Genomic DNA, 52,994 nt, shown 5'->3' on the forward strand with positions numbered 1-52,994 from the left:
GTTACTTAATATCAGTTCAATATGAGGAGTTGTTTGTTCGGTTAAAAAAACATAAACTCGAAATTTAATTTAAACATAAGAGATGTGTTTTTGATTTTGTATTCAAAGAAGGCTTGGAAAGATAAAAAAAGCTCTCTATGTTTGCAGCGTCAATTTCAATTAGAAATAGTTGATTTATACAGAAGAGTGGAGAGACAGGCTCGATGAAACTCTAGCAACCTGACACCAGTTAAGGTGCTAAGTCCTGATCCAACAGTTATGGAGAATATAAATTAAATTAGAAATGAACAATACTTTCTGCAATTTCGAACACCCATTCTTAATTCCCTTATTGGGGAAGACAATTCCTAACAAAGCCATTTTCATGCTTTGTATGCGAATGTGTATGTGTTAATCCCGTTTTCTTACCGGAATCATATTGTCAGACATTTTATATTCTGACCTTCATTATTTTTTTGATTTTTTTCTCTGATATAAGGCCTTGTTACTGTATTTCTTATAGTAACGGGCTCGTCAAAGCAGGATAGAAAATCAAACATTATAAGACTTCCGGAAATTAGGAATCCCCTTTTCAGCTTATCATTAACAATTAGTCATACCATATACTTTATTTCAGTACCATGATTACGAACCAGAGCATTAAACCAAGTAATGGGATAGCCTTGCTGCCTTTTATTGTATTTATATTTACCTTTTTGGGAGCAGGAATTCTTTTGGAAGATTTTTATGCGATTCCTTCCCCCATATCTGTATTTTTAGGCATTATAACTGCTTTTATATTTTTGAAAGGCACAAGTGATAAAAAATTCAATACGCTGCTCAAAGGCTGTGGTGAACAGAAGATTTTGACCATGTGTCTTATTTACCTTTTAGCTGGAGCATTTGCCTCTGTAACTGGTGCTATGGGCGGGGTTGAATCTACAGTGAATCTGGGTTTGAGTTTTATCCCTTCTCAGTATTTGGCAGCAGGAGTCTTTCTGCTAGCTTCATTTCTTTCAATTTCGACGGGAACTTCTGTGGGGGCAATTGTCGCTTTAGGACCAATTGCTGTTGGTTTAGCCGAGAGTAGTGGGGTGTCGCTTTCACTTTTAATGGGTAGTCTTTTGGGAGGCGCCATGTTTGGCGATAACCTGTCAGTGATTTCTGATACGACCATAGCGGCCACACAAACACAAGGGTGTAAAATGAAAGACAAATTTAGAGTTAATCTTTATATTGCTGTACCGGCGGCTCTGATATGCTTAATAATACTCTTTTATGTAGGTAATATTGCACCTGTAAGGCATTCAATACCGTTAATACCTGCAGATTATTCTCTGTTGTCAATCTTACCATATATTTTGGTTCTACTTCTTGCAATAACAGGTGTTAATGTTTTTACCGTTTTAACTTTAGGATGTATTTCTGCCGGGATTATTGGTATGGCCACAGGTCATTTTGGTGTGTTGGAACTTGGCAAGCGTGTATACGAGGGATTTAATAATATGTCAGAGATTTTTTTACTCTCGATGCTAACAGGAGGTTTGGCTGAACTTGTCAGGGAAGCTGGCGGTATTAACTACCTATTAAAAAGGGTTGAAGCCTGTGTTCGAGGACGTAAGTCAGCTCAATTGGGTATTGGCGCCTTAGTTTCTCTTACGGATTTTTCTATAGCTAACAATACGGTTTCCATCATTATAACGGGTCCCATAGCTAAACAAATAAGTGAAACGTATTGTATTGACAAGCGAAAAACAGCAGCACTTATTGACATTTTTTCCTGTATTTCACAAGGAATTTTGCCTTATGGCGCACAGGTTCTGATTCTTTTGGGATTTACATCCGGTAGATTGACTTATTGGGAATTGCTACCCAATGTGCATTACCTTTTAGTGTTGCTAGGCTTTAGTTTATTGGCTATTTATTCTCCTTTTTGGGATCGCATTATTAAAAAGCGAATGTAGGTTTTTCATTAAAATTTAGCGAGGCTTGAATTTCAGTCTGTTTGTTGTGTGAACGAACAGATAATGGGATTGCTATGCTTTGTTTTAAATGAATAAAGGCTAGGTAATTGATCGTTTTTATCAATCGTTCAGAAATAGATAAATCACATTTATTGTGAATTAAATAAAGTGCATCATAAATCAAAATCATGTTTAAAGTAAGAAAAGAAGCAGAGGGTGTTTTAGATTTCTGGGATGGAAACAGGCATCAGTGGAAAAGACGAGTCGCTTATGGTATTAGTTGGGTATTTGTAGCATGTAAGGATATGATGTGTTTGGTTTGGATGTGAGACATTTATCCATTATTTGTGAAATAAGATCTTGGTCTTTTTAAAGACTATCAAAAAGAAATGTTGTAAAACAAGTCATATTATTCAAAAAGATTTGGAGACCTATTGACTGAAAATATAAAAAAGTAAAAAATGAAAAAGTTAATATTATCATTACTATATATATTGATCCTGTCAGGATCTGTGTTAGCACAAAAAAAAGCCATTTCAGGAACAGTTACTGATGCTCAAACCGGAGAAGCTTTACCTGGAGTAAGTGTTGTGATTCCGGGGACAACACTTGGAACCATTACGAACCAAGAGGGAAACTTTCAGTTGGGAATCGATCAGAAATACTCCCTAGTCGAATTGAGGTTTGTGGGCTATCAGACAAAACAGATTGAACTCGGAAATCAGACTTTTCTTAAGGTAAGTCTGAGTCAGGAACAGCTTGGTTTAAACGAGGTCACAATTGTGGGGAGTCGTAATCCAAACCGATCAGTAATCGAAACGCCCACACCGGTCGATATTATTCCACTTGAAGCTGTGGTTCAACAGTCTGCCCAATTGGAATTGAGTCAGATTTTGAATTATGTTGCACCTTCCTTTTCTTCGAATAGATATACGGTTCAGGATGGAACCGATCATGTTGATCCTGCTTCATTAAGAGGATTGGGGGTAGATCACGTTTTGGTTCTGATTAATGGGAAACGTCGACATTCGTCTTCGCTTGTAAACAATACACTTACTGTGGGGCGAGGTTCTTCGGGGATTGACTTAAACACGATTCCAACTGCTGCTATTGAGCGTATCGAAGTGTTAAGAGATGGTGCCGCTGCTCAATATGGGTCTGATGCCATTGCAGGTGTCATCAATATTGTTCTTAAAAAAACTACTGACATGGTGAATGCTTCTATCAATACGGGTCAGACCTATGAAGGCGATGGCGAGCAGGTCCAAATTAATACCAATTATGGTATTAAAGTAGGAGAATCGGGTTTCGTTAATCTTACCGGGCAGTATCAGAAAAGAGGGCATACTGATAGAGCGGCTTTGTATACCGGTTCGGTTTACAAAACTGATGGGAAAGGAATATTCAGTGAAGATTTTCAGGAAGGTGATTTGAGCCCATTCCAGTCTGGCACGACTTTATCTGCTGAGGAGGCAGCCAGTATCAATACACAAAATGTCATTACCAATAATTTATCAGCTGAGGAAGAGGAAGCTTTGATTGCTAGTAATGGTGGACGCAGACGTTTCAGTCTTAAAGCAGGTGATTCAGAAGCCGTGAATGCAGCTTTGTTTCTTAACTCCGGGATTCCTTTGAATGATAAGCAAGAGTTATATGTCTTTGGTGGAATTAATTCCCGTCGGGGAAACTCAACAGGCTATTATCGTTTGCCCAATCAATCGAGAAATGTGAGTACAATTTACCCGCAGGGTTTTCTACCCGAAATTAATACCAAAATTATTGATGCTTCCTTATCTGCAGGTATTCGAGGAGAAGTCGGAAATTGGCATGTGGATTTATCAAACACTTATGGAACCAATTCTTTCCGATTTATTATTGGAAACACCTTGAATGCATCAATGGGAACAGCATCGCCTACGAGCTTTGATGCGGGGCGATTTCAGTTGACTCAGAATACAACCAATCTGGATTTCGATCACTATTTTGATACTATTTTGCAAGGGCTGAATCTGGCATTGGGAGCCGAATATCGAAATGAAATATATAGGGTGAGTGCTGGGGAAGAAGCTTCGTATCGTAATTATGGTAATGTGCAGGTGATTGAAGAATCCAATGGTGTAAACTATTTGAATGAGAACAAGACAATGAATATCTTCTACGGACGACCGGGAGGATCTCAGGTCTTCCCAGGGTTTCAACCCAAGAATGAGGTGGATGAGTCTCGTTCAAGTATTGCTCTTTACGCAGATTTGGAACTGAACTTCACGAAAAGTTTCTTCATTTCTCTTGCAGGAAGATTTGAGGATTATACGGATTTTGGACAGACTTTTAATGGGAAAATTGCTTCTCGTTATCAGCTTGCTCCTAATTTTGCTGTGCGTGGAGCATTTAGTACAGGATTCAGGGCTCCTTCGCTTCAACAGAGGTTCTTTAATAATACAGCAACACTATTTACTCAAAGAAATGGTGAGGTTGTGAGTTCAGAGGTTGGGACCTTTAGAAATGATAGTCGGGTGGCTAAGTTGATTGGTGTTCCTGCCTTGAAAAATGAGAGTTCGGTTAATTACAGCGCGGGTTTAATATGGAAACTTGCCAGGGGCCTCGACCTGACTTTGGATGGTTATTGGATAGATGTGAATGATCGAATTTTACTTTCGGGTAATGTGAGTGCAGACGAGGCGAAGGAACCCGAATTGTATCAGATTCTGAGTTCGGTCAATGCGGGTGAAGCTCAGTTGTTTGCCAATACCGTTGATACCCGAACCAAAGGTTTAGATCTGATTTTGTCTTATCGTAAAAGTTTTGGTGAGAATCGACTAGCTCTTACTTTAGCGGCCAATTTTAATGAAACCCGTGTGACTGATGTACACATTCCAAACAGTTTAAAAGCCAGCAAAGAGGAATTTTTTAGTCGGGAAGAAACGGCACGTTTGGAGACAGCGACTCCTAAGAGTAAGATTAATCTTGGAATTAACTATTCCTACAAACGGTTCTTTACCCAGTTGAATAATGTACGTTTCGGATCGGTAACAGATAGACAAGGAACTGAGAAATCACCTGTTGATCAGACGTTCTCTGCAAAAATTGTAACTGATTTGAGCTTGGGATATCATATAACGGATTATTTGAGTCTGACTATTGGAGCCAACAATATTTTTAATGTTTATCCGGATGAAAATAGAAAAGAGTACCAAAGCGAAGGTCGTTTTAAGTATTCGCGTATTGTCAGTCAGTTTGGATCAAATGGGGGATATTATTTTGCAAGGCTTGGATTTAAAATCTAAATGAGTAGATAAGAGCTCATGTTAAATAATTTGAATTTAATTTTAGCTGTAGCCCTTGAGCTGCAGCTTTTTTTATAAACTATTGCTCAAAATGCGTTTTGTTTATTATGAATACTTATTATAAGTTTTTAAATTGAAGGGTAATCCTAATTTAAAAACGAATCAGATGAGCATACCTAAAAAAGCAGGCAAGAAACCTATTGTTGTAGAATTACATAAAGGTGAAGAGTATTATTTTTGTGCGTGTGGAGAATCAAAGGGACAACCCTTTTGTGATGGTTCTCATCGAACTACCGATTTTAATCCCATAGCATTTACAGCTAAAGAATCAGGTGAAGCTTATTTGTGTATGTGTAAACAAAGTAAGAATTTGCCCTACTGCGATGGTACTCATAAGAGCTTAAAAGATGCGGAAGCAAAATCTAAAATACCAGAAATTCGATTTACTGAACCTACCGAAGAGGAACCAAATTTGGCTTATATTAAAGCTTTAGCCAGAGATGGTTTGTCGAAACTGGGATCTCATGGCGAGATTGATGCAATGGGTGTTCCTGGTCCGGAATTGCCACAATGGAAGGATATTCAGATCTTGGTGGCTCAAATGGCTACTAAACCATTGATGGAGAATATTCCTGTTGGAACTGAACTCGTTATTGGGCCCAATGCGAAAAAACCATTGCGTTTAGCCATACCTCTTTTTGTTTCCGATATGAGTTTTGGCGCTTTGTCCGAAGAGGCTAAAATCGCATTATCAAAAGGAGCCGAATTAGCAGGTACTGGAATTTGTTCCGGAGAAGGCGGGATGCTGGATGAAGAGCAGCAAGCAAACAGCCATTATTTTTATGAATATGCTTCGGCTAAGTTTGGTTTCGAATGGGATAAATTAAAGCGGGTACAAGCATTTCATTTTAAGGGAGGTCAAGGAGCAAAGACTGGAAGCGGGGGACATTTGCCCGGAAATAAAGTTGTGGGGAAAATTGCTGAAGTTCGAAAGTTGAAAGAAGGGACACCTGCTGTTTCCCCTCCAACATTTGAGGACCTGCATACGGTCGAAGATTTTAAGAATTTTGCTGATAAGGTTCGAGAGATAACGGGAGGAATTCCTATTGGGTTTAAACTATCTGCCAATCACATCGAAGCGGATATCCAATTCGCACTAGATGCTTCGGCTGATTATATTATTCTTGATGGAAGAGGTGGAGGAACAGGAGCAGCGCCTTTAATTTTTCGCAATAATATTTCGGTACCAACTATTCCTGCTTTGGCTCGAGCCCGAAAATATTTGAATCAGCGAAATAGAAAGGATGTGACTCTGATTGTAACGGGAGGCCTTCGGGTTCCTGATGATTTCATCAAGGCCATGGCTTTGGGAGCCGATGGGGTGGCTTTGGCCAACTCTGCCATACAATCAATTGGTTGTGTGGCCGCGCGAATGTGTCATACCAATAACTGTCCCGCGGGCGTTGCAACTCAAAATCCGGAATTACGGAAATTGATAAATGTGGATAAATCTGCCAAACAACTTTTTAATTTTTTCACTGCTTCAACTCAATTGATGAAGGTTATGGCAAGGGCTTGTGGTCACCATCACCTGAATCAGTTTAATAAGAATGATATTACCACATGGAAAAAAGAGATGGCAGAGTTGACCGGGATTAAATATGGGGGTATCAGATGAATCATTGATTAAAAAATAAATTAATGGGGAAGGAGCTTGTTGTTTGCCTCCTTTTTGCTTTTAAAAACGTAATAGTGTTATATTTGTCTTCATCCTCCACGATTATATGAGGTAGAATCAAATCATTCGTAAGTAAAAAGATCAACAGATGAAAGAAATTGAAGAAAAAGCCATACACTCCTTTTATAATGGGATGAACTGTGCACAATCTGTATTGACAGCTTATGCTGATCATTTAAACTTTGACCCCGGTTTTGCATTATCTATCGCAAGTGGTTTTGGCGGTGGTATGGGTAAACTTCAGAAAACTTGTGGCGCGGTTACCGGATCTTTTATGGCTTTGGGTATTTATAATAGCCAGAAGCATTTTGAAAATATTGAAGCTCGTAATGCAACCAATGAGATGATTCAAAAATTTACGGTTGATTTCAAAGCACTTCACGGCTCATTAGATTGTAAAGCGCTTTTAGATTGTGATTTTAAGACTGAAGAGGGTGAAAATCGATTTAAGAATATGGATTTGAAGAAAAATGTGTGTTCTAAGTGTATTTCAGATTCCATTAAGTTAGTTGAGGAACTAATCAAGGTCTAAACAGGATAGAATAGGGGTTTTATTGTGAAAAATACATTCTGTTGCTGCTTATTATTTTAAATAATTCCCCGTTACATCATATATAAATGGAATCCCATCAATCACATACATCTCCTTTCTGTTTCCAAACAGTTCGATCTCTTTTCGAGGGCTTGGTTTCGTGTTTTGAAAAGCTTTAAGTGCAAGTCTGATTTTATCCAAATCGGAATAGAGAAGATCTTCATTCCCATGTGCTGCATAAATTTGATAGGATGAATCACAAAGATGAATCAGTTGATTGAGACTATTTTGATATTCTTCGAGATTATTAACCAATAAAAGACCTTTGTAAGCTAAATCGCCTACAAAGAGATAGCTGCCTCTTTTATCAACAATTGTAAACGACCAGGGAGAATGACCGGGTGTATGATAAATACTAATTTTTCTGTTACCCAGATCAAATTCTGTGTTTAAAGGGCATCTCTTTTTTATTTTTAAGATGTATGTTTCAGGGCTTAAACTTTCTTTTTCACTGAGATGAATGCAAGAATCCTGATCTAATCGTGTTTGAAGTGCTGGCAGATCGGGTAGGGCAATTTCAGGAAATGCATTGCTGTTACCTATGTGGTCGAAATGAAAGTGGGAATGTAATAAGGTCACCGGAACTCCAACTAATGAATCGACCAGAGCTTTTATATCACCCGTTTTATTTTCCCCCGATCCTGAATCGAAGAGCAGGGCTTCTTTATCGCCAACAATCAGATAAGAGCTGTTGTTCTGACTACTTTGCTTCTCCCGAATGCGATAGGTTTTATGATCTAATTTTTCTATGGTAAACCAATTATTATCCTTTTTCTGACATGCCGTGCATATTAGAAAAAGCAAAAAGAAAATAAGGCATAATCCCCTCATGAGCATTAAATATTGAGATGAGCTTTAAAGATAATTAAGTTAAGGGAAATTCAAATTTATGCTCTTAATTTACTTGCGGATTCATGACGATGAATAGAGTTGAAATGAATAGTGAGGAATTCGATTATTTCACAGTTGAATATTTAATTTTCTTATTAAGGAAATATTGGCAGGTGTTGTGTATTCAGAATCTCAAGAAGGAGATAGAAAAGGGAAAAACGAATAGGTTTTGGGTTTACATCTAAAAAATGCTGATGATTGTATTTTTTTAGAATGACTACTATTAATAGTATTATTAAAATTGTTAGATTGCGTTTTCTTAAAAAAATAAACATAACTCAAATGAAATGTCATATTACATTAGACCATCAATTGGAGAATGTACTAAAACAAATAGCTGTATCTTATAGATTGCCAGTACTCGTTTTGATTGCCAGAACATGCGGGTTTAGATTGAAGGCACGGTAAAGTAAGAATAGCTAAAATAAACGACTTTGCCTTAAAAAATATGCATCCAAATATCGTAAACATTTGCAAAGCCTTACGACTAAATACAAATTAGAATTAGTGAAAAGTAAGATTATAAGTCTATTTCTTTTTTTCTGTATGCTTGCACCAATTGCAGTAACTTTTACTTGGCTTCATTTTCAAAAAAAACAGGTCCGAAAAGAAGTGAAGTGGAAAATGATTGCTGGTTTGGACAAAGAAGAATTCGTATTACTGAAATTTAGCAAAGCAGAGTCTTTGTCACAGTTGCGGTGGGAGCATTCAAATGAGTTTGAGTACAATAATCAGATGTATGATATTGTAGAGAGGGCTGTTAAAGGGGATACAATCTATTATTGGTGCTGGTGGGATCATGAGGAAACCAGATTAAATAAAAAACTAAACGAACTCGTAGCTTTTGCTTTAGGTAATAATACTGAAAGTAAAGATGCTCAGAAACGACTGGTGAACTTTTTAAAATCTCTTTTTCATCCTGAAACGTCAGTATGGGAGTCTATTGTTTATCAATTTGAACAAAAAAGAACGCCCTATATTTTAAATTATTCATCTGTTTCTTTTCCCCCATTAGTATCACCTCCCGAAATATGCTAAACAAATTATCTTTTTTAGTCTGTTTTCTTCAAAGTTGATGGACTAAATCTATTTGTTTTATATCCAAAAATAAGCTGAATGAAAAAAATATTCATTTTGTGTTTGTTGTTGGGAGTGACTTGTACTGCCTACTCTCAAACAATAAATATTAAAGATCAGGAGACCAATAAGGCTTTGGAATTGGTGACCTTGATAAGTAATAGCCCTAAAACATATGCACTAACAAATGCAAATGGGCAAGCCGATATATCGACTTTTAAGGGATCAGAAAAAATAGAGATTCAGACATTGTGCTATAAGACGGTCGTTACGTCTTATGATGAACTTAAATCGAATGGTTTTGAAGTTCTTCTGGAAGCGTCTAATCTAAATTTAGATGAAGTTGTGATTTCCGGCACACGATGGCGACAGTCTTCGGATAATGTCCCATCAAAAATAATTTCTATTTCATCTAAAGATAATGCATTACAAAATTCGCAAACTGCAGCAGATCTTCTAAGTACATCCGGGAAAGTTTATATTCAAAAAAGTCAGCAAGGTGGTGGAAGTCCTATGATTAGGGGTTTTGCTACAAACAGGCTTTTATATACGGTTGATGGAGTGAGGATGAATACCGCTATTTTTAGGGGGGGGAACATTCAAAATGTGATTAATATTGATCCATTTGCCACTGAAAAGACAGAGGTTCTTTTCGGACCTGGGTCGGTGATTTATGGTAGTGACGCCATTGGGGGGGTGATGAGCTTTCAAACTCTTACACCTCAACTGTCTCTCACCGATAAACCCCTAATTACAGGGAAAGGAGTTACTCGCTATTCGTCTGCAAACAAAGAAAAAACAGGACACTTTGATGTTAATGTCGGATGGAAAAAATGGGCATTTGTAAGCAGTATCAGTTCCTGGGATTATGATGATTTACGCCAGGGGAGTAATGGCCCGGATGATTACTTAAAACCCTATAATGTGCAACGCCAGGATGGAGTCGACAAGGTGATTACCCAAGATGATCCATTATTACAAATACCTACGGCCTACTCACAGATTAATATGATGCAGAAGATTCGTTTTAAACCGAATGAGAATTGGGATTTTCAATATGGTTTTCATTATTCTGAAACTTCACCATATGGTCGTTACGACAGGCATAATAGGATAAAGAAGGGTTTGCCTCGTTATGCTGAATGGAATTATGGTCCGCAAAAATGGATGATGAATAATCTGAATATAACTCATAACGGGAAGAATGCTTTTTATGACCAAATGAGCTTGCGTTTGGCACAGCAATCTTTTGAAGAAAGCAGGATTGACAGATCCTTGAATAAAGCTGAACGAACGACCAATACCGAAAAAGTTGAAGCGTATTCAGTTAATCTTGATTTCACAAAATCCTTAAGCGAAAAAAACACCTTGTTTTATGGCTTAGAGTATGTTAGAGATGATGTAAAATCCAGTGGTGTTTTGGCTGATATCTCAACAGGCGAAAATACCGTCGGGCCTGCGCGTTATCCCAATTCGAACTGGAGTTCTGTTGCGGCCTACATTAACGATGAATTAAAGCTTTCTGATAAATTCTCTATTCAAGCTGGTTTGCGTTACAATCGGTATATTTTGGATGCTGACTTTAGTAATAATTTAGATTTTTATCCATTCCCTTTCACAAAGACTAAAATAAATAGCGATGCTTTAACCGGAAGTTTGGGTGGGGTTTATCGTCCGTCTGAGACCTGGGTGTTGAGTGCTAATTTTGGAACCGGTTTTCGATCTCCCAATGTTGATGATATTGGAAAGATGTTTGATTCTGAACCGGGGGCTGTTACCGTTCCTAATCCTGACTTGAAAGCAGAATATGCCTATAATGTTGATTTGGGGATTGCCAAAGTTATAGGGGGTATTGTAAAAATCGATCTTACCGGCTATTATACTTTTCTGCAAAATGCTTTAGTACGCAGAAATTTCCAACTCAATGGACAAGATAGTATCATGTATGATGGACAAATGAGCCGGGTACAAGCTTTACAAAATGCATCAGTTGCGCATGTATACGGTCTGCAGGCGGGTTTAGAGGTAAAGCTCCCTGCTGGATTTAGTTTTTCGTCAGATCTTAACTATCAGAAAGGGGAAGAAGAAGTGGAAGATGGTTCTACCAGTGCTTCGCGTCATGCAGCTCCACTTTTTGGTATGTCAAGACTAAATTTCAAGGCTAATAACTTGAACTTACAATTTTATGCGGCTTATCAGGGCGAACGTAAATTTGAAGATCTGGCATTGGAAGAACAAGCTAAAGATGAAATTTATGCCAAAGATGCTAATGGAAATAATTATTCTCCTTCGTGGTACACTTTAAATTTTAAGGCAATCTGTGATTTGACAGATAAGTTTGAGCTGTGTGCAGGAATTGAAAATCTGACTGATCAGCGTTATCGTCCATACAGCTCGGGTATTTCAGCTCCCGGAAGGAATTTTATCTTATCGCTACGCTGCAACTTTTAATACAAATAGGTAGAACAATTTTTAATATATTGATAGCAATTTAAAAGATGTATTGCAGGTAAACGTTTTGTTTTTAAATTGTTCAAAGACTAAATTGATAAGAGGACTCTCCAGTATTTAGGAAAGTCCTCTCTGTAATAAAATGTGAAACGGTTTTTAAAATTTACTCGTATTTTAAAGCTTCCACAGGGTTTTGTGTGGCAGCTTTCCAGGTTTGCCAGCTGACTGTTAGTATGGCAATGATTAGTGCCATGACACCGGATACTATAAATATCCACCAGCTAAGTTCAATTCTGTAAGCAAAGTTGCTGAGCCAATCTCTTGCGATATAATAGGCAATGGGGCAAGCAATCAGAAAGGCTACAATCACCCACTGCGTGTATTCTTTTATTAATAGCATCAGTATTTCAAGTGAAGTCGAACCATTAGCTTTACGAATACCAATTTCTTTGGTTTTGTGCTGAATGCTAAATGAAGATAAAGCAAACATCCCCAATACAGATAGAATAATCGATAGAATTGAGAATAGGGTTAAAGCTTTCATCTCTTTGTATTGGTTAAAATAGATTTGCTCATACAAATCATCAACAAACTCATATCTGAAAGGATGATCAGGTGACAGAGTTTCCCATTCTGTTTTTAATGATTGAAGTGCTTCAGCTTTTCTTCGGGGATCAATCTTAGCAATAAAGGTACTGTTGAATAGATTTTTTGAAGCTAAAACCATAGGCTCTTCCTTGGAAAACATATCACCATAGTGCAAATCCCCAATCACAGCAATCACCTTACCTTTTTGAAACAGTTCCGGAGCCATAAAATTGAATTGAAAAGATTTTCCGATGGCATCTTCAGGGTTCTGAATGCCCAGTACTTTTAATGCTGACTGATTTAAAATGTATTTTTCCTGAAAGCCCCCATGCTCTTTAGTATAAGCATTAAGATTCTTTATAAATTCATCTTTGTTTGGATTTTGATCGTGAATTCTAAGGGCAATATTTTCCCATGGTATTGATGACGTAATACCCATATCTAATGAGCCTGCTAGTGGTTTGATATTAAACAGCTTGAAAAAATCTTCTTCAATGGAAAACATATTGAGTTTCTTTTCGACAGTTTTATCAATTCCTTCCATCTCAAAGGGATAAGAAAAGGGTATGTTAAGCCCGGGTTTGTAGAAGGCGGCACTTACATTTCGGATTTCAGAATGTTCTAAAAAGGATTCTTTTAAAACTTCGAATTTGGCAATCATATGATAGGGAACATCCGGCATAATAACAATGGCAGATTTCTCATCTCCGGGATGCAGGTTATTCACCAAGTTGATTTGTTTATGCAGGACAATAGTTGTGATAATGGCAGCAATGGATAGCATAAACTGGAAAAGGAGTGAAGCTACAAACTTCTTTGATCCCTGATAAGGTGAATGAGCCAAGTCTTTGGATACTTTTGTTGTAGCCAATGGCAATAGTGAAGCCAAGGCAAAGATCAGATAAAAGATGAGGCTTATCCATAATAAATCGAAAGCTGAGATGTTCATATTAAAGGATGACGCACTTATGGTATCGAAATTATAAGCCAATAGCCCACCCAAAAGAATGGCAAAACTGATGGGAAGCAGTGAGCGAATAAAAATGATCTGACCCAAATCGACTAAGGAAGCGCCATTGATCATCCGGATTTTAAAATCTTTGAGATCTGTAATAAACTGCACGTAATTTAAATTGGTGTAGTTGATAAAGGCAATCAGAAAAACAATCAGAGCACCTGCAATCAAAATGATTAGAGAGGTCATACTACCATTTGTACTCATTTCATCTGCATTGTGACTGTATAGGTGAATATCTCTTAAGGGCATTAATTGAGAAATTGGGTTAGGTTCACCGTCTTTGGTATTCTTCTTCCAGTATGCATTTATCAAATTCTTAAGAGAGCTTAAGTTTCGTTCTTTTTGTAATAATAGGTATGTGTAGGTATGAAATTGGTTGATATCCTCATTATTATTTATAGAAAATAACAGATCTGCTTTAAAATGTGAGTTGTCTGGAAAGTCATCCATAACACCAGCAACGGTATAGTTGCCCGATTTTGAATACAAGTATTGGACTTGAATATTAATTTCTTTACCAATAGCTTCTTCTGTACCAAAGTAAGCCAGTGCTGTCTTTTTACTAATAACCACCTGATTGGGTTGATTAAATAAATTTGCTCTGTTTCCTCGTAATAATTTATAATCGAAAATTTTGAAGAATTGACTATTGGTGAAAAAAAGCTGCTTGCTTGAAAAATTATTCTTGTCCGCAGTTATAATTGTATTGTCCGGGTGAATAAGACGAACCACTTCTTTAATGTCCGGGAAATTTGTATAAAGAGGAAGGATTAATCTCCCATCTATACCCGATGTTGGTGGTTGTCCTTCTAATTGTTGATCTTCGGTTGTTATACGATAAATATCATCAGCCTTTGAGTGAAAGTTGTCGTAGGAGAGTTCTTTTTTTACGTGGGTGAATATGATAAGGGCAACAGCAAAAGCAAGCCCTATACCTAGGGTGTTGATGCTATACCATTTTTTGTTCTTTAGGATTTGATTCAATATCATGGGTTTGTGGTGTTAGCTTAGTAATTAATCGTAGCGAATTCTTTGGCAGTCTTCTCTGTCATCACTTCACCATCAAACAGGCGAATAACGCGATGTGCAAACTCGGCATCGCGCTCAGAGTGGGTTACCATCACAATGGTTGTACCTTCGCTATTGAGTTCGGTGAGCAGGTTCATCACTTCCAGTCCGGTTTTAGAATCAAGGTTCCCTGTTGGCTCATCGGCAAGCAGAAGTTTTGGGTTGGCTGATACGGCACGGGCAATGGCTACACGTTGTTGCTGTCCTCCTGATAATTGTTGAGGGTAATGGTTCTTGCGATGTCCGATCTTCATGCGGTCGAGAACTTCTAAGACTCTGGCCTTTTTATCAGCCTTGCTGACATTAAGGTAGTTGAGAGGCAATTCCACGTTGCGGAAAACGTTAAGCTCATCAATCAGGTTGAAGCTCTGGAATACAAAATTGATATTGCCCTTACGTATGGCATTGCGCTGACTTTCCTTTTGATTGCCAACTTCCTGCTTGTTAAAATAATAGTTTCCTGAACTTGGACTATCAAGCATGCCTAATATATTGAGTAGGGTTGATTTGCCACAACCCGAAGGTCCCATGATGGCTACAAATTCACCTTCTTTTATTTCGAGATTAATTTCATTGAGTGCGGTGGTCTCAACATCTTCGGTTCGGAATCTTTTGCTTAGGTTTTCAATTTTTATCATGTCAATAATTTTTGTGATACGATTGTTTTATACAGATCTAGTTTACGATCTTATCGTTATGTTCTAAATCAATAATCAATCGGTATGCCACAAGAGTCTATGTGTAGATAATCAGGTGTTTGTTGTTATAAAAGTCTGGAACAGTGCTTTTCGATTGTAAAAAAAATGAAAATGACTGTAAGAATATTTTACACTATGTTGACTGGTTTGCTTCTTATTTTTACATTTGATGAGCTAAAGTTATAAAATTATGTCTACCGTGAAAATCTTAGTTGTTGACGATCAAAAATCTGTTTTAGTAGCCTTGCAACTCTTGCTTCAGGACGAGTTTGATGAGGTGATCACCTTATCTAATCCCAATTGTCTGTTAAGTACACTGGAAAATAAGGCGATTGATATCGTGGTGTTGGATATGAATTTTTCGGCAGGTGTAAATACAGGTAACGAAGGCCTTTATTGGTTGAAAAAAATAATGGAGTACGATCCCAGGCTAAGTGTTATTTTGCTGACGGCTTATGGTGATGTGGAACTGGCTGTTAAAGCCATTAAAATGGGCGCGGTAGATTTTGTTTTGAAACCCTGGGATAACAGAAAGTTGATGACGACCATTCAAACAGCTATTCAGTTGCGGCAATCAAAACAGAAGATCGATCGTTTGGAAGGTGAGAAACAAAGTCTGACCCAGGTTTTGAATCAGAGCAAAACACAAATGATCGGACGTTCAAAAGCGATGCTTCATTTGAACAGGATTATTCAAAAAGTAGCAACTACTAATGTGAATGTTCTCATATTGGGTGAAAATGGAACAGGAAAAGAGTTGATTGCTCGTGAAATTCATGCTCAGTCAGCAAGGCGGGATGCCGCTCTTATTACAGTTGATATGGGTGCCGTATCCGAATCTTTATTCGAAAGTGAGCTGTTTGGGCATGTCAAAGGGGCTTTTACCGATGCTAAATCGGATAAGCCAGGCCGATTCGAATTGGCTTCAGGAGGAACTCTGTTTCTCGATGAGATTGGTAACTTGTCTTTGCCTATGCAAGCTAAACTCCTGTCCGTTTTACAAACCCGTCAACTGATACGTTTAGGAGATAATCAAATCAGAGAGATTGATATTCGTTTGGTTTGTGCTACGAATAAAGATTTGATACAAATGGTTGCTGAGGGTGAATTTCGGGAGGATTTACTTTATCGAATCAACACCATACATATCGATGTGCCGCCTTTGCGTAAACGGGGAGAAGATATTGCCGTTTTGGCTGAGTTTTATTTGCGTAAATACGCTCAAAAGTACGGTAAACCCAAGTTGAGTTTTTCGTCTAAGACTTTAGATAAGCTAATGCAATATGATTGGCCGGGTAATGTGAGAGAATTGCAGCATACCATAGAAAAGGCGGTGATTCTGACTGATAATAACAAACTGATGGCTGATGAGTTTCTTTTTTATCAAGCCCCTAAAGGGAGTGGGAAATATAAAGCAAGCAGTCTGGCCGATATGGAAAAGGAAATGATTGCTTTGGCCCTTGAGCATCACGAGGGGAATTTGAGTCGTATTGCCAATGAATTGGGGGTGACCCGTCCCACACTCTACAATAAACTAAAGAAGTATGATCTATAAGAAACTTTTTGTGCGAATAGTCTTGAGACTCAGTCTTATTGTGCTTCTTTCTGTTTCTATGGGCTGGTTCCTATGGATGAGTGCTTATCCAATTTTGGCTTTTGTCCCATTGGTTCTGATTCTTTATTTGCTTTACCGTTTGATTCACGACTTGAATTCAACCAATAGATTACTGAGTCAATTTTTTCTGGCGGTAAAAAATGACGAAACGGCACTCAATCTACAGCATAATGGTGAAGGAAAATCTTTCGATGCTTTGCGAGACAGCATGCAAGGTGTGAATCAGATTATTAAAGATCTGCGCATGAAATACCAACAGAAGGAGATTGTAAGTGATGCCATTATAGAGAATGCAGCTGTGGGTATCCTAACCTTTAATTCTCAGGGCATGGTTGAGGGGATCAACCGAAAGGGACGAGAGCTTTTAGGGGTGCATCATTTGGTGAGTATAAAAGCGCTGATGAAAACAGATCCGAATTTAGTCGCACTTTTTCAGGGGATAAAAGCGGGAGAAAGTCGGGTCTTAAAAACGCAAGTCAAACAGAAAACTTTACACTTACTCGTTTCCTGCACTTGTATCAAGCTTGATAATGAAAACTGGAAACTACTCTCTTTTACCGATATTAAAAGTGAGATGGATGCCACAGAGCTGGAGTCCTGGCAGCGTTTAATATCTGTTTTAACGCATGAGATTATGAATTCCATTGCGCCTTTGACCTCGCTTTCAGAAACGCTTGTTCAAACCTATTCACAGATTGATGCTGAAACTGTTATTGGAGAGAAAAACTTATCTAAAACCCGGCTTGGTCTGCAAGTGATTCAGGAACAAGGTGAAGGTTTGATGCACTTTGTAGATAACTACCGTCAATTGACCCGAATACCCAAACCTCAATTAAAAAAGGTGAGTCTAAAGCATCTGTTTGAGCATGTTAAAGCTTTGCTTGCTTTGGATGATGATATAAGAATTGATTACCACTTTTCCATTAAAGAAGATAATCTGTCAATAGAAGCTGATGAAAAACTCATGGTACAGGTTTTGGTTAATTTGATTCAGAATGCGCAACATGCCATTACCGATAGGGGGATAATACAGGTACTTGCCTGCAGAGGCAACGAGGGAAACACTTTGATAAAAATAATTGATAATGGTATGGGAATCAAAGCTGAAGATATCAAGAATATTTTTGTGCCTTTTTTCACAACCCGGGAGAATGGTTCAGGTATTGGTTTGAGTATTACTCGACAAATTATGCGTTTGCATCAGGCTAAAATTTCACTGGAGTCTGTTTATGGTGAGGGCTGCAAAGTAGAACTTAGTTTTCCGGCGTATAGTTGATCATGATTCAGAGCACAAAAAAATAAATATTTTAGATCCTAACGCAACCTTTTTGCAATCCTGTCATCTAACTTAAAGTTAAAAATACTTGTATTTGTTTTTGTCCAAAACGACAAGGCTTAGTTAAAAAAAACTTTTCGTGTTGATGCATCTAATATGATGTATTATGAAGCCTGAGAAGGATTTTTTTGTATCTGTTTTAATGGGGTTAAAATAGGTCGGGTGTGGTTGAAAGGCTGCACCTTTTTTTGTTGTATCCTTTTATGTGTTTTTCAAAAGGCACAGGTGTTTTTGCTGTTAAATCGATAATTGTTTATACTTTCGCAGGCTGAAAATTGAAAGCCATATGGCGCTATCCCTTAAGGAAATTGCTTGCGATTTCTAAAATCAGTTTTTCCATATAAGATAATAATCGATTTGTGTAGGAGAGAGGGGAAGAATGGAGAGATAAAAAGTAGTTATTCCCGAAATTTTATCAAACAGAATCACGACGATCTATATGCATAGATCGGGATTGCCTGTGGTTATTAAGAATGTCCTCCGGACAGATGAAAGATTCCTAACAGGCAACAGTGATACACAGGGGGATGATGATGGGCTCATGCTAAGTTTCATATGGCAAAAACAGAAAATTATAAACAGATGAGATATAAAATGTTGGTGCTTGATCTTGACGACACGCTTTTGTGTGATGATCACAGCATATCAGATAGAAACAAAGAAATGCTGATGAAAGCACAGGAGCAAGGTGTTTATGTCGTTTTGGCTTCAGGTCGTCCAACGCCTGCTATGCTTCAGTATGCCGAAGAGCTTGATTTAAAAAAATACGGTTCCTATATCATTTCTTACAATGGAGCGGTGATTACCGATTTAACTCAGCAGACAAATATTTTTGAGCAGAGCCTTTCTCAAGAGCAGATACACAGTTTGCACGATTTTAGTATGGCGAATAATGTGGATATCATCACCTATACTTCGGATAGTATCATCAGTGAATCAATTTCGAAATACATTGATGTTGAGATTGAACTAACACAGATGAAATTCAATAAAGTAGATTGCTTTAAGACCGCTGTGACCGGATCGGCAATTAAATGTCTGTTGTTGCAGGAACCTGAATATCTGAAAACTGTTGAAGCCAAATTGAAGAAAGAGAAACCCAATGAGAGTGTCGCTCTTTCGAAACCTTTTTTCCTTGAGGTGATGCCACAGGGAATCGACAAGGCAGCAAGTATTGCGCGTTTAGCTGAAAAATTAGGCATTAGTCGTGAGGAGATTATTGCAGTAGGCAATGCAGGCAACGACTTAAGCATGGTGGAATATGCGGGCTTGGGCGTTTGGGTCGATAATGTGACGCCAGAGCTTCGCGATCGCGCTGATGTTATTGTGGCTTCCAATAATGATCATGGCGTTGCCGAAGTGGTTGAAAAATATATTTTGGTTTAAAAGGAAATTCGTAAGCAGTATAGATTTATAAGAGCATAAGAAAAGCGAGACCATAGAGGTTTCGCTTTTCTTTTTACAGAGAATTTATGTCTGTGTATCAACTAATCTCTCAATTTGTATTTTCCCAAACCAGGTCCCATAGGGCTATTAAACGAAGGCCACATATCGGGTGGAGTAGCACCTGTGTTAACAACCTGAATTAAGGCTAAATTTGGCCACATATAATAATAACCAATAAATTCGCCCGGATCACCTTCTGAATACCATTCGCCATAGCCAATACTACCATCGGGATTTGTGATAATATTCTCCAAATGATCAGAGGAATTTACTGCAACCATCTTTTGATATTGCGACCATCTTGACTCCCCTTCTCCCATTCTGTAGTTAAAGGTAATCCAAGCATCCGTATCTAACCAGGTTTCGGGGTAAACGCCTTCGCTTGAGATCAAAGCCTCATTCCAATGCATCACCACGGTCATTTCTCTAAAATACCAGAAAAAATAGTTGGCTATATCAGGATATTGCTCCAAATATAAATCGGGATCACCCATGTAGGGATCCCAATGATAATATTCTGCCAAAGGGTCAATATTATCACCCACTATGGCATTTAGAAGGTATCCCCTAAAAGTGTGTGCGCTCCAGTTGTAACCATAGCTGTCGAAACCTTTGTTCGAGGCACTTTTTAGACTGTTGTCTATAGCTTCCTTATCCGATTTCAACGGTAAAGATTCATCTGATACCTCCTTATTGCATGAGGTAAAACCTGACGCAAGCAAACACAAAATGCCTGCAAATAAAAATAGATTTTTCATAGTCATAGTGTTTAAATTTTGTTCTGTCAATTTCGGAAATTAAGCTATTGAAGGCATATCAACGTTGGTGTAAGTCATTCAACTTTTTAAGCATTAATGGTAATTATCAAGCAAATTTGTTAGGATCGTGCATTTTACTTTTGGTTTGTTAAAAAAACCTTGTTCTTTTTTGAAGTAAATGCTAAAGCTTTAGGATGGAATATGCACACCCAGTTTATGGGCTAAAGCCATAAACCTTGCTTGCTTATATAAGGGCTTGAAATGAGGTTTAAGTAGCACAAGAGGTAAATCTTCATTTTTATTTTTGTAAGCCATTTCAAGATAGTCCATTGCTTCCGAATCTTCGTTAAGGAACATGTGTACTTGTGCAATTACAGTTGGGTTAGAGCAATACTGTGGCGATTGGCTTGTTGCTTTTTTCAGCCAGTAACGTAAGGACTGTTCACAGCTTAATGTGTTGAATTGTTGGGCAATAGAATCATTGCCCATAATGAATTGTAATTTCAGCCACGATTTCATGGCCTTTTCTTTTTGTCCGGAAATAAATTGAACGTAGCCCAATCCATCCCAGGCAAATCCATCGTTTGGAAAAAGCTCTATGACTTTTTTGTATTCTGCAATTGATTTTTCATATCTACCGGATATACAATAGCGTTCAGCAAGCAGACATCCGGTTCTCGGATTCAAGGGATCGAGTTGTTGTGCCAGTAGGGCTTCCTTCAATGCCTTTTTTAATTCCCCGTTGATTAGGAAATAGTCTGAAAGGAGGAGGTGACCACGAGAATTATTGGGATTTAGTTTTAAGCCCCTTTCGGCCATCTTTTTCATGTTTTCCCAATCCCAATCTAATTTTCTGGCGATGTTCCCTTTTGTAATAAAATTAAGTGCTGAAGACTGATCCAGTTCCAAAGCTTTATTTATGGCAATTCGGCATTTTTCCCGATGTGTAATCTTCTCTTTTTTATCGCGTATTAATTTGTTATGTGCGATATAGGCTTCAGCAAGGCTTGCGTATGCCGGAGCAAAGCTTGAATCTAATTTTATTGATTCTTCAAGATATTGAATCGAGCGTAATACTGAACCTGTGTTATTCTGCTGCAATAAATACCGTCCCCTTAAATAGAGATCATAGGCATGTGGCTTTATTTTTTTATGCTGATCAGAAGACTTGTCAGGGAAAATGGCCAGATTAATTTCATGTGCCATTTCATTTGATATTTGGGTAACCAATTGAAGAATATCATCAAACTTCCGATCGTAACTACTTGACCAGATATGTTGCTCGGTGGGTGAAGGCGCTATGAGTTGAACAACCACTCTTAGGCTATCTTTGCTGTAAATTAGCGAGCCCTCTAGCAGTAGATTCACACCAAGCTGCTTTGCAATATTCGAACTGAGTTCTTTTTCACCTTTATATCGCATTGCTGAGGTTCTTGAAATAACTCTTAATGCTTTCCTTCTTGATAACTCCAGTGTGATTGCTTCGGTTATGCCATCGGCTAAATAATCCCGGGTTTTATTTTCGGATAGATTCAGAAAAGGGAGTACAGCAATTGAGGGGGATTGATTATTAGACTGAGCGCCAGGGATGATGTCATTACCGTAAACAATAATAATCAGAATGATGGCGACTAATGAAACAATCGTAACAGTGAGTTTTAATGAGTAAATAGGGAAGTTACTTTTGTGATGATTAAGCCTAAATATCTCTTTAGGTATTTCAACTTGTTTATCTTTGAATTCACCCGGGGTAAGTTTGTAAAATTGATGGAAACATTTGTTAAAATACGATGGGCTGTTGAATCCAACCTGAAAGGATATTTCAGATGCTGTATAATGCCCTTCTTGAATTAGCTTAGCAGCTTCTTTTAAACGAATTTCTCTTAAAAGTTGATTGGTCGATTTTCCTGTAGTCGATTTAATTTTCCTGAGTAATTGAGATCTGCTGAGCCCTATTTCAGAAGCGAGTTGGCTTACTCCAAAGTGTTCGTCATTCAGATTCTTAAGAATAATTTCTTCGACCTTATTTATAAAAGATTCATACATGCGAACATCGATATCAGAAATTGATTATTCTGTAATTTACAACTTTTTTTGCTCAAAACTTATTCTACCGGTTCACCTTTACAGGAGTATATCTCTTTATAAGATGAATGATTATTTGTTTTAATTGGGGCGGAATTAGCCAGGAGGGTGTCCAAAAAGTAATTATTCCACCCTAAAAATGAAATTCGGTTTTACCCTTGCTCCAAAAGGGTTCTGAATTTCGGCGACTTCCCTTTTGGGAATTTAAGAGTAACAGTCGTTAATCAGTTTAAGATTCTACTTTTGGGACATCCTCTTTTTATAATCTATCTTTACCAATACTAAAAGCCTGCTGATGGCTTAATTCACTAAAAAAGAATAGTATAGTGGGGAGGATGACTTTGATATTAATATTGAATGATTAGAGATTTCAGGACTTATAAAGCGACTTTTAATATGGGGATTCATTAATATATAGTGTTTTTGCGTCCTATTGATTAATGCATAAGAAAAGCGAGACCTTTGAGGTTTCGCTTTTTATTTTTTAATTAGGTTTAACTTATTTATCGTCATGTTCTGACTATAAGGAAGCTGAAAATGTTACGGTATGACTTAACTTATTGCCCACTTTTTTGTTGCAAGCCCAAAGCAATTCCCATTACTCATCCGTTTTCGTATTCCTTGGCAAAACCTCCTCCGGGAATGGGAAAAGGATGGTTGAGTTCTTTTCTGAGGCAATATTGGCCAGGGTTTGATAAAGTCTTAGCTTAATGGCAGAAGGCGATTTGTCGATAAGTTTACCAGCGGCCAATAAATTTTCAGCAGCCTGTTCCTCAGCCAGAGCAAGAATGATTCGAGCCCGGCGTGAACGCTCAGCTTCTGCCTGATTGGCCATCATTCGTTTCATGTTTTCAGGTAACTGAATATCTTTAATCTTCACATCGATAATGACAATACCCCATGCTTCGGTTTCCTGTTCAACAATGTGTTTGATGTTTTTTCCCATCTCCTCGCGTTTCGACAGGATGGTGTCCAGCTCAACTTTACCACAGACATCCCTTAGTGCGGCCTGAGCCAGTTGCATAATGGCAAATTTGTATTCTTCAACTTCCAATATAGCTTTTTCGGGATCATCGATTTTAAAAAAGACAACCCCATCAATCCGACAAGGGACATTGTCCTCAGTCATCACTTCCTGTGAGTCGATATTGATGGTAATGACTCGAATATCAACAATCTGAATCGTTTCTACCAAAGGGATAATCCACCTAAAACCTGGTTGTAGTAGCTTGATGTATTTCCCAAATCGAAATTTTAAGGCCCTTTTGTATTCGAAGATGATTCGGATACCACTCAATAAAAAAACAATAAAACCAAGGCTGAAAAGTAACAGAGCATTCATAAGATTTGTTTTTAAATGATTGATAATCTTGTTGTAAGAATTAAGCTTACTTATATAAATTTACGAAAAACAGCGAGTTGGAGCAAAAATTAGTTTGGTTTACATAGCGAGTATTTTTTGAGCCTAATCGTTTTGTCTTTATAGAGAGGAGTAGAATGATTCTTCCATATTAATTGAATTTTGATTTTTTGATGAGCTTCAATTCAGTCTTTAATAATGGTTCTTATCTTTATTTTTAGGTTTGTATCGTTTAAAATTATGTATTGGGTGAAAAAAATGATACATCCAATTTGTTTAGAAATACTGTGTAAAATCAGTCTTTTTATTTTGATTTGAATAGGTGTTTTTGTGTGATGAATGGCATATTTTTGATGTTAAGAGTCATTTTTATTTGGAGTTTAAAGAAATTATTCTTTAACTTAGGTCTACAATTCAACCACCACGGTGGACTTGCTTACAGATTATAAGATGAAGTTTTGCTCTGTAAGTTGCTCTCTAAATACTTTAGAAACGTTATTCAAAGTATTTCCTATTTGCTGAGTCACTCCCCTCGACAATGTTCGTTGTCAGCAATATTCCTAAGTCTTATTTTATCGAAATGGATGCTGTTAAGCTGACTTTATCTGCTTGATGCTTTTCAGAAAAAACAAAATGCAATTCAGAAAGAACTTTAAGCTTTGCAATGAGAACGAAATTGAATTCGAGAGTTGCTAAATGCTATTCGAAGAAAGCAAAATCAAATTCGAAAGGCATAAAAAGCAATTCGAAAGCAGCTAAATGCTTTTCAATAAGATGAAAATTCAATTCGAAAGCAACGAAATGCCTTTCGAAAAGAAGAAAATCAGATTCATTAACATCAAAATGACTTTCGAAGCATGCAGAATAGAATTCAATGAGAACTAAATGGTTCTCAATAAATGCTAAATCTTTTGAAAAATAGCGGATACTTATAAACGGTTAAATGTACAGAATCTTCTGAATAAAAGACTTTTGTGGAAAATTAGAACACAATTTACATACATGAACAATCAATACAAATTAATTTTTTCTATTATGAATCAGCAGTGAGATTCAATCCCCCCAAGAGGTGTTTATTCTATAGAATTTTACTGCGCTAAAAAACTTAGTGATGAATACGTATAACAATTTAAAGCTGGATTCTTATGCGGAAACGAATAAGACGTTGACTGAGAATCAGTTTCGGTACGAAACCAATGTGACGACTAAAGCGCAAGCTGATAGGTTCGGAATTTCGTTAAGCAGGCTTTTGAGCCTGAGGGAAAAAATTGACCAACCCACAGTTTGGTTAACTGAGGTAAAGGCGGGTTTAAAAAAGATATTAATTAATAAGCTTTATCCTTTTTCAAATGCGCTGGTTTGCTTTGCCAATAGCAAACTGGATGTAAAAATGTTGGTTTTGGTGAATACATCAAAATCGAAATTGCAACGTGAAAAAGAAGTTGATTTTATTGCATTTACCAATCAGTGTATTGAACTAGCTAAGGCAAACCTGACTGAACTGGCTGCCTTTTCAATTACCGAAAGCAGCCTTGCAGACCTGGAGTCCGTTTTTAATGCTTATACACAAAGCCGTTCGGATCAGATTCTGATGAAGAAAGATATGAAAGAAGCGCAAGAGAGTTTTACCGAGCTTATGAAAGAAACCAATAGCCTATTGAATAAAGAGCTCGATCGCAGTATTGAAAACTTACGCGCGACCGAGCCTGAATTTGTCAATCATTATTTTGCGACACGACAAAAAGCCAAAGGTGTTCATTATTCTTACGATCTGATTGGCTATTTAACCGATCAGGCAACAAATCAACCTGTTTCATTAGGTTCTGTAAAGGTTGAAGGACTTGATATGGAGACTGAGATTACCAGTAAAGGGACCTTTAGATTTAAAACTTTCCCTGCGGGCGAGCAACGACTCATAATTGAGAACATCAACTATAAAACCCTTTATGTCCCAATTAGGCGATATGCTTCGGAGAAAAGAAGACTGAATTTAAAAATGGAGGCTATTCCTTTAGAAATTCCTTTGCCAGTGGAATAAATTTTAAGAAAAATCTGTTTGTTTTATTCAGAGTGGTGGTTTATTCTGATAAAATGAGCAGAACTAAGCTGTGGTAGGAGTGCCACAGCTTTTTTTATGGGAACTAAGCTTATCGCAGGATGGCAAAGTGCGTACGCACAAACTAGATGGATGGTTATATCTTCCTAAAGGACTATTCATAATTATATAGACCTATTCTATTTTATGTATGGCTAATGTTTTACTTTAGCCTGATTTATTGTTTGCTTTCTAATTTTCATAAATTTGGTAGGCTTTATTATCTCTTAAAATAATAGAAGACCATAAACCTGTACAATACATCTCTTGATTGGAAATATATGACAGGTTTTATGAATACATAAATAAGTTAGCTGTAATGTTAGTAACATCCACTAAATAATTGAAATTCATAATATGGCAAAAAATGATAAAATATTAATAGATGGAATAATAGATGATAGATTAGAGCTTAAAATTCCATCCGACAAAAGAGACGAAGTATTTGAGTTTTTTGTCTTTGAACAATTACTAAAAGACTATGATTTATCAAAAGATGAAATCAATTTTGGAATTGTCGATGGAAGAAATGATGGAGGAATAGATGGTTTCTATATTTTCATTAATGGCCACGCATTAACGGACACAGACAAATTTATTTGGCCTAAATCAGGTTCCATCCTTGAAATATGGATTATAACATGTAAACATCATGATACATTTAAACAAGCTCCACTCGATAATTTAGTGGCAAGTCTTTCAGAACTCTTTGATTTATCTGTTGAAAACGAAAATTTGAAAGGAGATTATTCTGAAGAATTGTTACTTCAAAGGGATAACTTCAAAATAGCGTACAGAAAAACATCTTCCAAATTAACTAGCTTTAAATTAAGTTTTTATTATGCATCAAGAGGAAATACAGAAGAAATTGGTGAATCAATTATATCGAGGGCAAAGCAATTAGAACAAGTATCAACGGATTGTTTTGGTAACTGTTTGTCTAGTTTTTATTTTTATGGTTCAACTGAGTTGATAGAACTATTTAGGAAAAAACCAAACTTCACACTTGAACTTCCTTTCTCTGACTATTTATCCAGTGGAGAAACATATATTCTGCTCGCCAAACTAAAGGACTATTATCAATTTATTACTGACCAAAATAAACTTAGACGTTATCTATTTGATTCGAACGTTCGTGATTTTATGGGATTAAATAGGGTTAATGAAGATATCAGAAACACACTCCATAATGAGAACTCACCTGATTTTTGGTGGCTAAATAATGGGATTACAATATTAGCTACAAATGCTGTAATTATAGGAAAATCGATTCAAATTGAAGATATCCAAATTGTAAATGGACTTCAAACTTCTGAATCATTGCATAGATATTTCAGCGAAGGTGGACTTGATAAAAATAATCGTTCAGTTTTAGTAAAAGTAATTGTTTCAAAAAATACAGAGAATCGTGATGAAATAATTAGAGCAACAAATAATCAAACAACTGTTGAGCTTGCTGCCCTACATGCGACTGATAAGATTCAACGGGATATTGAAGATGCTCTTAAACTAAATGATTTTTATTATGAAAGAAGAACAAATTTTTACAAAAATCAAGGTATTACGCCTGATAAAATTCTAACACCGCTTTACCTTGCTTCTGGTTTTGTTAATTTAATTCTCAAATCCCCGGAACAAGCAACAAATCTGAGAGCAAGATTTATGAGAAATGAAGAATCATATAATAAGGTTTTTTCCAATAAAACTGATTTGCAAGTTTGGCATAGAATTGCAACAATTCTTAAACAAACAGATAAATTCATTGAAACGAAACGGCCAAATTCGAATAGTTCAAGTGAACATTTTTTGAAAAACAGGAGACATCTTCTAAGTTTTTTGGTTGTGAGTAGTTTAATTGGGGACTTTAACTTTAATGTAAATGACTTAGTCCGATTAGATTTGAACAAGCTTACATTAGATGAGTTTGAGAAGTCTTGGACACTTTTAATATTAGAAATGCCTGTTCAATTTACTCGGTCAAAAATAAAAAAAGGCGTATTTATATCTCTTTGTAAAACTTTTAGCAATAAATATAATATTTCTGGTATTGAACGTATTTCAAAAACATTTACAAATCCAGTACCACACAAAACCAATAGAAGGAGAAACTATAGACCTAAGACTGAATTAACAGAAGAATTTATTAATCAAGTTGAGATGTTGTTTCCAAAACAACCTTGGAAACCTGGAACTCATAAAGAAGTAGCTCTAAAATTGGATTGTAGTGAGAAAGATATTTACGCAGCAACAAACATACTTATTGAGCAAGAAAGAATATATAGACAAAAAGATGGTGTCTTATTTGACAAAGGCGGTAATATCATTGAGATTGATAAAGAACGTGTAGATATAAAGACTATGAAACTAAAAGAATAAAACACTACAGCTAACACGTGGTATAAGGCATGGCTGGGTTTGTGCGGATTCGACAAGTCGAATCTCGTCCTAACCTCAGTTTCGGTCGGACACTCAGACTCTCGTCTGACCGCCACGACCTCATACCACCACCGTTGTGCCAATAAAGATGAATGATATGAATAATATAAATAAGGCAACAAAAATTCTTTTCATAATTTTACTATGTAATATTACTTTTTCAACTCATTTATTTTCTCAGAACAAGTACAAAAGAAAAATATCCATCACTGAATGGATTGAGGAAATGGAGAAATGCAAAGACAAGGAATATGTATTAGAAGATACTGAAATTTTTTATGATGGAAGTAAAGATTCATTGTATTCTCCTTTGCTCCCCAGATTCATCAAGCCTTCAGATAAGGATAAAAAAAGAGAAAAAACAATATTTCCACCAATTAGAATTATAAATTGTAAACTACCGAATAACAAAACCTGTCAAGTCAGAAATATAATTTTTCAGAATAATATCACTTTTGTTAGATGTGAGGGAGCTGGTCAACTCATTTTTTATAATTGCACATTTAAGCGAGGGATGGACTTTCTTCAGTCAAATTTGGGAACCTTACAATTTAGTTATTGCTCTATATTACAAAGAACTGTCGTTATTGAATTACAGATTAGTGTTCTTTCATTTAGTAATTGTTCACTATATACTGATCACAGTATTATACAAAAACGTTACGGATTTGAAAAAGAAAATCAATCTTATCAGTATTTATTCAGGATTAATCAGAATGAAAAAAAAATAAATGCATTTACTTTGTACGATTGCAAAATATTGCCCACTGAAGTGATGCCAATACTATATTTTAAAGGTGGGAAATATGATGTTATTCAATTTCAAGGGATCGATTTTTCCAACAGTATTGTGGACTTTACAGCCTGTTCAGTAAAGGAAAATCTTATGGTTCGCAATTGTAAGTTTAAGCAGCCCTTTGGAATGTATCAGTTTAATTTTCCAAAAGACAATACCTCTTTTAATTGGAACCAAATAGATTCGGTAGGTCTTGGATTGTATGGGAATTATGCACAAGCACCCTACACCCATAAAACAGATACCTTAATTTCAAATGTTTACAATTTCAACGAACTAAACAGCTCCTATCGAAAGTTTTATTCGATGTATCGCACTCAGGGCGATATGGAATCGGCCAACGCTTGTTATAAACAGTTGAAAGACATGGAAACTGTGAAATATCACCATTTGTACCAACTTGATCGAAGTACCAATACATGGTTCAATTGGCGGTTTAACCAATTCCTAAAATATTTCTCTGAATATGGTACCAATCCGGTACAATCATTGATCATTTCAATGTGGGTCATTCTTATTTTCGCTGGGGTGTACTTCTTTTTTTACAGCGATTGGGATGGCATAAATCGAGCATTTTTAATTAAAAAGCATAGAACGATTATGCAATATTTCAGCTCGGAACAAAGATTGGAAGATTTTTATACCGAGAACTATATTGAAGATTTTAAGACTTTTTCGGAGTATAAAAATGAAATGAAAGAGAGCAAGGTTCTTGTCCCATTGTTCATTGTTTTGCTCGGAAAGCCATTGTATTTGTTTTCAGTAATCAAATATAAAATTGTAAGCTTTATTTACCGAAGAACAGAGATACTTCAGGGGCGATGGATAGACCTGAAATCTGCACGTAAAGTGTTTGTAGGTGTTACAGTGGTTATATCTGTGTTAATTTACCTTATTTACCTTGGATTAATTCGTGCACTTAATTCTGTAACACTAAGCATTAATTCTTTTTCAACACTTGGCTTTGGGGCAATACCTGTAAAGGGTGCATCACGATACATTACTATAATTGAAGGGTTTTTAGGCTGGTTTCTATTGAGTATTTTTAGTGTATCACTAATAAGTCAAATGTTACAGAATTAGAAAACGCTTATATGGCTTGAATAAAGAGTACATGTTGTTTGTAGTGGTTTTGTGAATTGTTGCTCGTAGTATGAATATCTCTTCTTTGATGCGCAATTTCATTGTGTTTCACAAATGCCTCAGAATATAATCGCGAATCTAGGGGGATATTTTAAAGGCGAGGTATTCTCCCGATTAATAGGAAGGCTAGACCAGGTGTTGATAATTTGATTGAAAAAAAGATAATAGAACGATTAAATAATAGAGCCATGAAAAATAGAATAATCTTCTTTTTGGTTTTGACCATTTTCACAATAACAGCATGTTCTTATGATGAAGAATGTGGTGCATGTTTTACGCCTCCCAATTACTTTGCATTTAGTTTGGAGGATAAAAATACCGGAGAAAATCTCTTCACAAATGGTCGTTTTAATCCTGATGATATCGAAATTTTAGATGTTTCAGATCGTCGTGTTGAATTTAATTTTATTGATGAGAATGACATTAATTTGATTGAGATATATACAATTGGCTGGCAAACTGAAATTGTGAATTACAGAATAAACATAGCTTCTGAAAACATATTCAATTTATATGTGGATGCCGAAAGACTCAGTGAAGACTGTTGTTCATTTACCAGATATAATAAATTTGAAATAGATAATGCTGAATACAGCCAGAATCCTGAGACGGGGATTTACTCTATTCTGCTTGAATAAAACATTAAAATAATTGAGATATGAGTAAAAGAAATACAATAATTGTAGCATGCCTGTTAATTATATCGGCTGTATTAATCAGTATTTTAAAGGATGGTAGTCATGATCGTCTTGATATGGAACTTGTTGATTTCTATAACGGCATGTTGTATGGGGCCGGATTTGGTATTTTAATAGTATCCTTGTTTAAAAAGAAGCCAAAGCAAGCTTAATTGTTTTGAAGGACATAAAAGATTGGTATGAATAAGAAATTAAACTTTTGGTATTTTATTGTCTCCATAATCATATTGATTGTGATGCGAGGGCTTGAACTCTATTCGTTGATAAAGATTGATATCAATATCTATTATGTCATCATTGGGACATCAATAGCCGCATTGGGCAATTATGTGGTGATTTTAATACAAAAACGAAATGTGAATCGTAAAACGAATAATCTTCTTAAATAGTCATTGGAGTTTAAAATTGAACCACCTCTCCCGAACAAGTTCGGGTACTCCTCCTTGTAAAGGAGGAGAAAGACCTGTCTTTATAATGAAATTGTAGAGTTGATTGTCTTTGCTTGGGAATCAAGAGGAGAAAGGATTTGGAACGGTTAATCAGTTTCCCCTCCCGCAGAGGAGGGGTGCCAAGCTCTGCTTGGCGGCGTGGTGTTGGAGTTGATTATTTTCGCTCGGGAACCAAGAGGATAGAATAGTAGTCAGAATTTAAAGAATACGATTCAATAATAAAATGTAAACCTGTCGGTTGGTACAGGTAGAACAAGGAAACAAAAACATGAAACAACTGCTTATTTTTATAACATTAGTCCTGAGCTTTTCAATTTCGAGCCTGGCATTAACAAAAAAGGAACCTGCAAAATGGGAGGGCGCCTTAATCGTTCAAGGTTTTGAGCTGAAGTTAATTTTCAAACTCCATCAGGATACTTGTCTGCTTGATGTGCCCATGCAAGGACTGAAGGATTACGCATCTTCTGAATGCATGATTGAGGGCGATAGCATTCGGATTTCTTTTTCCGGCATGCTTCAGGCTCAGTTTATTGGCGAATATCAGGGGGATACCTTAATTGATGGGAATTGGCTGCAATCGGGTCAAAGTTTTCCTTTGAAACTGAGAAAGAAAATCGAACTAAAAAGACCTCAGAATCCTCAAGGACCTCTAACTTATAAGCAAGAGGCGGTTTCTTATTTCAATTTTGATAGAAGTATACAATTCGGAGGGACGCTGACGATTCCTGAAAAAGGAACTAAACATCCCGTTGCCATTTTGATTACGGGTAGCGGACAGCAGGATAGGGATGAATCTATAATGGGACATAAACCTTTTTTAGTGATTGCCGATTACCTGACCCGACAAGGGATTGCTGTATTGCGAGTAGATGATAGGGGTATGGGGTCAAGTACGGGTCAAGAGACATTGAAACATGCGACATCCTATGATTTTGCTTTGGATGTGGTTGCGGGGATTAAATACCTGCAAAGCAGAGCTGATATTGATCCTCAGAATATCGGTTTGATTGGTCACAGCGAAGGCGGTCTGATTGCGTCTATTATTGGATCGAAACGGAACGATTTGGCCTTTATTGTCTCCCTGGCAGGTGTGGGTGTATCGGGCAATCGAATCATCAGTTCACAAATAAAGAAATCCTTAACCCGCAGTCTGCCTAATGTCACTGTCGATAGTATCATTTCTTTTGAGAAGAGAGCCTTGAATATTATCATGCACGAAGAAGATGACAGACGGGCTGAGGTCAGTATTACTCAGGCCTTAATCGGTCCCTGGATAGCAAATCAGGATGCTGCTGTAAAAGAATATTTTGGTATGAAGACAGTAGATGGTTTTGAAACCATTGATACGAAGCCTGCATTAGCGCGTTATAAGATGATGATGATCCCCTGGTTTCGCTATTTTATTGCTTATAAGCCATCAGAATATCTGCCCAAGGTGAAAGCTCCCTTCTTAGTTCTTAATGGTGAAAAGGATACCCAGGTTTTAGCCGATTTAAACTTGAATGGTTTTAAACGCATCTTTAATGCTAGCGGAAAAACTAATTACAAAATCAAATCTTACCCAAATCTCAATCATTTTTTTCAGCATTGCCATACCGGATATCTCGACGAGGTTGAGTCAATTGAAGAAACAATTTCCGAAGAGGTTTTGAATGATATGTCGGTTTGGATAAAAGAGCAGATACAGAATTAAGATGGAGTTGCTGATGGACTTGTTTGATCTGTATGCTTTAAATTAAAAAGTATCTGTGTAAAAAGAATCTGCTTTCTCAATGATTTTTAAAATCATGGAAATATAATTCCTCTTTGCGATAAAATAGAATAAAGGTGTGGTCTTAGGGCTGCACCTTTTTTTATGGCTTTAAGCAGGTGTACTATCTTCGTGTAAGTGATGATTGATACTCTTAGGGATTGGAGCTTTCCTGTTCGGGAATAAATCGAGTTTAGTCCTCTGATCATAAAGAAGTTCTGTTAAACTTGCTTTGTGTGACTGATTTTCATAAATTTAAGAGACTGCGAATCTAAAGAGGGCATGGATTATGGAAAATACATTGAAAAGCATTTTGGAGAGACAGCACTTCAGTAATGAGAGCTCTTCGATTATTGAAAAGGAAAACCTATTACCCCTTGGTTTATTAAAACGTCTGCATGCCAATTATCCCAATCATTCAGCGATTATGGAGTCGCGGGAGCTCATGTTTAAGACCAAAAAACATTATGCGGGATTAAATGGGTTTCGGGAAATTGTTGACGTACTCAAGCAGCATGGTATCGATATAGGGCATCATCTGGAGCGTGAACTGTTCATTCAGGTTTATCGTTTTTTGGCAACCCAATTTGTATTGAATGCTATTAACTGGAATAATTATGAACAGGATTCTCTTTTTCAACTCGTTTTCCCTCAGCCGGGAATGATGAATCCTCAAACTCTTAAAGCTTATAAAGAAGCCAAATCTGAGGACGAGAGACAAAAGCTTATTAAGGATTACATTAAAAGAAACACCAACCCTCATGATGGGAAACAACAATTGAACAAACCCTGGTTCGAAAATGAGGAGGGAGACCTGGTTGTTCTGGAAGGGAGTCAGCACAAATACCCGCAGTGTCAGCTTATTTTTGATCAAACAACGCAGTCCTGCTTTGCGTTTTGTACCTATTGTTTTCGTCATGCACAGGTACGGGGCGACGAGGATATGTTTAATCAGATCGATATCAAACCCGTTCACGATTACCTGAGAAAGCATAAGGAAGTGACTGATTTATTGTTGACTGGTGGAGATGGTGGCTACATGCCCTATGAAAGACTCAAAGCTTATGCAATGCCGCTGGTTGAAGATCCGGAACTGACTCATATTAAAACCCTGCGAATTGGATCGAGAGCTTTAAGTTATCAGCCTGATCTGTTTTTAACGCAGGACTATCAGAAGATTTTGGAGCTCTTCAAAACCTTAACCGATAATGGTGTACAGTTGGTTTGGATGTCGCATTTCTCAACCCCACGCGAAGTTTTGAACCCAACAACGATTGCTGCCATATGTCGTTTGCGCTTATACGGTGTGGTCGTAAAGAGTCAAAGTCCGATGATGAACCATATCAGTTTATTTACGGATAAAAAGGGTAAAGTGGATATTGATCGATCAGCGCAAAACTGGATCGACCTTGGAAATATCTTTGCCATGTTATCTGTGGGTTTTCATTCCATTTATTGTGCGCGACCAACCGGAGAGCATCACTATTTTACAGTTCCTTTATCTGAAATAAATAAGGTGTTCTGTAAGATATACCGTTCATTGCCTTCTATCAATCGCCCTTCGCGATACATTACGATGACATCATCGGCAGGAAAGATATCCATTTTGGGAACCCTGGATATTCAGGGACAAAAGGTCTTCGCTTTAAAATTCAACGAATCGAGAAATATGGACTGGATGGATCAGGTTTTCCTTGCTAAATATAATGAGAAGGAAAATACACTCGAAAAGCTCATCCCTTTCGAAGGGGAAAAACATTTCTATGAAGACGAACTGATCGAAATAGAAAACGAGAAGCAGGAAGCTTTAGGAAGAAGATTGAATAAACTATGATTTTAAATTGATCAATTTCATTTTAACAGATTACGAATGATAAATAAAATCGTAAAATCAGCAGCTGATGCCGTGGCAGATATCTTTGATGGCGCTATCATCATGATTGGTGGCTTTGGCAATGCCGGCACTCCAATTGAGCTTATCCACGCTTTGATTGATCAGGGCGCTAAAGATCTGACAGTTGTTAGTAATAACACGGGCAGCGGGCAGGTTGGTCTCGCGGCACTGATTGCACACAAACGTGTCAGAAAGATGATTTGTTCTTTCCCAAGAACAGCGAATTCAACGGTTTTCCCCGATTTGTATACCAAAGGAGAAATTGAATTGGAACTGGTTCCTCAGGGCACTTTAGCAGAACGGATTCGAGCAGGGGGAGCCGGTATTCCTGCATTTTATACACCAACATCTGTGAATACTCCCTTAGCTGAGGGCAAAGAAAAAAGAACCTTTGATGGTTTGACTTGTGTGATGGAGTATGGAATTAAAGCTGATTTTTCTTTGGTGAAATGCGAAGCTGCTGATCGTTATGGGAATTTAGTATACAATAAAACGGCGCGAAATTTTGGTCCTGTTATGTGTACCGCTGCTGATGTGACTATTGTGCAGACCAGAAAAATTGTTGAGCTGGGCGAAATTGATCCTGAATGTGTGGTGACTCCGGGCATCTTTGTAAAACGACTTGTTGAAATTCCCAAACCAGCTGATGAGGCCAAACTTGTTGCTGAAGATAGGAGGTACCCATGGAGCTAAAGACGATAAAAAAAGGATGGAATCGGAATGAGATGGCACAAAAAGTGGCTTTGGATATTCCGGATGGTGTTTATGTGAACCTGGGAATAGGCATGCCCGAATTGGTTGCAGACTACGTACCTGCGGGCAGAGAGGTGATTTATCATACCGAAAATGGTTTGCTGGGCATGGGACCCGCACCTGAAGTCGGGAAAGAAGATCCTGAACTTATAAATGCCGGGAAAAAGAGCATTACAAGCATAAAAGGCGCCTGCTTTTTTCATCATGCCGATAGTTTTACCATGATCAGAGGCCGACATATTGATATTTGTGTGCTTGGAGCTTTGCAGGTGTCTCAAACGGGTGATCTTGCCAATTGGTCGACAGGGGAACCGGGAGCAGTACCTTCGGTGGGAGGTGCAATGGATTTGGTTGCCGGTGTAAAAACCATATTTGTTATTACGCAGCACACAACAAAAGAGGGCAAATCAAAAATCGTTGAAAGTTGTACTTATCCACTAACGGGAAAGGCGGTTGTGAATTGTATTTACACCAACCTGGCCATTATCGATGTCAAGCCTGATGGTCTTTTTGTTAGAGAAATGGCACCCGGTATTTGTTTCGACGATTTACAAAAAGTAACGGAGGCTAGACTCAATCGGTACGAATATTAGCGAAATTCAGTCAAACTCATTCATTTATAATTATGGAAAATCTTCATGTTATTTCCCGAAAACATAAACGAACCAGTGAAGAAATATACCATCAGGCTTGTCAGCTGATACCTGGAGGTGTGAGTCGAAACACGCTTTTTCATAAGCCTTATCCCCACTATATCAATCAAGCGAGTGGTTGTTATGTAACCGATATTGAAGGGGTTCAACGAATCGATTTTGCAAACAATATGGCTGCATTAATACACGGTCATGCACATCCTCAAATTGTTGATGCCGTGATTGAACAGATTAGGAAAGGAACGGCATATACTCTGGCAACTGAGGCTGAAGTGCTCCATGCGCAATTGTTATGCGACAGGGCGCCGGGTTTTGAAAAAATTCGATTTGTCAATTCGGGAACTGAAGCCGTTATGGCAGTGATCAAAGCCTCACGGGCTTTTACAGGAAGAGCTAAAATAACTAAGGCCGAGGGCGCCTATCATGGGACCTATGATTATGCTGAGGTTAGTCAGGCTGCCAATCCAACAAACTGGGGCGATTTAAACCAACCTAACAGTGTGCCTTTGGCAAGTGGTACGCCTCAGGGGGTGTTAAATGATGTTATTATTTATCCTTACAATGATATTGAAAGAACCTTAGCTATATTGGATGAACATGCTGATGAAATTGCCTGTGTTCTGGTTGACCCGGTGCCACATCGTGTGGGACTCATGCCGGGAAAGCCTGAATTTATTGAAGCCATTTATAAATGGACACGCAAAAATGGAGCTCTGCTTGCTTTTGACGAAGTGGTGACATTTCGTGTTGGTTATGGTGGTGCACAGCAAAATTATAGCGTAAAACCTGACCTGACGGCTTTAGGTAAAATAATTGGTGGCGGTTTTCCTGTGGGCGCTTTTGCAGGTCGATCCGATATTATGAAAGTTCTCGACCCGAGAGAAAGTAAGCTTCTTTTTCCACATTCGGGAACTTTTTCAGCAAACCCGGTAAGTATGACCGCAGGGCGGGTTGCGATGGAACTCTTTGATGAAGAGGCCATTTTGAAACTGAATGCATTAACAAAAAAAGCTATTGCTCAAATAAGAGAAGCCATTAAAATTGCAGATGTTCCGGTTTCTATAACCGGAGCAGGATCGATGTTTCGATTGCATCTAAAATCAAAGGCTCCTGCAACTTATCGGGAGGCCTATCAAAATCAGGAGACAAAAGCACGAGTTGATGAGATGCTGGATTATCTTTTTTACAAGGAAAAAATAATGATGATTAATACGCTTGCCTGTATGTTTTCAACGGTGATGACTCAAAAAGAAATTGATATTTTATCTCAGGCCTTTTTAAATATGTTTAAACAGTTTAAGCCACAATTGGACTCTCTTCAATAATTTAAAAAGAATAAGACCATGACTGATGTATATATATGTGATGCTGTAAGAACGCCCGTGGGCAAATATGGCGGTTCTCTGTCTTTGGTAAGAGCCGATGATCTTGCAGCAATTCCTTTGAAAGCTTTGATGGAACGAAATCCCAATATAATTCCGTCTGATATTGATGATGTTTTGATGGGCTGTGCCAACCAGGCAGGTGAGGATAATCGGAATGTTGCCCGAATGGCTTTGTTATTGGCGGGTTATCCCGAGTCGGTTTCCGGAGCGACCATCAATCGTTTATGTGGTTCGGGGATGGATGCCATTGGAAGTGCGGCCCGGGCTATAAAAGCGGGAGAAGCAGATTTGATTATTGCAGGAGGGATTGAAAGTATGTCGCGTGCCCCTTTTGTCATGGGGAAAGCGGAAACGGCTTTTTCGCGATCGCAGAAATTTTATGACACAAGCATCGGTTGGCGTTTTGTTAATTCAGCTTTGGACAGAATGTATGGGTCAGAATCGATGATAGAGACGGCAGAAAATATTGCTGTTGATTTTAAAATTAGCAGAGAAGATCAGGATCAGTTTGCTCATTGGAGTCAGTTGAAAGCACATGCTGCACAAAGTCAGGGGTTCTTTGATGATGAAATTATTCCAGTTTTGATTCCTCAGCGAAAAGGTGAACCTCTCATTGTTAACAAAGATGAACATCCTCGTTTAAGTTCACTTGAGAAATTGGCCTCTTTAAAGACGCTTGTCCGTGAAAATGGGAATATAACAGCAGGGAATGCTTCAGGTGTGAACGACGGTGCAGCGGCTTTGATTATCGCATCGGAAAAGGCAGTGAAGAAATATGGTTTGAAGGCTAAAGCTAAAATACTGGGAATGAAAACGGCGGGTGTTTTACCTCGCATCATGGGCATGGGACCTGTTCCGGCAAGTCAGAAGCTTTTGAATCATTTAGGTTTGCAACTGGATGATATGGATATTATCGAATTGAATGAAGCTTTTGCTGTGCAAGCACTTGCTTGTATTCGTGAATTGGGGCTTGATGATTATGATCCTCGAATTAACCCTCAGGGTGGAGCTATTGCACTGGGGCATCCTTTGGGTATGAGTGGTGCCCGAATTGTAACATCGGCATTCTATCAGCTCCAACGTTCGAATTCAAAAAAAGCCCTTTGTACCATGTGCATCGGCGTAGGCCAGGGAATTGCACTTGTGATTGAAAAGGTGTAAGCCTAATTTCATTAATTCTCTTAGATTAAATAAATTGAATGAAACTTCTGATGTGGTAAAAAAAACGTAAATTACTAATGCTTAAACATTAACTGGTTCTGAAGATATGAATTTCCGCTTCCTAATAGTTCTTTTAAATTGTAGTTTTCTGTTGTGTCAGGCTTTAAATGTACGGGCTCAATTGATGACTTTTAAGCATTACGGGGTTGAGGATGGTATTTCACAAAGTGAGATTAAACGTATTTTTCAGGACTCTGAAGGCTATCTTTGGTTTGCCACTCAAAATGGTTTAAATAAGTTTGATGGTTATAGTTTTGAGAATTTTTTTTACAATCCCACGGATAAAACCTCAATTTCCAACAATTGGGTATTTGATATTACCGAAGACGCAAAGGGGAACATCTGGCTTGGAACCAAAGAGGGGCTGAATCGATATGATAAGAGAACAGGTACTTTCTCTCTGATTCCCCACAAACTGAATGATTCTATTGTGCCCGATAAATTTGTGTATGGTGTTGTTGCTGATGATCAGTTTGTTTATATCAACTTTCCCCCGGTTTTATCCCGATATAATTATTTGACCGATAGTTTGGAGAGTTTTACCAATAACCTGCAATACGACGGGGCTTTACATGATATTGGTTTTCCTATACTTAAGAGCAGTATGGGAATGATTTGGTTAGGTTCTTCGGATGGATTAAGTGTTTTTGATCCAATTCATAAAACATTCAGGAATTTTCGTTACGAGGCTTCTAATCCTCACTCCATTTCCCATAATCATATAACGGCCCTATACGAAGACCTGAATGGAAATATAGTTGTTGGAACGGAAGATGGACTCAATTTCTATGAGCGTGAAAATCAGGGGTTTTTTCGTTTAGGAAATAACGATGATAAGGCACATGTTTTAAGCAGGAGCTATATTCGTTCAATTGTTCAGGATAGTAAAGGGGTGTATTGGATTGGGACTGAAGAGGGGGGATTAAATCGTTTGGAGTGGAGTTGGGATAGTGGCGAATTTGAATTAAGCCTGTACCGAAGTGGCCCAAACAACACAAATTATATTGGTCATGATATTGTGTATTCCCTTCTTGAAGACAAATCACAGAATCTTTGGATTGGAACGATCGCGGGTCTTGACCGAGCCGATTTGAAAATGAAGAAATTTCAAAATTATAAGAAAACAGACGATCCGAAATCACTTGATCTGTTGGATAATATTATTGGATCGATTTATATTGATGAGGACAAGCGGCTTTGGGTTGGAAATTGGGCAAAAGGTTTGAATATCTTTAATCCTGAGACCAAGGAAATGCGGCACTATTCTTCAGAATTCGAAGGGGATAAGTACATTTCAAACAATCATGTTCATGTGTTGTTTGAAGATCGGGAATCAAGAGTTTGGATGGGAACTCGCAATGGGGTGAGTCTCTTCAATAAGCAAAAGCAAAACTTTATTCCTTTTAATACGTATTTCGGTTTAGATACAACTGATTTTTTTGCAAACAACCGGGTTTATTGCATTACGGAAAATTCAAATGGGAATATTTGGATTGGGACAGGGAATGGGATTGTCAGATTTAATCCTAAGACCAAAAAAAGGATCTTTTATCGTTCCGGGGAAAAGGACGCTTGTGCTATCAGCAGCAATTTGGTTTATTCCATATTGGAGGATCGTGACGGTCTTGTTTGGATTGCGACATTGAATGGCATGGATTGCTACTTGCCTCAGGAGAATCGGATGTTGCATTATTCACATCAGGATAGAAAAGAAAATACCCTTTGCGATAATTTTACCATCTCTCTTTGTGAAGATTATAATGGGGATATATGGGTTGGGACCAGTACCGGTGTTAATCGTTTCAATAAAAAGGATTCTGTATTTACTTATTATTCTATGAAAGATGGCCTGCCCAGTAATATCATTTATGATATTATCGAGGATAAAAATCGTAATCTTTGGTTTTCTACTGGGAATGGCTTAGCCATGTTGAATGTAAAGAAAAATGAGATAAAATCTTATTCTGTTAATGAGGGGCTTCAAGGAGGTGAATTCAATCTTAAAGCTGTTTATCAGGATGAAAAAGGGACGGTTTATTTCGGCGGCATGGATGGATTGGTTTCATTTCACCCGGATTCTTTGCAGGACAATAATTTTATACCTCCTGTTGTGATTACCTCTTTTGAAAAGGAAAGAGGAGGGCAAAAGCAGAATCTTAATGTTTATAACGATAAGTTGGAACTTACTTATAAGGATTATTCATTTACCATTTCGTATGCTGCTTTGGATTTTACTCAACCTTTTAAGAACCGATATGCCTATAAGATGGAGGGGCTCAGAGATGAATGGTTTGATGTAGGGAACCGACATTTTGTGCATTTTACCAATCTGCCTAGCGGGCATTACACTTTTCTTGTTAAAGGAACGAATAATGATGGCAGATGGAATGAGCTTCCCACAAAGCTTGATATTCGGATTTTACCGCCTTGGTGGCTTAGTCCCTATGCTTATGCTACTTATGTTTTATTGGGCTTTTTATTGGTGATGGGAATCATGAGGTTGAGACTGAGGAATCTGAAACGAGAGAAACGCATTTTGGAAGAAGGTATTCGAGAACGTACAAAGGAGATTGCTTTGCAAAAGGAACGAGTTGAAGAAAGCGAAGAAAAATTGAAGTCGACGATTTCTTCATTAAACGATTTGGTTTTTGTTCTTGACCGTGATGGGATATTCCAGGAGTTTTATAATCCTGGTAATACAGATCCTCTTTATGAAAATCCGGACTTCTTTTTAAATAAACACTATACTGAGGTTGGTTTCCCATCTCGTGTTGTGGAGGAGTTGAAGATTGCTTTTGAGAGACTTCAAGAGAGTGATTTGATTCATGAATTTGATTATTGTGTCAATCAGGAAGGCATGTGCTGGTTTAACGCAAAAATTAGTCCACGCCGAAATGCTCAAGCTATCCTGACGGGTATAACAATTGTTGCGCGTCACATAACTGAACGAAAGGAAGCGGAAGAGCGATTGCGTCAGCAAAAAGAAGAACTTGATGAACTGAATGCAACTAAAGATAAGTTCTTTTCTATATTGGCTCATGATTTGAAAAATCCTTTTGCCAGTCTGTATTCTTTGAGTCAGGTGCTCGACGAGAATTATAATGGTTTGGATGAGGAAGATAAGTTGATAGCCCTGAAACGGATTCACCATTCTGCCGAATTGATATACAATTTATTGGAGAATTTGCTCACATGGTCCAAATCTCAAAGAGGTCTTATTGAGTATTCGCCTTCGGAGTTTGACCTTTCTGTACAGATTGAAGAGAATATTAATTTGCATCGAATTCCGGCCGAGAAGAAAGGTTTGCAATTGAAAACGAATTTGACCGAAAGTTATATGGCTTATGCTGATCGTCAGATGATCAATACGGTTTTGCGTAACCTGGTAAATAATGCCGTAAAATTCACCGCTTCAGGAAAGGCGGTTGAAGTGAATGTGAGACGTGAAGAAAAAATTCTTGAAGTTGAAGTCAGGGATGAAGGCGTGGGGATTTCACCTGAGAATTTGGAAAAGCTTTTTCGTATAGATGTGAAATATAAAACAGTCGGAACATCAGGAGAGAAGGGGACAGGTTTGGGGTTGATTCTTTGTCACGAATTTGTGCAAAAAAATTACGGAGCCATTTGGTGTGAAAGTGAAATAGGTAAAGGCACAAGTTTCTTTTTTACCATCCCTTGCGAGAAAAGGAAGGTATAAGGTGGGGATGAGTTTTGTATGCGAATTTCAAATTCTGATGTATTCTACAATCCTAAATACATGCAAAGGGCTATGATTCCAGCCAAGGCGATAATAATCACATACGAATAGGGATTCGCAAAGTTTAGGGTCCAACCCAATCCGGGCTCCAGTTTAGGTACTCTAATTCTTGGATCTTTGCGATTGTAATAGAAAATTCCTCTCCAGTTTGCCGGATTTTTACTCATTAAATCGTAATTCTCATTTTGTCGTTTCATATCCTGCGTCTTTTAAATTGGGCTGTATTTTATTCTTTCTAATGCCAAACTAATTTAATAATAATTTAGTCCCGTTCGAGTCGGATGAATCGATTTTTTTATCAAAATTCTATTTGTAATCAGATCAAATGATCATCAGACAGGTTCTGTTTTCGTTAAAATTTAGGTTTAAAGATGAAGGCGGAAAAGTGTTTTGAATAAAATTTGATTTTTTTTTTAAAATTCTGACGCAACCCTTATGCTTTTTATTCATCTTGATAAAAACTCAGATGATAATCTTACAAAAGCTAGGGTTGCTGAATAAGATTTCAATTAGTAAATAAAGGTTTTTTATATCTATTTTAATGGGGTTAAAATAGATGGGTGCGGCTGAAAGGCTGCACCCTTTTATTTTTGAAAACTAGGGTTTAGTCGGGTTATTATAAGCAGGATGAATGTGTAAAGTGAAAGGTAGAGCCTTCGCCAAGTTTAGATTCTACCCAAATTTTACCACCTAATCGTTCAACAAGATTTTTCGAAATAGATAGGCCCAATCCAATACCGTTATATTCCCTTGAAAGGGTTTCGTTGGCTTGTCGGAAGATGCCAAAAATACTTTTTTGTAAGTCCTTAGGAATTCCAATGCCAGTATCTTTTACATAAAACTGAAAGGGCAATTCCGATTGGTCGTTATCATGTTTTAAACCGTATTCTATTTGTCCAGCCTCAGTATACTTTAAAGCATTTTTTAAGAGATTGAGAAAAATTTGTTTGAAACGTTTGGGGTCTGTGTTTAGCATACATAAGGAAGCACTGTCAGGCATATGCAGTTTCAAATCGATATGTGTTTTATTCATACTGATTTGTTCGGCAATAATCATATCATGAATTTCATTTAATAATCCCGAAAGAGAGTTGGTACTGTAAGTCATTCTGATTTGTCCTGTTTCTATTAGGGAGATATCAAACAAATCTTCAACAATATTCAACAAATGTTCTCCGCTTTGGTGAATCATTTTGCAAAAATCTACGGCTGTTTCTATGGGAGTATCCATATCAACGATACTGGAAAAACCCAAAACGGCGTTTAAAGGGGTGCGTAGTTCGTGAGACATAGTCGTGAGAAAAACGGATTTTAGACGATCAGATTCCCTGGCATCCAACAGGGCTTGTTTGAGAAGTTCTTCTGTTCTTTTTTTCTCAATTGAAATACTGATTTGATGAGAAACCAATTCTAATATTTCTTTGTCTTCTTCGGTAACAGCTTTTTCATTATCATAACTCTGAATAACCAATACGCCTATGGTTTTATTTTTGCGTTTTAAAGGCATACCTAACCATATTTTTGATGGTTCTCCCAAAAGTTCCACTTCACCTCTTTCTGCCATGGCAAATAAAGTCTCGATGTCAGCCAGAAGGGCTTTTCCGTGATCAATCACCCAACCTGATATGGATTTCCCCTTAGGAAAAGTTTCAACGGAGTCGAATTCCCCGTCATGATAAGGCATATAAAAACACTCTTTGTCCTCATCATACAGGGCTACAAAGAAATTTTTCGTGTTAATTAGTTTGCTTAATTCTTGTTTTATAAAACTTATAAAGTCGGAAAGTGTCGGTTGAGAAAGGACCGCATTTGAGATGTTGAGAATTATTTCCTTAATTTGATCTTGTCTTTTCCTTTGGGTAATATCCTCTTTAACTCCGATAAAATGGGTGATTTCTTCATTCTTATCTTTTAGTGCAGAAATTGTGGCATATTCCCAAAACAAATCTCCATTTTTTTTCTTATTCTGCAATTCACCACTCCAATTATTCCCTGATTTAATTGTTTCCCACAGGTTTTTATAAATTGATAAAGGTGTATTACCTGAGCTCAGAATTTTTGGATTTTGACCTTTTATTTCATTTAGATTATATCCTGTAAGTTCCATAAACTTTGGATTTACATACTCAATATGACCTTCACAATTGGTTACAACGACTGAGGCAGGACTTTGAATAACCGTTTGAGATAGTTTTTTGAGCTCTTTTTCAGCATTTCTGATATGGGTAAGGTCGTTAACTGATAGCAAACAGACGGTTTCACCATTTAAGCTTGATTCCTTAATGTTTACACCTACATTCAACTTTTCATTTGCCCTGTTTACGGCAATCGCCTCAATATAGTGTCTTTCTTTAGGCAAGCCATCACTATAGTCTGACGACCAGTTATCTTCGCCCATAAAATTGAAGATTGACATGCCTGAGAGTTCAATTTTGGAATAGCCAGTCATCTCTTCGGCACGTTTATTTACTTCGATAATTTTATCTCCCTTTATAATAAAGATTCCATCCTTACTCGCATTGGCCAATTTTCGATATATATTTTCCCGGTCTTCAAGTTTTTCGATGATTCTGTATCGATCAAGAACTATTGCGGTTAAATCAGCTAATTCTGAAATCTGTTCAAGCTCTTCTGTATTGAGAGTGATATTGTTTGGGTAGTAAATGGTGAAAGTCCCTGTTTTTTTTCCGGAAGGATCTTTTATGGGTTCTAATAGGCAGCTTGTTAGACAGGTTTGCTGGAGGGTGTTTTTTAAATGGTCTTCCAAAGGATATGAGTGAATATTTTCTAAAATCCGTCTTTTTTCAAAGAGGGTTTTTGTTTCAGAAGATATAAAACCATCTGTTATGGGAATGCCATGAAGGGCTATATTGTTGGAATCTGGTAAATTCAGGTCAATTTCATGTAATAGATATTTTCCTTCCTCATCTATATTGTATATCGTGCAGATTGAATTAGGTATAATTGCTTGAACTTGTGTAAGGATTTGATTTAAAATACTGGTTTTAGAATCCCCTCTGTACAACTTCTCTAAAACATCCGATCTGAATTCTTTTTTATTCTCCATGCACCGAAAGTATCATATTTTTGAGTTCAAACTATCGCGCTCTTTTTATTTATAGTGAGTATAAATAGGTTCATGATCTTTTGTTATACAATAAGTTTAATTGTTTCGTTTGTTTAAGCAATCCTTTTCTTTTTTGACATGGACCTTGGTGAAAAGTCATTGATGATAGCACTTATAATTGCTATAAAGAGAAATTATAAGGCAGTATTGCTACTGATTTTCTAAAAAAAAATGCTCATTAATTTTCTGAATTTTGATGTCCTCCTTTTAACCAGACCAAGTAACTTCAGCTATTGATAATTTTATCAGTTGAAAGGTGGTAAGTAAAATACCACACAACGTTCCGCAAGTATGGGGTTTGCCGCCTTCCTGAAGGACTATTTGTTTGAGAAACTAAAGTTGTTATTGATAATATTTTGTCAAATATCGCTAACTTAAGTTATACACTACGAGCCACTATAATAGGCATAGGCCAGAGTTCTCCTTTCTTGGAGGGTATGGGCACAATGGTTTTTCTTAGTATTTATAACCATACTTAGTGTTTAGTCCCTTATATGCTTCGGTAACTATTTCTGGCATTCTTCCACATCGCAATGGAGTAGAAACCCAGAGCAAGCCAGATCATACCAAAGGCGATGATTTTTTCGTGCGGAAAAGGCTCCTTGTAGACCATCACCGCCAGAATAAGCATGATGGTTGGAGTTATGTATTGCATAAAACCGATCGAAGTCAGAGGAATTTTTTGGGCTCCCCTGGAAAACCAGTAGAGAGGAAGAGTCGTTATGATGCCCGTAAATAGAAGCAAAGTATCAATTTGCCAGGAATGCATAAAAAGAGATCCCGATCCATCCAGTACTTTGTAGCCTATAAAAAGGGCTGCCAATGGTGCCAAGGATAGGGTTTCTATCGTAAGCGCGGACATGGCCTCCAAACCCTGCCTCTTTTTCATCAAGCCGTAGAAGCCAAATGATAGAGCCAGGTATAAGGCGATATACGGAAACCGGCCGTAATCAATGGTAAAATAGAGCACTGCGGCGGATGCCAGTACCAGGGCCAATTGTTTGAGGCGATCCAGTTTTTCGCCCAGTAGCAGAATTCCCAGAAATACGCTCACCAATGGATTAATGTAGTAGCCCAGGCTGGCTTCCATGATTCTGTCTGAATTTACTGCGTAGATGTATACTCCCCAGTTGCTGCTCACCAGAATTCCTGCAAAAAAGAGGCTGTTTCTTTTTTTGCGATCAAGCAGAAGGTTGTGAACCTCTTTCCTCTTTTTAAACAGTATCCAGATCAATAGAAACAGGAAGGACCAAAAAATCCGATGTGCAAGGATTTCAAAAGCCGGCACCATCTTTATTCCTTTCCAGAAGATGGGCAACAGGCCCCAGCTTAAAAAGGAGAGTAAGGCGTAGAGATAGCCCTTGCTGGTTTCGGTTGGTTGATTCATGTTTTAGTGATAATGATTAAATTATTATAGTTCTTGTGAGGTAAGAGGGCCTATTTAATTTGGAAAGCTATCCGATTTAGCGAGTCATAAAGTGGGGGAAATCGTGCTGAACAGACCGTTAGGCTGAAGATATCGTCCCATTTTAGATGAGTCATCTTTCAGTATGTTGAATTCGGTTACTTAGTGGTTTGGTTGCTTAGCTCCTTATAAAGTGCTTCTATCTCTATAGCGAGCGTGGTTTGAAAACCCCAATGTGAATATTCCGGCATTTTAACTTCCAGGAGGAGCTCCTTCAAATTCATTTGGGATGCTATCCCGGCTTCTACTTTCGATCGCAATTCGGTAAGATACTGTCCCATCAATTGCAGATCCTGAGTATTGCCTAATGCACCATGACCAGAAATAATATATTGGTAGTCCTTCTGAGAATACTTTACAAGCTGTTTTATCCAGTTTTGGGTGTCCGAATCGGCATTGGAATCAATGTAGGGCAGGCATTTATTGAAAAGCAGGTCTCCTGTGGCTAGTGCTTTTTGATTGATAAATTCAACCATGATGTTACAATTAGTGTGTGCTTTTCCGGGATAAAATAACCTTAGGGTATCAGAGCCAAGAAATAGTTTCATTTCGGAGGTAAAGCTAAGGAGGGGGTAAACATTAGATGATTCTGAAATATTTTCCAATCGTTCTGATGCGGAATTGTATTGTTTTTGAATCTCCATCCATTTGGGATCATTGTTTTGTTTTAGTTGATTCATATTCTCTTTTAGCGAATTAATCCAGGGGATTAGATATTTATTTTTATTGCGGTCAATATAGTTTTGTCCATGTGCTCTCAGGTTGGTAGCCAGGTTCTGATGCGCAATAATTATAGGATTTCCCGAAAATCCACAGGCTCCTAAAGTATGGTCAATATGAAAATGAGTCAGAATGATGTACTTGATGGGTTTGTTGGTGATAGATTTGATAAGGCTCTCAATTTTTTGGCCATACATTTCCTGAGAGCCGCTATCTATGACTACAACTCCTTCCTCGGTTACTAAAAAGCTTACATTTCCACCATAGCCGCTAATCATGTACAAGCGGTTGGTCACTTTTATGAGGGAATTATTTTGTTCTGAATGAGCAATAAGACTGGTTAAGGTCAGGATGATGATCCAAATGTATTTTTTCATTTTGTTTTAATGGCTAGGTTAATAATGGATTTTTTATAAGCAATAGATTTTTAACATATTACATTTTATATATTCAAATATAAATATAATTAAGATTCCTTGCAAGCAGAGAAAACCGAATGTAATATTTTTATGGTATAGTAACTTAAGTTTTGTGTGTGCCTGTTTCATGTGCCCGTTTAATTCAGGTCTTTTTTGATTCATTCTAGCAAATTAAGGAGGAGGGCTCGAACGTCTCCCTGGCCTTCACCTTTAGTTTTTCGAAAACCTGATATTTTGTACCCGACCTACATCCAGCAATACAAAACCGTTGATTTGATTCGCATCGTTACGGGTAAATTCCAACAGTCCGAAATTGTCGGTCGAAAATTTGTCACCCTTTAAATGACTCAATTTTACACTGTCGAAATCGAGATAGGTTTTAAAGGTAGAGGGAGGGGTAATGGTGAGAATGTCATCCTGAAGTGCAATCGGGTATTCTACCTTTAAACTGTTGTGGTAGTATTTCCCAACATAGCAGGCTAGCTCTTCCTTTGTAAGGGACTTTCGTTTTACTGTTTTATCAGCCTTGTAATCCTTGCCTCCTTGATGCCAGATTAATTCGTTAACCGATCCATCGCTTCCTTTTATAAATGTACACTGCGCTTTAAAGGCCTTCAGGAAAAAGTGGTTAGGACTTTCAGCATAGAGTGGATATCTATCTTCTCCGGGAAGAACTAACCAGAGGGTATCCTGCTTTAGGTCAAATCCGAATTGCATCCCATCTGGCATTTGATAATCTCCTTCCAGGAGCTGTAGTTTTTCTTTCTCTACAGTTATCTCGACTCTTTGTTTTGGGGCTTCCTCTATAATCTTACCAGCAAATATTAGATCGGTAATTTGATAGGCCAGGCGACGGGTATTGATACTTTCGGTGTTAAAAAGAAGGACAAGCAATAGTTTCTCTTCAGGAAAAATCATAAACTGACTTCTGAATCCAAGGTCTCCTCCGCTGTGTTCTACCATCTTGATCCCTTTATAATTTTTCACATAAAAACCATAGGTATAGGTGAGGGTATCCCCATTGTTAAGGGTGTTGTATGTGTTGCTTATTTTATTGATATAGTTATCCTGGCCAATGCTGGAGGAGAAGATATTTTGGCCCCAACGAAGCATATCGTTCAGGCTGGTGTGGATATTCCCAGCTCCATAAGTGTAATCTTTTCCGTTACCGAATGGAATAAATTGATCCTTTCCCTTTTTATAGCCTGTTGAGCAGGTGGACAAATCTATTTTCGGGTCGTCATACACAAAGGAAGAACTCATTGCAAGTGGATCAAATACTTTTTTTTTGAGGAACTCCGAAAACTTCATTTCGCTAACGATTTCAACTATTTGGGTAAGTATGGAGTAGCCCGCATTGGAATATACATGTTGTGAGTTGGGGGTGAAGTTCAGCTGAGGGTAGCTCATAATTAGATCAATCTCATTCTGTTGTGACCATTGTTTTTCAAACGACACGCCGGCAAAAAGCCTGAGTACATCGGTGGAAGCGATTCCACTGGTGTGTTGAATGAGATTACGGATGGTAATTACATTCTCATAGGCGGGTAGTTTTGGGAGATAATCTCTGATGTTATCGTCCAGGTTGAGTTTTCCTTCCTCTTCAAGTTTCAAAATGGCGAAGGCCGTAAATTGCTTGGACACAGAGGCAATGTTGAATACAGTATTTTCATCAATAGAGCTATTCTGATCGATATTCATTAGGCCATAAGCTTTTTTCATCCACACTTTATCATCCCATAGGACTCCAATGGCCACACCAGGCTGATTTTCACTAACTTTTGATGCCACCAGCGAATCAATGTGTTGCTGTAAGGCCTCTTTTTGCTTGTTGTCGGCACAGGGTGATGTTTTACCATTTTTTTTTGTTTGTGCATTTGCGCTAATCGAAATGGAAAGTACCAATACGAATACGACTAAAATTTGATATGTTCTCATAGGATTAATTTGTTTTGAATTACAGTTCAATATTATGCTGTTGTTTCGCATAACTGAAATTTACTCCATCAATGTGGAGAATTCTATTCGAAATGAAACTCCTGGTTGATATGTTTAACTTGTCAACTTTACATAATGGTTTGTCAACTGTTTTTATCTATACATATAATGCGTATTTTTAAGCATACATCTTGACTTATCTTTGGAAGTATAAAAATGATATTATGCTGAATGTAAAACGATGGGTGGAACCATTAATCCACTTTATAATTTGGTTGGCCGGATTTATTGTGGTGGCCGTTCATGTAAACAATATTGGGTTCCTTAAAAGAGGTCACGAAGGTTTTCTTTTTACCGTAATATTGGCTACCCTTCTTAATGTGGGGCTTTTCTATACTGTTGCCTTAGGTTTGATTCCCCGTTACAGTCCGCACAAATGCAGGAAGCGTCTTTTCTTGTATCTTTTACTTGCCTTGGCAGGTTACACCCTGTTGGAATCTGTGGTAGATTTTTATTTTATGCCCACCTACTATTCCTCGGAAAAGGAACCCTATTTTTCTCAGTTTATGGTTGCCTTGACAAGCAATCTATTTATCCTGTCCATAGCCCTGGGGTATGGTTTTACAAGGGTTTGGCTCATGGGAGAGAAGCATCAGCAGGAGCTAAAATCGGAAAAACTATCAGCGGAGTTGAATTACCTCAAGGCTCAGGTGAATCCCCACTTCCTTTTCAATATGCTGAACCTGGCTTTTGCCAGTGCAACGAAAAGTGGGGATGAGTTTACGGCTGACCTCATTGAAAAAATCGCCTCACAATTACGATATATGCTCTACGATAGCAATATCGAAAAGGTTCCGGTGAGTATGGAGATTGAACACATCAATGGATTTATCAGTTTGCAGAAGTTACGAATGTCGAGTGAGATGCCTGTTAATATAATTTATCAAACACAGGGCGACTTTGATTCGAATTTCATTGCCCCCTTGTTGCTGATTCCCTTTATCGAGAACGCTTTTAAGTATGGAAAAAGCTTTGATGATCCTTCTCAAATCGAGATTAGGGTAGAGTGTATCAATAATACTCTGGAGTTGAAGGTTGTGAATCCCATTAAGATGAGAATTAACCATGTCGATAAAAACTCATCGGGTATCGGTCTTGAAAATGTGCGAAAAAGATTGGCCCTGATCTATCCCGGAATGCACAACCTTGAAATTAACGAAAAGCAGGGAATGTTTAATGTATATTTACAAATTCAACTAAACTAGGAATATATGAAATGTATTGCTGTTGATGACGAACCATTTGCTCTTGATCTGATTGAAAGCTACATCAAAAAATCTCCCTTCCTGAAGTTTCATGGAGGATTTTCCAATCCGCTGAAAGCCCTTTCCTTTCTTATGTCCAACCCTGTGGACCTGGTTTTTCTTGATATCAATATGCCCGAGTTATCAGGTTTGCAACTTCTTAATTCCCTGAAGCACAAACCTCAGGTGGTCTTTACAACTGCCTATTCGGAGTACGGAGCCCAAAGTTATGAGTATGATGCAATCGATTATTTGCTTAAGCCTATAAAGTATGAGCGTTTTCTGAAAGCTGTAAACAAGGCCTACGACCTTTCAGGAAAATCCAGGGGAGAAGGCATGGTGGTGGATGCAACTCCTGTTTGTAAAATTGCCATTCATATTAAAAGTGGCTCTCAGATGTACCGATTACAGCCTGAAGATATACTTTTTGTAGAAGGTGCCGGCAACTACATGACCTTTTATACTAAAGAGAAGAAGGTTCTTTCTTTGCGAACCATGAAAGAAACCCTTCAGCAATTGCCTTCTGATATGTTTGTAAGGGTGCACAAGTCATATGTGGTGTCTTTAATGCATATCGATGTAATTGAACGGCATCAGTTAGTTGTAAAAGGGAATAAGATTCCTATTGGGATCACTTATCGGGAGCAATTTTTTGCCAAATATAAAATGTCCTTGTAAAGTTGGGTAGAAGATGCGGATCTTTGGTAGTGGTTTCTTAAATATTAGACCTTGAATTCAAAAATTTCTTTCTGCTTCTAGAATAGTAAAAATAAATGCTTGAAAAGAAACTTGCTCTTCCTGAAATAAGAATTGATCTCGTGGTTCTCATTTCTCTTAATGTTTTGAATTTTATGCATATAAAAAGAGAGTTTTAAATTAATGAAACTCTCTTCTTCTGCGGAGAGAGAGGGGTTATGGATCACTGGTAAAAGTTGGGTCTGCTTTAAATTGATCATATCTTTGGGAGCTTCAATTTAAAACCATTAACCTCTTATGCAAAAATCCTTATTATCACTCTTTTTCCCAGAGGGTCTTTTAAATTA

The 52,994-nt window shown here is 37.6% G+C and carries 36 protein-coding genes and 1 riboswitch; of the genes, 25 read left to right on the forward strand and 11 right to left on the reverse strand.

The window, feature by feature from the left end; translation table 11 throughout:
• The first annotated feature begins 171 nt into the window (after positions 1–171).
• Positions 172–274: riboswitch (SAM riboswitch) on the forward strand.
• Positions 275–620: 346 nt separating this feature from the next.
• The 5 genes from EO244_RS11785 to EO244_RS11800 all read left to right on the forward strand — a co-directional run bounded on the left by EO244_RS11785 (position 621) and on the right by EO244_RS11800 (position 7,497).
• Positions 621–1,943: a Na+/H+ antiporter NhaC family protein gene (locus tag EO244_RS11785; RefSeq protein ID WP_129254881.1), complete on the forward strand. Its 1,323-nt coding sequence runs from the start codon at positions 621–623 to the stop codon at positions 1,941–1,943.
• 188 nt (positions 1,944–2,131) lie between these two features.
• The gene (locus tag EO244_RS16945; RefSeq protein ID WP_164977483.1) at positions 2,132–2,272 is read left to right on the forward strand and encodes a hypothetical protein; all 141 of its coding nucleotides are present in this window, start codon (positions 2,132–2,134) and stop codon (positions 2,270–2,272) included.
• Between the two features lie 132 nt (positions 2,273–2,404).
• On the forward strand, positions 2,405–5,227 hold the full coding sequence (locus EO244_RS11790) for a TonB-dependent receptor (protein ID WP_129254882.1): 2,823 nt from the start codon (positions 2,405–2,407) through the stop codon (positions 5,225–5,227).
• A gap of 166 nt (positions 5,228–5,393) precedes the next feature.
• A complete protein-coding gene (locus tag EO244_RS11795; protein WP_129254883.1) occupies positions 5,394–6,905 on the forward strand; it encodes a glutamate synthase-related protein in 1,512 nt (503 codons plus the stop codon).
• A 148-nt stretch (positions 6,906–7,053) separates the two neighbouring features.
• On the forward strand, positions 7,054–7,497 hold the full coding sequence (locus tag EO244_RS11800) for a C-GCAxxG-C-C family protein (RefSeq protein WP_129254884.1): 444 nt from the start codon (positions 7,054–7,056) through the stop codon (positions 7,495–7,497).
• A 51-nt stretch (positions 7,498–7,548) separates the two neighbouring features.
• Here EO244_RS11800 and EO244_RS11805 read toward each other — a convergent pair whose 3' ends face one another.
• Positions 7,549–8,388 (reverse strand): MBL fold metallo-hydrolase, encoded by an 840-nt coding sequence (locus EO244_RS11805; protein WP_164977484.1) that lies wholly within the window; start codon positions 8,386–8,388, stop codon positions 7,549–7,551.
• Between the two features lie 567 nt (positions 8,389–8,955).
• Between EO244_RS11805 and EO244_RS11810 the strand changes: the two genes are divergently transcribed.
• Entirely contained in the window at positions 8,956–9,486 is a 531-nt protein-coding gene (locus EO244_RS11810) for a hypothetical protein (RefSeq protein WP_129254886.1), read from the forward strand.
• A gap of 78 nt (positions 9,487–9,564) precedes the next feature.
• Positions 9,565–11,976, forward strand: a complete 2,412-nt coding sequence (locus EO244_RS11815; RefSeq protein ID WP_129254887.1) for a TonB-dependent receptor plug domain-containing protein — start codon at positions 9,565–9,567, stop codon at positions 11,974–11,976.
• Positions 11,977–12,139: 163 nt separating this feature from the next.
• Here the strand turns inward: EO244_RS11815 and EO244_RS11820 are convergent, their stop codons facing one another.
• Both EO244_RS11820 and EO244_RS11825 read right to left on the reverse strand, forming a co-directional pair.
• Entirely contained in the window at positions 12,140–14,572 is a 2,433-nt protein-coding gene (locus tag EO244_RS11820; RefSeq protein WP_129254888.1) for an ABC transporter permease, read from the reverse strand.
• Positions 14,573–14,589: 17 nt separating this feature from the next.
• Positions 14,590–15,288, reverse strand: a complete 699-nt coding sequence (locus tag EO244_RS11825; protein ID WP_129254889.1) for an ABC transporter ATP-binding protein — start codon at positions 15,286–15,288, stop codon at positions 14,590–14,592.
• A gap of 250 nt (positions 15,289–15,538) precedes the next feature.
• Here EO244_RS11825 and EO244_RS11830 point away from each other — a divergent pair, with 250 nt between their 5' ends.
• From EO244_RS11830 to EO244_RS11840, 3 genes are all read left to right on the forward strand, one after another.
• Positions 15,539–16,903 (forward strand): sigma-54-dependent transcriptional regulator, encoded by a 1,365-nt coding sequence (locus tag EO244_RS11830; RefSeq protein ID WP_129254890.1) that lies wholly within the window; start codon positions 15,539–15,541, stop codon positions 16,901–16,903.
• On the forward strand, positions 16,893–18,239 hold the full coding sequence (locus EO244_RS11835) for a sensor histidine kinase (RefSeq protein ID WP_129254891.1): 1,347 nt from the start codon (positions 16,893–16,895) through the stop codon (positions 18,237–18,239). The genes EO244_RS11830 and EO244_RS11835 overlap by 11 nt, the downstream gene beginning before the upstream one ends.
• A gap of 642 nt (positions 18,240–18,881) precedes the next feature.
• Entirely contained in the window at positions 18,882–19,685 is an 804-nt protein-coding gene (locus tag EO244_RS11840; RefSeq protein ID WP_129254892.1) for a Cof-type HAD-IIB family hydrolase, read from the forward strand.
• 101 nt (positions 19,686–19,786) lie between these two features.
• On the opposite strand, the gene EO244_RS11845 is transcribed toward EO244_RS11840, so the two are convergent.
• The 3 genes from EO244_RS11845 to EO244_RS11855 all read right to left on the reverse strand — a co-directional run bounded on the left by EO244_RS11845 (position 19,787) and on the right by EO244_RS11855 (position 23,930).
• Positions 19,787–20,503, reverse strand: coding sequence for a hypothetical protein (locus tag EO244_RS11845; protein ID WP_129254893.1), 717 nt, complete (start codon positions 20,501–20,503; stop codon positions 19,787–19,789).
• Between the two features lie 189 nt (positions 20,504–20,692).
• On the reverse strand, positions 20,693–22,549 hold the full coding sequence (locus tag EO244_RS11850) for a helix-turn-helix domain-containing protein (protein ID WP_129254894.1): 1,857 nt from the start codon (positions 22,547–22,549) through the stop codon (positions 20,693–20,695).
• 637 nt (positions 22,550–23,186) lie between these two features.
• Positions 23,187–23,930 (reverse strand): slipin family protein, encoded by a 744-nt coding sequence (locus EO244_RS11855; RefSeq protein ID WP_129254895.1) that lies wholly within the window; start codon positions 23,928–23,930, stop codon positions 23,187–23,189.
• A gap of 1,129 nt (positions 23,931–25,059) precedes the next feature.
• Between EO244_RS11855 and EO244_RS11860 the strand changes: the two genes are divergently transcribed.
• From EO244_RS11860 to EO244_RS11920, 13 genes are all read left to right on the forward strand, one after another.
• Positions 25,060–25,986, forward strand: a complete 927-nt coding sequence (locus tag EO244_RS11860; protein WP_129254896.1) for a peptidase associated/transthyretin-like domain-containing protein — start codon at positions 25,060–25,062, stop codon at positions 25,984–25,986.
• Positions 25,987–26,400: 414 nt separating this feature from the next.
• Positions 26,401–28,419, forward strand: coding sequence for an AIPR family protein (locus tag EO244_RS11865; RefSeq protein ID WP_129254897.1), 2,019 nt, complete (start codon positions 26,401–26,403; stop codon positions 28,417–28,419).
• 157 nt (positions 28,420–28,576) lie between these two features.
• Positions 28,577–30,358 carry a potassium channel family protein gene (locus EO244_RS11870; RefSeq protein ID WP_129254898.1) on the forward strand — a complete coding sequence of 594 codons (1,782 nt, stop codon included), beginning with the start codon at positions 28,577–28,579 and terminating at the stop codon, positions 30,356–30,358.
• A gap of 248 nt (positions 30,359–30,606) precedes the next feature.
• The gene (locus EO244_RS11875) at positions 30,607–31,056 is read left to right on the forward strand and encodes a hypothetical protein (protein WP_129254899.1); all 450 of its coding nucleotides are present in this window, start codon (positions 30,607–30,609) and stop codon (positions 31,054–31,056) included.
• A 20-nt stretch (positions 31,057–31,076) separates the two neighbouring features.
• Positions 31,077–31,268 carry a hypothetical protein gene (locus EO244_RS11880; RefSeq protein ID WP_129254900.1) on the forward strand — a complete coding sequence of 64 codons (192 nt, stop codon included), beginning with the start codon at positions 31,077–31,079 and terminating at the stop codon, positions 31,266–31,268.
• Positions 31,269–31,295: 27 nt separating this feature from the next.
• Entirely contained in the window at positions 31,296–31,505 is a 210-nt protein-coding gene (locus EO244_RS11885; RefSeq protein WP_129254901.1) for a hypothetical protein, read from the forward strand.
• A 328-nt stretch (positions 31,506–31,833) separates the two neighbouring features.
• Positions 31,834–33,258, forward strand: a complete 1,425-nt coding sequence (locus EO244_RS11890; protein WP_129254902.1) for an alpha/beta hydrolase family protein — start codon at positions 31,834–31,836, stop codon at positions 33,256–33,258.
• A 346-nt stretch (positions 33,259–33,604) separates the two neighbouring features.
• Positions 33,605–35,149 carry a hypothetical protein gene (locus EO244_RS11895; protein ID WP_129254903.1) on the forward strand — a complete coding sequence of 515 codons (1,545 nt, stop codon included), beginning with the start codon at positions 33,605–33,607 and terminating at the stop codon, positions 35,147–35,149.
• A 36-nt stretch (positions 35,150–35,185) separates the two neighbouring features.
• Positions 35,186–35,902, forward strand: coding sequence for a 3-oxoacid CoA-transferase subunit A (locus EO244_RS11900; RefSeq protein ID WP_129254904.1), 717 nt, complete (start codon positions 35,186–35,188; stop codon positions 35,900–35,902).
• On the forward strand, positions 35,893–36,555 hold the full coding sequence (locus EO244_RS11905) for a 3-oxoacid CoA-transferase subunit B (RefSeq protein WP_129254905.1): 663 nt from the start codon (positions 35,893–35,895) through the stop codon (positions 36,553–36,555). The genes EO244_RS11900 and EO244_RS11905 overlap by 10 nt, the downstream gene beginning before the upstream one ends.
• Before the next feature lie 32 nt (positions 36,556–36,587).
• Entirely contained in the window at positions 36,588–37,940 is a 1,353-nt protein-coding gene (locus EO244_RS11910) for an aspartate aminotransferase family protein (protein ID WP_129254906.1), read from the forward strand.
• Between the two features lie 18 nt (positions 37,941–37,958).
• Positions 37,959–39,161 (forward strand): 3-oxoadipyl-CoA thiolase, encoded by a 1,203-nt coding sequence (gene pcaF, locus EO244_RS11915; protein WP_129254907.1) that lies wholly within the window; start codon positions 37,959–37,961, stop codon positions 39,159–39,161.
• A gap of 106 nt (positions 39,162–39,267) precedes the next feature.
• Complete coding sequence (locus EO244_RS11920; RefSeq protein WP_129254908.1) at positions 39,268–42,918, forward strand: two-component regulator propeller domain-containing protein; 3,651 nt, start codon at positions 39,268–39,270, stop codon at positions 42,916–42,918.
• 44 nt (positions 42,919–42,962) lie between these two features.
• Here the strand turns inward: EO244_RS11920 and EO244_RS11925 are convergent, their stop codons facing one another.
• The 5 genes from EO244_RS11925 to EO244_RS11945 form a co-directional block, all read right to left on the reverse strand.
• Positions 42,963–43,175: a DUF5808 domain-containing protein gene (locus tag EO244_RS11925; RefSeq protein ID WP_206734549.1), complete on the reverse strand. Its 213-nt coding sequence runs from the start codon at positions 43,173–43,175 to the stop codon at positions 42,963–42,965.
• A 419-nt stretch (positions 43,176–43,594) separates the two neighbouring features.
• Positions 43,595–46,045: a PAS domain S-box protein gene (locus tag EO244_RS11930; protein ID WP_129254909.1), complete on the reverse strand. Its 2,451-nt coding sequence runs from the start codon at positions 46,043–46,045 to the stop codon at positions 43,595–43,597.
• Between the two features lie 550 nt (positions 46,046–46,595).
• Positions 46,596–47,492, reverse strand: a complete 897-nt coding sequence (gene rarD / locus EO244_RS11935) for an EamA family transporter RarD (RefSeq protein WP_129254910.1) — start codon at positions 47,490–47,492, stop codon at positions 46,596–46,598.
• Between the two features lie 176 nt (positions 47,493–47,668).
• Positions 47,669–48,667: an MBL fold metallo-hydrolase gene (locus EO244_RS11940; RefSeq protein ID WP_129254911.1), complete on the reverse strand. Its 999-nt coding sequence runs from the start codon at positions 48,665–48,667 to the stop codon at positions 47,669–47,671.
• Positions 48,668–48,919: 252 nt separating this feature from the next.
• Positions 48,920–50,647 (reverse strand): serine hydrolase domain-containing protein, encoded by a 1,728-nt coding sequence (locus EO244_RS11945; RefSeq protein WP_164977485.1) that lies wholly within the window; start codon positions 50,645–50,647, stop codon positions 48,920–48,922.
• 224 nt (positions 50,648–50,871) lie between these two features.
• Here EO244_RS11945 and EO244_RS11950 point away from each other — a divergent pair, with 224 nt between their 5' ends.
• Together EO244_RS11950 and EO244_RS11955 are read left to right on the forward strand one after the other, a co-directional pair.
• Positions 50,872–51,912 carry a sensor histidine kinase gene (locus EO244_RS11950; protein ID WP_129254913.1) on the forward strand — a complete coding sequence of 347 codons (1,041 nt, stop codon included), beginning with the start codon at positions 50,872–50,874 and terminating at the stop codon, positions 51,910–51,912.
• Between the two features lie 6 nt (positions 51,913–51,918).
• Positions 51,919–52,629: a LytR/AlgR family response regulator transcription factor gene (locus EO244_RS11955; RefSeq protein WP_129254914.1), complete on the forward strand. Its 711-nt coding sequence runs from the start codon at positions 51,919–51,921 to the stop codon at positions 52,627–52,629.
• Positions 52,630–52,994: the final 365 nt, after the last annotated feature.

It is taken from the genome of Ancylomarina salipaludis (assembly GCF_004122035.1).
Classification (GTDB): Bacteria; Bacteroidota; Bacteroidia; order Bacteroidales; family Marinifilaceae; genus Ancylomarina; species Ancylomarina salipaludis.

Bases quoted from the DNA above. Each gene is read 5' to 3' on its own strand.
- EO244_RS11785 (WP_129254881.1), top strand. From the start codon at position 621: ATGATTACGAACCAGAGCATTAAACCAAGTAATGGGATAGCCTTGCTG.
- EO244_RS16945 (WP_164977483.1), top strand. From the start codon at position 2,132: ATGTTTAAAGTAAGAAAAGAAGCAGAGGGTGTTTTAGATTTCTGGGAT.
- EO244_RS11790 (WP_129254882.1), top strand. From the start codon at position 2,405: ATGAAAAAGTTAATATTATCATTACTATATATATTGATCCTGTCAGGA.
- EO244_RS11795 (WP_129254883.1), top strand. From the start codon at position 5,394: ATGAGCATACCTAAAAAAGCAGGCAAGAAACCTATTGTTGTAGAATTA.
- EO244_RS11800 (WP_129254884.1), top strand. From the start codon at position 7,054: ATGAAAGAAATTGAAGAAAAAGCCATACACTCCTTTTATAATGGGATG.
- EO244_RS11805 (WP_164977484.1), bottom strand. From the start codon at position 8,388: ATGAGGGGATTATGCCTTATTTTCTTTTTGCTTTTTCTAATATGCACG.
- EO244_RS11815 (WP_129254887.1), top strand. From the start codon at position 9,565: ATGAAAAAAATATTCATTTTGTGTTTGTTGTTGGGAGTGACTTGTACT.
- EO244_RS11820 (WP_129254888.1), bottom strand. From the start codon at position 14,572: ATGATATTGAATCAAATCCTAAAGAACAAAAAATGGTATAGCATCAAC.
- EO244_RS11825 (WP_129254889.1), bottom strand. From the start codon at position 15,288: ATGATAAAAATTGAAAACCTAAGCAAAAGATTCCGAACCGAAGATGTT.
- EO244_RS11830 (WP_129254890.1), top strand. From the start codon at position 15,539: ATGTCTACCGTGAAAATCTTAGTTGTTGACGATCAAAAATCTGTTTTA.
- EO244_RS11835 (WP_129254891.1), top strand. From the start codon at position 16,893: ATGATCTATAAGAAACTTTTTGTGCGAATAGTCTTGAGACTCAGTCTT.
- EO244_RS11840 (WP_129254892.1), top strand. From the start codon at position 18,882: ATGAGATATAAAATGTTGGTGCTTGATCTTGACGACACGCTTTTGTGT.
- EO244_RS11845 (WP_129254893.1), bottom strand. From the start codon at position 20,503: ATGAAAAATCTATTTTTATTTGCAGGCATTTTGTGTTTGCTTGCGTCA.
- EO244_RS11850 (WP_129254894.1), bottom strand. From the start codon at position 22,549: ATGTATGAATCTTTTATAAATAAGGTCGAAGAAATTATTCTTAAGAAT.
- EO244_RS11855 (WP_129254895.1), bottom strand. From the start codon at position 23,930: ATGAATGCTCTGTTACTTTTCAGCCTTGGTTTTATTGTTTTTTTATTG.
- EO244_RS11860 (WP_129254896.1), top strand. From the start codon at position 25,060: ATGAATACGTATAACAATTTAAAGCTGGATTCTTATGCGGAAACGAAT.
- EO244_RS11865 (WP_129254897.1), top strand. From the start codon at position 26,401: ATGGCAAAAAATGATAAAATATTAATAGATGGAATAATAGATGATAGA.
- EO244_RS11870 (WP_129254898.1), top strand. From the start codon at position 28,577: ATGAATAATATAAATAAGGCAACAAAAATTCTTTTCATAATTTTACTA.
- EO244_RS11875 (WP_129254899.1), top strand. From the start codon at position 30,607: ATGAAAAATAGAATAATCTTCTTTTTGGTTTTGACCATTTTCACAATA.
- EO244_RS11880 (WP_129254900.1), top strand. From the start codon at position 31,077: ATGAGTAAAAGAAATACAATAATTGTAGCATGCCTGTTAATTATATCG.
- EO244_RS11885 (WP_129254901.1), top strand. From the start codon at position 31,296: ATGAATAAGAAATTAAACTTTTGGTATTTTATTGTCTCCATAATCATA.
- EO244_RS11890 (WP_129254902.1), top strand. From the start codon at position 31,834: ATGAAACAACTGCTTATTTTTATAACATTAGTCCTGAGCTTTTCAATT.
- EO244_RS11895 (WP_129254903.1), top strand. From the start codon at position 33,605: ATGGAAAATACATTGAAAAGCATTTTGGAGAGACAGCACTTCAGTAAT.
- EO244_RS11900 (WP_129254904.1), top strand. From the start codon at position 35,186: ATGATAAATAAAATCGTAAAATCAGCAGCTGATGCCGTGGCAGATATC.
- EO244_RS11905 (WP_129254905.1), top strand. From the start codon at position 35,893: ATGGAGCTAAAGACGATAAAAAAAGGATGGAATCGGAATGAGATGGCA.
- EO244_RS11910 (WP_129254906.1), top strand. From the start codon at position 36,588: ATGGAAAATCTTCATGTTATTTCCCGAAAACATAAACGAACCAGTGAA.
- pcaF (WP_129254907.1), top strand. From the start codon at position 37,959: ATGACTGATGTATATATATGTGATGCTGTAAGAACGCCCGTGGGCAAA.
- EO244_RS11920 (WP_129254908.1), top strand. From the start codon at position 39,268: ATGAATTTCCGCTTCCTAATAGTTCTTTTAAATTGTAGTTTTCTGTTG.
- EO244_RS11925 (WP_206734549.1), bottom strand. From the start codon at position 43,175: ATGAAACGACAAAATGAGAATTACGATTTAATGAGTAAAAATCCGGCA.
- EO244_RS11930 (WP_129254909.1), bottom strand. From the start codon at position 46,045: ATGGAGAATAAAAAAGAATTCAGATCGGATGTTTTAGAGAAGTTGTAC.
- rarD (WP_129254910.1), bottom strand. From the start codon at position 47,492: ATGAATCAACCAACCGAAACCAGCAAGGGCTATCTCTACGCCTTACTC.
- EO244_RS11940 (WP_129254911.1), bottom strand. From the start codon at position 48,667: ATGAAAAAATACATTTGGATCATCATCCTGACCTTAACCAGTCTTATT.
- EO244_RS11945 (WP_164977485.1), bottom strand. From the start codon at position 50,647: ATGAGAACATATCAAATTTTAGTCGTATTCGTATTGGTACTTTCCATT.
- EO244_RS11950 (WP_129254913.1), top strand. From the start codon at position 50,872: ATGCTGAATGTAAAACGATGGGTGGAACCATTAATCCACTTTATAATT.
- EO244_RS11955 (WP_129254914.1), top strand. From the start codon at position 51,919: ATGAAATGTATTGCTGTTGATGACGAACCATTTGCTCTTGATCTGATT.